We start from the raw sequence: 57,671 nt of genomic DNA on the forward strand, positions 1-57,671 counted from the left end.
CTCAGTGCCTCGAAAAGCTCTGCTGCCGGACAGGTCTTATGAGTAGCAAAGATAAAGTTAGATTTGGAATCCTGGAAAGAGAATCCCAGTGCCGTCAGTTCTTTCTTTGTCCATTCTCTTGTCTCTATGATCTTATTACATGTCTCCTCAAAGTATGCCTGATCCTCCACAGCAGCCACGCCTGCCGCAAGAGCAGTACGATCCATGGTATAAGAGTTAAAGGAATACTTCACATCATTCAGGAATTTGATCAGCTTCTCATTTCCGCATGCAAAACCAATTCTCATTCCCGCCATAGAGCGTGATTTGGAGAATGTCTGCACAACCAGAAGATTATCATATTTCTCAATCAGCGGCAGTGCTGACTGACCGCCGAAATCTACATATGCTTCATCCACGATCACGATCACTTCCGGATTATGACGGATAATATCCTCTACATCTGCAAGCGGCATCTCCACACCGGTCGGTGCATTCGGATTTGGAAAAACAATCCCACCATTTTCTTTGAAATAGTCTTCCTTCTTTATATGAAAGTTCTCATCCAGCGCCGGTCTCTCATATGGAATACGGAACAGATCTGCCCACACATCATAAAAAGAATAAGTAATGTCTGGAAACAGAACTGGTTTCTCTGAATTAAAGAAAGTCAGAAAGCTCATGGCAAGAACATCATCAGAACCAACTCCAACGAAAACCTGCTCATCTTTCAGACCATAATTCTGTGCAATGGCATGTACCAGATCTCCCGCTGTTGGATCCGGATAAAGTCTCATCGTATCTGTATCCATCCCTTTTAATGCTTTCTCCACTCCAGGTGCCGGAGGATATGGATTCTCGTTTGTATTCAGCTTGATCATATCCGGCTGGTTTGGCTGTTCTCCTGGTGTATATGGTATTACTTTACGGACATTTGCTTCCCATTTACTCATTTGTCTAATTCCTTTCCTGTGTGATTCTTTCACAAATTTCTGTTCTCCTTGTTCTCAGTAACAATTCCCAAATTCATCCCTGACTGCCTCATACAGTGGAATTCATATATTTTCATTCGGTATCACTGCACAACAGCAGAGACCACTTATCTGCTATTGTACTCATACACAAACTATTTGTCAATGTTGCCGTTACTATAAATGACCTCATTGTTACTGTTCACTCGCTACTATTCTGCGAAGTGTTTTGGCATGAAAATGCCAAACTCTCAACAGCACGTTATTTCTTACCATCTTCGTATTCTTTCAGCTCTTCCGGTGCCAGAAGCATGATCATTGCCGTACAACTGCAGATCACAATCGTATCCACAAATACACCCAGAGCCTGCACCAGTCCTGCTTTCACCGGCTGGTCACATTCCGCCGCTGCAGCTGCACAAGGCGTAGAACCGGAGCCTGCTTCATTGGAAAACAGTCCTCTCTTAATTCCATTCATCAGCACTGCCCCAAATCCGCCTGCCGCTATCTGTCGAAAACCAAATGCCTCTCTGAAAATCCTGCTGAATATCCCCGGAAGGCTTCCGATATTTGAAAAAATAATAAACAAAGTGATCATGAAATAGCACACCGCCATGACCGGCACCAGCAGATCAGGCCGGACCGCCTCTGTATCCTCCATAAAGAGGATCTTTTTCCTTATATAATTGTGCAAGCGTTGCCTCCACAAACGCAGTGGAAGAACCAATAATAGCAGTCACCCACATCCAGAATACTGCACCTGCACCCCCTGCCGAAACTGCCGCTACCACGCCGACCAGATCTCCCTACAGAAATGAATACACTTTTCAATTAATGTTACAATCATGTGATTATCCTTTCAGATTTTTTACTCTCTACTTTCCCCATACTGACCCGTTGATTATATTTTCTCCGTTCTCAGCAATACGTTTCACATTCACAGAGTTTATCGGAATGCAATGCTCATTCACGCTTTAACATTTCAACGCAGTCTCGTTCAAGTAGTATAACATTAATCATCTTCCGCGTAAATCAACTTTTTATATTTATCTTTCTTTATTTATCTTTCTTAAATCCACGTACAGACTACTGTTCACCTCGTTCTCAGCAATGCACTATGTAATTCATGAAATATAAATTTTTCAAGCAAAGTCCAAGGCATAAATTCACACCGTATATCTCTGGATTTGAGCACATACATGCAAAAACACCTCGCATGACAGCGGCTACACGGGTATCAATAGTACAGGCACCTGTATAAGTGATACATATCCACTATACAAGTGCCTGTGCTTTATTTTTTATCAATTATATTCAGGCTTCTTCAGACACTGTTTCTTCTGCATCCGGAAACAGCTTCAGAATCTTGTCCAGCTTGTCCCATCTCTTATCGTTCTTGTCATACTCAACCAGCACAACCCCAACGATTGCTGCCAGAACCACACATCTGCGGATCAGCTTCTTAACACGGATGCGTCTCTTCACATCCTTCATTCCCTTCTCATAAAGTTTCTCCGCCATACGGTCTGCTCTGGCATCCTTGCATGCAATGTAATCGTCGATCACCTGCTTATTCTCCGCACTGAGTTCCAGATTCTCATACTGCTCCTTCAGTCCCTGCAGTTCCTCACTATTCTGTCTGATCACCGCATCCTTGCGACAGATTCTGGGAGGAAGATATTGAGTATCTGGCAGAACACATCAATGCTTCTTCACCATTCGCCCTGGACAGAACCCATATCCTGGTCGGCACGAACGGACAATATACACCGGCGATTGGAGCTGCGTTGTATTATGTGGAGAAGTTTATTCAGGCAGTATGATTATCACACTAGAGCGTGTTTGAAAAAGGCTTTCTGTAAGATGTGCGTCACAATTTGTGGGAGATTTTGTTCGGATGAGGGCGTCGTAGCAGGCTACGCCTCTATTTTCTTATTCTCTTATATAATCCGCCAACACCCTATACAAAATCGGTGGATTGATTGGTTTTGACAGATGGTAATTCATTCCTGCATCCAGAGTCTTATACATACAATTTGTCAAATAAAAATTTTGTGGCATCACCGCAGGCTTTACGGTGATGTCACATATTTCAGAAAGTTTTCCCACTTTATTTGATTTACAATATCTCTCCTATTTTACCTTAAAAAGATTATAGGCATCTTCATCATTGCTGTCCATATCCTCTGCAATCTGAAGCATCTCCCGATATTCGGATGCCTGAACTGAATCCTTCGGGTTAAACTGAACATCTGTAGGAAGCACAGCTATGTATTTCTTATCTGCACTGCTGCCCGCCACTGCCCAGCTTGGAAATTCTTCATAGGAATTGTCTCCCCAGTCATATGCCATGATTGTAAGTACAGTTCCGCCAAAACCATCCTTTTTTGCACCTGAATGATAAATTTTCAGAGTGGTATTATTCACAACCTCATACTCCCAGTCAATATATGCCGGAAACTGCACAGAGAAATAGTCATTCTCCAGAATCGTGTCGCCTCCGTCCGGAGTATACTTGAGATTAGATGCAATATTAAATCCTGAGTCCGCTACAAGATAATTTTTATTTACATACCCTTCAATTCCATTCTTAGAATAACCATACCAGTAATCTCCATCAAGCCAGCCGCTGACATAGAAGATATCTCCGTTATACAGCTTATCAATTTCATTAGAAGCATCAAAAGCCGGAGCCGATCTAACCGCCAGATATCCCTTCTCAACCTGCACCACATAAGGATCTGCAGCCTTCGTCTCCGCCCAAACCGACTGCACCAGAAGCACCAAGGCAAGAAAAACTACTGTTAAACTCTTGATAAACACTTTCATTTCATACCTCTCCCTTCTTATCTGTACATTGTTTCCGTAGTTATATTTATAATATGATTATAGAGGAATACATACATGATGTCAACGTGCAAACTCTACTGGAACGGTACGCTCATTTTGAAATCATCGGTATATCTATTCTGCAATTGCAATTTCCAAAGGAAAATAAACATATCCCTTGCTGTATTTTTTCCCTTGCTTTATATATAAAAACAGTTCACTATTCCACCGATTATTTATCAGAAGATTTGTAATATCATACGCCGGATTATCCTCTTTAAACTTTATTGTTTTTACGATTCTTTTGCCATTACTGATTACCAGGCTCTGACCTTTTATCGCTTTTATATAATCCCGATATCCTTTATGCGTCAATTGAGGTTTCTTTATCTTATCTGTTCGATTTGACAGAAGCAGCATATTTATATTCTTTACTTTCATCGTCTTTACATTGCTTTTCCAGCTCTGGCTCTGCAGGTAAATCTGTATCTTCGTTCCAGTCTTCTGTTTCGGAATTTGCACATCCATATTTCCTACTGTAAGCCCTTCCGGGGTCGTGCATTTCTTCTGAAATAAGATTTTTCCATTTGCCTTTATTATCAAGCTGGCATTTTCATACTCCGGATTGATCACAGCACCGCTATTATCATAAACTACACAGAATTTCTCTGTCTTATTTGTAATTGTCCTATCTAATACGAAATCATAATGATGAGCAGCCGTTTCCGCCGGTAAACCTTCCGTCCCATCCGTCACAAACTCCCAGTAAATAGGCTCTTCATCCGCCCACACTGGAACCATTCCGGCTGAAACGCTCATTGCACACGCCATGATTACTGCAATTAATCTTTTCCTCATAAAGAATCCTCCTTCTTAAAGCTGGCGGCATTAAATATAGATCTTTGCCTGAAACAAACAAGTTCTCTGCTCAAAGAATAGCATAGTTGTGGATTTCTCTGTAATTTATGTTTTCATTATAGCCCTTACCAGTATTTTTTTATATAACTAACGGCATCTTCTTCTGATAAAGAAAACTCCTTCATAAGGTTCTTTATTACAGCATCTTTATTAATATTAAAATTTTTGCAGGTACGAATCGTTGCCTGAATTCCTTTCTCTATTCCTTTTTCAATTCCTCCCTGCTCTGCTTTTTTCTCTAATTCCTCCAATGCACTGCACATATTGATTCTACCTCCTTTTTGTTCCATCTCCAAAGCTTGACTTATCAGACGCTGTGATTGTGTAATCGCTCCAATCACAATGCCCAGTTCCGATGAAATCTCATGTTCTTTATATACTGTATTGATTTTAGCATAATTACGCTCATAAATAGAACGGCTAATATCAAACACTGTATTAATATCCGAGTCATGGAACTTAAGTGCCCCACTTGTTCTTAAGTGAATTAAAAACTTTATCCTCACACGACTGAAGTCGCGTGCTTCCAGACGCTTTAGGCGTCAGACTAAATATCGGCGGATACGCCTGTAACTTAGGACAGCGCAGTTATGCGCATTTTCCCATGCCAGATATGGCAGGTTCCCACATTGCAGGTAGTCCGCTGTATATCTGCCTGCATTTATGCCGCCTTTAAGATTTCCATTTGTAAATGAAGTTCTTTCAGATCTGCATAAACACATGAGGTTCTACGCTTTACCGGAGGGACTTTTGCCTCCAGCAAAGACCTTTCCGTTACCGGAAGGGGTTTTAAAAGTTCTCTGATAAAATATCTTGCCCCGATATTATACGATGCCGACAGATCACAGTTATATTGTTTTCCTGTCTGGAATACACAAATACTGTAATTCTTCGGGTTACGGGATACATTTCCAGAACCATCATACGCAAGCCTGCTTGTATTCCATGCACAGACTCTGGATATGCGCATTCCTTTTCTGTGTGCCTGATGTTCACAACGCTTCTGGATATCCCGTTTTCTCCACAGATGCAGTTTCTGCTTTTTCTTTCCGGATATCTTCCCCTGCATTTCCAGATATTCGAATACGATCACATCCGCATGGTTTTCTTCGGCATATTTTACGATCGCACCTGCAATTTTTCTTCCCATCTCTATATTCAGACGTTTCGTATATGCCCATCTTCCCCGTGACTGCGCAGAGCCGTGCTCTCTCTGGAATCTCCGGATCCGTCCCAGTGTGCGGTACATCCGGTCTTTTTCACTGGGATGATCGATAAATTTTCTTCCCAGGACAGTTCCGTCTGCCCGCATAATGGTACAGACCGCATCGGTATTGATTCCCAAGTCCACACTACAGATGATCTGTTCTTTTACCGGCGTTTTTGTAAGTGTTACTTCTTCCGTATAAGAAAAACGCAGGAAATATTTATGGTATCTTTTCTCCAGTGTCGGGGCTGATGCCTTTTTCCCCGACCAGTTCTTGCGCAGATATTCCATATCTGTGTGATTTAAACGCACACAAAACCATTTCCAGTCATGACCATCATACAGTTTCAGGTATGCTTCGTCTTTTCCTTCTTTTCCCTCTCTGTACATGACATCACGATAAAAAACAGGCATGGCATGATTCTCATACGCCAGTCTGGGTTTCCCTGCTTTTTCTCCTGACTTTTCCCACAGATCCATCCGTGTTTCGTAAGAAGATACACTTCCCAATGCATGCTGGATTGCGGCTCGTCTCAGGTAGGACGGCATCTTCGGGAAGCGAAGATCAAAATCAAAGCGTGCAGAATTCTTTTTCGTGGTATGTACCAGATGCTCCGCGGCATTGAAGCGTCTCTTGCTATCGGAAATCTGTTCCAGTTCTTCCCACACCTGCCCATATATTTCTGTCAGATAACTGACCGCAGACCGGTAGATTTCCAGGGTCTGATGGATTGGAATATTCTGTTTTCGTAATTCTACGCCATAGCTGGATAAAACCTGCATCCCTTTTCCTCCCCGTCAGACAATTATCTGCCTTGCTCCAATTTATCTTATACTGTTTCATCTCTAACTATATTCTAACGTATCTAATCACTTCTTGCAAACATTTGTTCTGTTTTTATAAAAAAATTTGCGTGTCTAACTCATCACTGGAAGTAACGAGAATGCGACACGCAGTTATTCAAATAAGAAAAAGCATCTCCAACCATATGTCTCAACGGCATCGCATAATGTATTCTTTCCTGATTCTCCAATCCCCAAATTACAAAATCCATTCCATATGCAGTTTTCTTTACAACATCCAGCACCTTCTGCACTGTTTCTACATGTCCATTACACTTGAGAATTGAAGAAATATCTGTATCTACTTCTAAAAGATCATCCGGCTTCAACACCTGCTCTCCATCAAATAAAGCTGCATTAAACAAATCCGCAAAATGATGATTATCCCTCCTGAAATTCTTTAGTATGGTATCCGGTTTTACCTTGTTTCGTTCCACCGTTCGCCATCCTTCCTTTATGATATTAATATATCATAAGTCATTTTTTATTTCTATCCAAAATTCCTGACTTAAAATGACTTTAGATATATCTTGTTTGGAATCTTATATCATTCTCTTTGCAAATTTACTTGAAAGATGTCGAAAATATTTTTTAATAATTGGTTTAGTTTTTGTTTATTCTCATTTTATGAAATGTAATCCAATGCATTTCTTTCTATATATTTCCGCTCAAAACGAATATTTTTATCAGACACGCTCAGATGCGTAGTCCACCCTATAACTATAGAAAAGATAAAATGAAATCTTTTTAAAATTAGAAAATAATTGATTTCTCACTTCTCAATTCACCGGCACATTTCTCCAGCGCCGCAGCAATCACCTGATCCATATCATAATACTTATATTCCCCAAGACGCCCTCCAAAAATTACTTTTTCTTCTGAATCTGCCATTTTCTTATACTCTGCATACAGCTTACTGTTCTTCTCATCGTTAACCGGATAGTATGGCTCATCTCCCGGTTTCCATTCAGAAGAATATTCTCGGCTGATAACCGTTTTAGGAAGATCATTTCCATCCTCATCTTTCCCAAACTCAAACCATTTATGTTCAATGATCCTTGTCCATGGTGTTTCACGGTCTGTATAATTTACCGCCGCATTCCCCTGGAAATTCGGAATGTCCAGAACTTCATTTTCAAAACGAACAGAACGATATTCCAGATTTCCAAGACTGTAATTAAAGTAAGCATCAATCGCTCCTGTATAAATTACTTTTGCAGCAATCTGGTCATACTCCTGTTTTTTCGCCAGATAATCTTCATTTAATCTGACTTCAATGCCTTCCAGCATATTTTCCACCATCTTCGTATAACCACCTACCGGGATTCCCTGATAAAGCGCATTAAAATAGTTATTATCAAAAGTCAGACGCACCGGCAGTCGTTTAATAATAAATGCAGGAAGTTCCTTACAGTCACGTCCCCACTGCTTCTCTGTGTATCCCTTTACCAGCTTTTCATAAATATCACGTCCAATCAGAGAAATCGCCTGCTCTTCCAGATTCTTCGGTTCTCCTGTAATCTCCTTCTTCTGCTCCTCAATCTTCGCCGCAGCCTCCTCCGGAGTCACAACGCCCCACATCTTATTAAACGTGTACATATTAAAAGGCATAGAATAAAGTTCACCCTTATAATTCGCCACCGGTGAATTCGTAAAACGATTAAATGTCGCAAATTGTGTGATATAATTCCATACTTTCGTATTATTTGTATGGAAAATATGCGCACCATATTTGTGAACATTAATCCCTTCCACTTTCTCTGTAAAAACATTTCCAGCTATATTCGATCTTTTATCAATTACAAGAACTGACTTTCCAGCCGCCTTTGCCTCATGTGCAAAAACAGCACCATATAAACCTGCACCAACGATCAGATAATCATACATTCTGTTATTCTCCCTTCATCATACGCATGGTAGTCGCAATTCTACCAGTATTTCTCGACATAACTAACAGCATCTTCTTCGGACAAAGAAAATTGTTTTATAAGATTTCTTATTGCGTCGTCTTTGCTGATATTAAAGTTCTTGCAGGTCTTAATAGCACCCGCAATCATTCCCTCTTTTTCTATTTCTTCCAATGCGCTGCACATATTCATTCGACCTCCTTTTTCTTCCATCTCCAATCATATGTCTCAATGGCATCGCATAATGTATCCTCTCCTGATTCTCCAATCCCCAGATTACAAAATCCAGTCCATATGCAGTTTTCTTTACAACATCTAACACCTTCTGCACAGTTTCTGCATGTCCGTTAAACTTAATGATTGAAGAAAGATCCGTATCTGCTTCTGAAAGATCATCCGGCTTCAACACCTGCTCTCCATCAAATAGAGCCGCATTAAACAAATCTGCAAAATGATGATTATCCCTCCAGAAATTCTTTAGTATGGTATCCGGTTTTACTTTGTTCCGCTCCACCGTTCGCCATCCTTCCTTTCTGATTATTAATATACCATAGGTCATTTTTTATTTCTATCAAAAATCCCTGACTTCAAAACGACTTCAAATATATCATGTTCGGAATTTTATATCATTCTCTTTGCAAATGTACTCGAAAGATGTCGAAAATATTTTTTTAATAGTTCTTTTAGGTTTTGTTTATTCACATTTTATGAATTGCTACCCCAATACTATCAACACTTCTATTTTTTCTTTGTTAATTTTTTCAAAACCTGACTCTCAATTTCCCATACAAGCGGCTCTTTTAATACTGTCAAAATAACACCATATCCACCAAAGAAAAGAACAGCCGAGAATATCAAAGTTACAAAATTTCCCATTCCCAGCATCTTCACCCAGCTTGAACTTACCACTCCGACAAATGTCGCTAATATAACTGCTCCATAACGTACATTCCTGTAAGCTGGTATAACTTCTTTTCTTAATGCAATAAATTGTACTATCCAGACAACGCCTTCTGCCACAAGGGTACCAATTGCTGCTCCTGCTGATGCCAATTGCGGAATCAATATTGCATTCAAAATCAGATCAACAATTGCTCCTGCAATTTCCGAATACAACACTACTTTTTCACGTCCCAATGGAACCAACATCTGAATCCCCATAATATTAGTCAGACCTATAAACAGAATCGTAGGCATAATAACCTGCATTGGAATAACTGACAAAATATAAGCATCACCCGACAGAAACAAAATTCCCTCTTTTGCATACAGAATAAAATAGACAGTCAAAGGAACTGCAATAAGAAAAACAAAATTAATCGCCTTTTTCGTAATTCTACGGAACTCATCCATTTCATGATGTTCTATGTAATAAGATGCTCTCGGCAACAGCACAGTTCCCAGAGAAGTGACAATTCCCAATAATACACTTTTGATTTTTACAGCAGCATTATAATATCCGACATCAACATCCGTTTTAATAAAGCCCAACATTACAGTATCCAAATTTGTATAAACTGTCGTAGCACATGACATCGCAAAGAAAATCATAATTGGCCCAAAATGCCTTCGAAAATTATAGTCTCCAACAGGCTTTACCTGAATGTAACGATGAACATTAACTAAATTACAAATATTGGAAGCCGATGCAGCAAAAATAGAAATTCCACCATAAATAACATAATCACTCTTCTGATGGATCAGCACAAACATAGCAAGGAGTGCAATAAATTTAAATAAAATCGATCTGAGTGTTATATACGTATATTTTTCCAGTCCACGATACAGCCAGTCCATACCAATCGCATTAAATAATAATGTGGTACTCATAATCAAAAATAATGAACGTTCTGCCTGCAGCCGAGGTACACATCCCAGTGCGATTCCAAATGCAATATATGTTATCACCGTCATACCAACATTAATAATAAAGATTTCCTGCACAGTTCTGGATAATTCAACTTTATCATCCCTTACCTTCGCACACGCCCGAATCCCGTAAGTTGGAATTCCCAGCTGCGCAAACAACGCAAAATAAGCAATCACCGAAGTGGCAAAAGACACTTTTCCAGTCCCTTCCGGTGACAAAATACGCGAAACATATGGAAATGTAATCAATGGAAAAATAAACGATGACATTGTAAGCAATGCATTCATTATGAAATTCTTTTTAATTGAAGTTTGTTTCAAAACTGTTCTCCCTGTGCTTTTTTAACATATTTGTACATGCAATAACCCAATACGTGAAATCCTTTTTGAAATTTATGATTGCCAGTTGCATTCTTAACATTTTTTGAATATACTATAAATAAGCTAAAAACTTGCCGGTCATCACGGCTAGAATATGATGAATGTGTATGTTTAACTTCCGCAAGTGACGGAGTGCTGTAAAGCGTAGAATATTGCTTACATGTAATAAGAGTCTGTTGAAATGCAGACTCTTTCATTTTACGAAAGAAATGCTGTCAATAAAACTTGTCACAATAATTCACTGCTGAATGTCAATGTTATTTTGACCTATATACTAAGGGTATCACCCCCGCCTACTCAACAGATATTGATCATCTTCTTGAACAACAAAAAAATAATTTTCTATTGCCATTAATTAATATTCTTCTAATATGCTTTATTCTTCTTTATTGTTATTTCCTAGTTTCAAATAACAAATATATATTTACTCAAGAATTAAGCAGTTACACTCAACTCTCTTTGCTACCTGACTGTATTGCATAAAATAAAGTTTGTATATATATAACATTCTGGTTCAATACAAATACTTTATTTTCAGTTTTTTTAATATACGAGTTATACCAATTGCAATAATGGGTGTTATAATTAATCTAGAAAAATAAATAATCAAAGCTCCTATTTCTGTTCCAAAAAAAGTAATCCCTTTCCAATTATAAAACACATAAAGTAACCAATAATTTAATGGTTCAGCATATAAATATATTCCTAAACTATAATCACTACATGCGCATTGTACCAAACTATTTTTGCTCTTTCTTGCACAATAATTCATTGCAACTAGGGCAAAAAAAGGATTCACTATGTAGCGGCAAACTGCACCCAATATTTTAAATTGCAGAACAGAACTTATTAAAAAAAGCACTAGTGTACTTAGTATTAAACACCCTGCAAATAAATCATTCCAAACCTTTTTTGATTTACACCATGTTATTATACTTTCAATTTTATACCCTAAATAAAACCAAAAAACATAATATAGTGGATCGCCTAAAAAATGATATTGACTATATTTCCTGTATATAATTACCCCTATTATCCAACATAAAAATACAACAACTATTTGCGTTTTTTCATTAAATTTACAAATTAAATATACTATTATAAATACAAAAAATAAACATTCCAAATACCAAAGATAAACACATGAAGGAAATATCATCTGCTCAATCATCTTTCCAATATTCACATTATCATAATATCCAGAAAAGTATTTAATGGGAATATTCCAAAATAGCCATACAACAAAAAATGGAATTAAAAGTCTTTTTGCTTTTTTAGCAATAAGGGCTCTCATGTTTATTTTTTTCCCTAATGCAAATAAGCTTCCTGACAGTGAAATAAACACAGGCATATGGAATGTATATATATAATTAGTTATCTCATTTACAAATTTATGAAAAATTGTATCTTGTATTCCCGCTTCTTTCATCAACATTCCATATTTAATTCCCCCAAAGTGAGTTATAATATCATAGTATGTAGAATGTCCTATTACAACAAGTATGACTAAAACCATTCTTAAAGTATCATAATGTGTCTGTCTGTCTGTCTGTCTGTCTGTCTGTCTGTCTGTCTGTCTGTCTGTCTGTCTGTCTGTCTGTCTGTCTGTCAAAATTTACTCCTTCCATTTTCATATGTCAATCCTTCTTAAATCCTTTTATTAATTTTTATTCTTATTTTTACTTTATTAAAGTAAAAATATACCAACCCAACAAGAAACATTATCATCCATATATCAATAGATAAATAAACCGAAAAAAACTGTTCCGAATAAGAATGTAGTACAATTGTATAAAATAAATAAGAATATATTATTTTTCTAATGTGACTTTTTTTTATTAATGCTTTGTAATATAAAACCGAATATACTATTGATGACAAAAAGGACAATAACACTAAACCTATATAGCCAAAGTCTTGTAAATAATATCTAAATGTTGTGTAGACATTACCAATTAGAATTCCATTTGAAGATCGTCTAAATTCATTAATAGTATTCAAATCTATACTCGTGCCTATAAATTTATTTAAATATTTATAAATACTTGTAAATGTAACTGTTCCAAAATGTACTGATGTTGCCCCCTTATATTCTTTAACATATAAATCAAAAAGTTCAATTGAGCCACCAAAATAAGATGACACATAATCTATAATTGTTTGATTACTGCTTCTTCCCACTGCTTCACGAATACAGTAGAAAAAGACTAACAATCCAATAACACCAATTATTCCATACCAAATAAACTTGATATTTATATTCAAAACCTTTTTATTTTTCATAAAATAGAATAGTGCATATAACATCACTCCTTCGAGAAAAAGTTCTAAAAATTCATAACGTCCACTTGTTAAAAAACATTTAATAAAATCTAAAATAACCGGTATTAATAAATACAAATTTGTCTTAATTTTAGTTTGTCCAATAATTACGTTATAAATAAAAAAATATATACATACAATCGCGCTCGCTGTAACTAATCGAATTAATTGGTTAGTAAAAACAGACACGCTATAACCTGAATACATTATATTTTGTCTAAAAGAATACATCATTGTAGTAAATGAACCTTTTCCGCCAATTTTTCTTACCTCAAGATAGTATAAAAAAATTGCCAAACAATCATAGACAGCAATGAAAATAACATTAGTTAAAGGTATATTAAAATATGGAAGAACAATCAATCTATCAGATTTCCTAATAATAGAAAAATATTTCTTCTGAAATATAATATAAACAATTATATTACCAGCTACACTCATAAAAATACCAGAACCGATAAAAAATACTGTTCTAGGACTTATATCTATTTGCCAATATTCTATATTTACACAAGCACATAATGTTGCCAAAATATATGACAAAGTAATAACGCATGCAGGCGCAAATATATCACTACCTAAAAGTTTATATATTACGCCAAAAGTTACCATTAAACCAATTGTTAATATTATAATCATAATTATATTCCTCTAATATTAAACAATATTCTTTTTATAAATTGACTGACCCCTAGCATTTCAAAAAAATTTTTAATATCATTGACAACCATTGGAGGTTGTTCTGTATTTATAATTCGTAGTTCTTTGACTTTAATATTGTTATGAAGAATCCATACCCCCAACAATCTTTCTGAAATGTATCCAAAAATACGTGCCTCTTGTTGACTATAGTTGCTAACATCAATTCTTTTTTCTACCTCAAACAAAATATCAAATAACCACTTAGAATATTGATCAAAAAGTTCCGAAGTCGTTATCAACATATTTCCAATATATCCCCAACACCCATTCATTATTTCATCATAATCCTTTAAATAATCTGGGTATATTTTTTGAATCACTAATCTTGTTATATTCAAATCTTTTTCATAGCCACAATCTAAATAAGCCTTTTTTACCCCTCTATACGAATAAGTTTTTTTCGAAACAATAGCATCAAATTTTTTAGTAATGAGCGTATTATATATATACGGTATATCTATCAAATATTTTTCCGAATTTGATAGACCAGATTTAGAAAAATATCGTCTATAATGACATAATCCTTTGATATTAGCAAATTCATCATTTTTCCAGATCCAATATTGTGCTGTTAGTTCACAATAATTAGAATTCTTAAAAGAAATATTGTCCAATGTATTATCTTTTATATAATTACAATTCAAAGAACTTGTTAATTTCTTTCCTACCGCAATTGGTAAAAACTTATTACTTCTACAAATTTTCTCATTAAAATCTTTATGAGTCACGACATAAATATTTACTCTATTAACACTATTTGAACTTATTGTACTTTTATCCATTTTTATCCTTTTATTTTTTAGCATTTATACCTTCCCATGTGTATATTTCAAAATCACATATTTTCTGACTACGACTACCATAAAAAATCAAGAATTTATACTTTATATTCCTTATCTAAGATTTCTAAATTATAAATATTCATTTACACCTGTAACCAGAACTTTCATTTTCAGCCCTCTATCAATTTCAATAGTCAATAATTTTTTTTCTTTATTTTGTAAAGTAACTTCTGTGGAATCATTCCAACAAGAATTGGCTTTATCACAAATGGAATACCTCCCAAAAGATTTTTCATTGCTTTATACCCTTTATATTTTACAATTGCCTCATCAATCCTGTACTTCATTGGACGGTGTTTTTCATACGAATTATTATCCATTCGATATTCATATAAATTTTCCTGAATATTATATCCTTTTCTTCCAGATGCATAAAATCTCATAAAAAAATCAATATCTTCACAACGTCTGGTTTCTTTAGCACATCGATACCCATTAAGTTCATTATATGCAGATTTGCGAACCATTACAGTTGGATGCATAAATGGACTATTCCAATAAAAATCATTCTTTTCTGGTTTTTCTGGAACTTCATATTTTCCCCATATTCCATTGTCATCAAACACCTCTGCACAGGTTCCAACAACATCGTATTCTAGATGCTTGTTTAAAAAATCCTCTTGTTTTTGAAATCTTTCTGGTTTTGAAATATCATCATCATCTTGACGTGCTATATATTCTCCCCTTGCATAGTGCAGACATGTATTCAGTGCGAAATTTAAACCTTTATTTTCCTTGTAAGACAAAACTCTTATTCTACTATCTTTTTTAGCAATTGCTTTCAATTGACTCAGCGTTCCATTGATTGACCCATCATCACAAATGATAAACTCCCAATCAGTAAATGTTTGATTTACAATTGAATCAACACTTTTCTGTAAAAGTTCAAAATTTTTATTATTATAGACACCCATTATTACAGATATTTTTGGCATATTATTTCACCTTTTTTCAAATACCAATCTTCTAATTTCTTCACAGCATATTTAATATCATACTCTGTGCTTCTTTTATCGAGTACAACTTTCCTATCAACAATTTCAAATACTGCATCTGCCCAGTTACTGTCAGTCAATTTTAATCTTGTAATACCATTACTAATAATCGCTTCCTCCGGAATAACATCTGATATCACAGCGGGAACTCCAGCAATTTGGCTTTCAATTGTAACAAGTGATAATCCTTCAAACACTGACGGAATTACTAAAACATCAGCTAAAGAATAATATAATTCTGGATTTGATACCTGACCAGCAAAAATAACTTTTCCGTCCAATCCTTTTTCTTTTACTTTATCAACGATTAATTGATGTAATTCACCATCGCCAACAAGTAAGAGAACAGCATTTTCTTTTTTATTACTGATTTCCGAAAAAACATCTAATAAAAATTCATGGTTTTTTGCATAAGTAAATCGTCCAACATGTTCAACCACTAATTTATCTTCTAACCCAAATCGCTTCTTCATTTTTTCAATATCTTTTTGCGATGGTCTAAAGCGGCTAAAATCTGTAGCATTCTTCACAACCAAAACATGTCCAGACTCATATGTTCTATTTCCAAACATCCAACGTCCTGCTTTTTCTGAACAGGCAAAATAGTCTGTTGAAAAAACCTTTGCAAATAAGCGAAGAAAATATTTTAACCCATTTCGCCTAAATTCATTTCCACTCGGAACACTATGATTATGCGCAATTCTTATCGGAACATGGCTCTCCCATGCCACAAGCAAAGGAAACACACTTAACGTGTTTATATGCGAATGAACAATTAAATAATGATTTTTTATAAAATAACTTCTTAAAGCTCGCATATATTGTGGTAACTTCTGATATGGAGGTATTTTATAAAATCTTGCTCCCATATCTATCAAATCCTGTGGCGGTTCAACTGTAGAATCAGCATCATAAAAAAAGTCAAATTGTATTTTTGTTTTATCAATAGCCCGATAATAGTTAAAAATCACCATTTCAACGCCACCAGCCCACAGCTTTCCCATTACCTGAGCTATTCTAATAGGAACTTTCTTTGATTCCATTCATCTTATCCATCCTTATTATATTTTCAACAATTTATCTCACTCCAAAATCTTTTTTGGGGCCATCACCACTTGATTTCCACACAAAGTTATTCAAACTTCTTTTTTTACATCGCATCTTCATTCTTAAAGACCCCTATAACCGTCTTCCAAAGTATCCTCACATCCACCCCCAAACTCCACTCATCAATATACTTCGTATCCAGATTCACCACTTCCTCAAAGTCCGTAATATTGCTTCTTCCACTAACCTGCCAAAGTCCGGTGAGGCCAGGGCGGAATGACATTCGGGCTCTGTGGTGTGGTTTGTATTGGTTCCACTCATCCAGTGTGGGGGGTCTTGTGCCTACGAGGCTCATGTCACCTTTGAGAATGTTGACGAACTGAGGGAATTCATCTAGGCTTGTTTTTCTGATGAACTGACCGATTCCGGTCTTTTTTGTGCCATCAGGAAGTATTTTATTGCCTATGATTCTTGGGTCGAAATCCATTTTGAACATCATTCCGTCACTGATTTTGTTCTGGGACATGAGTTCTTTTTTCCGGGCTTCGGCGTCCATGTACATGCTTCGGAATTTGTACATCTTGAATTTTCTTCCGTTTCTGCCGATCCGCTCCTGTGAGAAGAAGATTGGACCCGGGGAGTTTATGTAGATGATCGGGCCGACTATGATCGTGATCAGCAGAGTGATCAGGCATCCGACCAGTCCTCCTGCTATGTCCATGAGCCTTTTGACAAATAGTTTCGAAGAATCAGCGTAATTCATGCTTGTTGTGATCACCATGTAGCTGCCGATTTTTTCTACCTGCTGACAACCTGCTGGGATGGAGCCTGCTTTCGTAATTCCTGTGTGAACTGCAATTCCCATTTCCATAAAAGTCGCTGCAAGTTCTCTAGGATAATCGTTTTCGTTGCAAGGTGGGATGAATACCTCATCTACCCATTCGCTGCAGGCAAAGTCTATGATTTCCTCATGGTTGGCAACTATCGAAATACCGGCGATTGTTTTTCCTTTCAGGTCGGCATCCAGTGCTGCTGCCACGATCCGGGTGTATCCCAGACAGCTTTTTGATACAGTCTGTAAAGTCTCTTCCAGCATTTGTTCCGGTGCAAGGATCAGGATGGATTTCTTAGTTGAATGAAATCCTCTTTTCCTCAGGATTTTTTTCCAGATTATTCTGGCTGTGTAAGAGATTACGATATAAAAGGGAACCATAATGTAATAGGATATCCGTGAATAGATATCTCCCATCTGGGTGGTAAACAGGTAAAAAGTGGTTACAACTTCTACCAGGATTACATGCTTACAGGTCGCAAGAAACTCATCGAAGTATCCTCTTTTCAATACATTCTTGAAGGAGTCTGATACGATTTCTACAAAGAAATCAATGAGAAGAAAAGCAATCCCCAAAATACGGTAATCCCGGTCCATATATGGATTGCCGGTTCCAAATCGAAATATGTATGCTACAATAAATGCAAGCTGTATACATAGAATGTCCAACAACATAAAATCCACATGCTTGGTCCATTCTCTTCCTTTTTTTCTATACATTCCTTCCTGACTCCTTCTAAATACTTTTCTTTTTCTTCCTATTTCCAGTTCATTCCGATCATATCCAGCTGTCTGATCCGTTCATCGTTTAAGACCATTCCATTTGACTGTGGATGTTTTCGTTTGGATCTTATATTTGATATCCATCTGCCCAGTTTCACACCGTTGACACTGTATGACAGGGGAATATTCAGATTTCCATTTGATTCATAATATTCTTTTGCCAGCTCATATTTCTCATTCCATTGTCTGGCGGTCTTTTTTTCAGTCTGGAATCCGATTTTTCTGAGACGGGCAAGCTGTTCTTCTGCCATGGCTGTGCGGTGTGTTCCGATATTCAGCTGATTGCTGATATCTGTCAGCCATCTTCCCAGCGGGATTCCCTTGTCTGTGACATACTTTGTCCTGACATTCAGATTCCCATGGGTTCTGTAATATTCTTCTGCTGCCTCAAAATATTCTTCCCACTTCTCTGTGTTTCTGTCCCAGATCATTCCAAGTGCTGCAAGCTGTTCCTGCTGTTCTTTTGTAAGGGACTGATCCAAACCTTTTGTCTTTACCTTTGTACGCAGGTTGCAGATCCATCGGCCGAGTTTGAAGCCATCAGCAGTTTCATATCTTGCTTTGATGTCCAGGTTTCCGTGTTCCTGATAATATGTCTGCAGCTCTTTCAGTGCTTCATTCCATCCCTGATCTTTGAAATCCCAGATCATACCGATCTCGTCCAGCTTTCTGACTTTTTCTTCTGTCAGGCTGCCTGCTGCTGTGCCGGAATGAACTCTGCGCTGGGTCTGTATCCAGCTTCCAAGCGTCAGGCCTGTCTCAGTGACATAGCTCTTTGGAATTCTTAGATTTCCTTTTTCCAAATACCACTGTTTCGCGGCAATATAGTAGGTTTCCCATGCTGAGCTTAAGTTGCTCTGCAGCTTCTGAAAAAGGATCCTGCTGTCTTTTGTTTCATCTGTGATCTGGAAATAGCCACGGAAATGTTCGCTTTTTCCATAGCCTTCCGGAAAAAGTATGCATGCTTCTTCCAGTTCTTTTTTCAGACAGTCAATACAGGAAAGGCTGTCAAAGTTGTTGACCAGGTCGAAGATAACCGGTGTATTCTGCGAACCTGCTGACAGGGCACGTCCAATCTGCTGAAGGTATATGATGGGAGATACTGTCGGCCGCAGAAGAATAACCCCATCAACGTCATCCACATGAACGCCTTCATTTAACATATCGATGCAAAAAAGAAGCTTGAGATGATCACTGTTGTCACTTTTAAACGCAGCAAATTCTCTTTCTGTGGATGTATCGTTATAGAATGCCGTGTATATCTTCGGCTTTCTGTCTACTCGTTGAAACCAGGCGCAGACCTGATTTTTCATTTCGTCCATATGTTCTTTGCCGGAGCAAAATACAATATATTTTCCATTTTTCTTTTTCATGTGTTTTTCAAACACAATGTCCAGACCATCTGCCTGTTCCAATGCGCGGCGCAATTGTTCAAGCAATTTCTGGTTTTCTGTGATGAGGCCCTGATTCGACAGTGTCCGGATCCTTTTTTTTAACTGATCCAGTTGTTTCTGATAAGAATACATGGCGATCACATATTCCGGTTCCGGGAGGATTCCCCGGACGATTGCCTCTCCGAGAGTCATTTCAGAGGCGATTTTTCCATCAAATATTTCTTCGGCCATATTCCTCTGGTTATCCAGATAGCGGATGTTGGTTGCCGATAAACCAAGTCTTTTTGCATTGGGATAAGCATTCAGTAATTTCTTTACGCTTTTTCCCCATTCCATGGCTCCGCAACGGTGGAATTCATCCAGGACAATATAATCTGGCTGCAGTTTTTCGATGTCGGCTTCGTTTTTCATCAGACGGCTGTAGGATAAGAACCGGATGTTTTCGAATGTCACACCAAGATTCTCTACCTGAGTCTGATATATGTATTCACTTGGTGACAGCCATAAGAATTTTTCTGATGGATGCTGCTCTGCCAGCTTGAATGCGATCAGGGATTTTCCTGTACCTGTGGGATGAATGACTGCTGCCATTTTTTCCTTTTCAAGCATGGCGGTGACTGCTTTATATGCTTCTTGATTGTGTTTGAAAAGATGTATACTCATTTCTGTGTCCCTCCAGAGGTACGCGACGGGAAATTTTCAGATTTCGCAGATTGTTTTAATCTGCGAAAAGACACATGAAATGCGTATAAAATAAGATCGTTTCAGATGATGTGACCATTATTTTGACCACTGATAGAAGAGAGTGAATCCAGAATATTTCGTTTGGTGTCCATAGAAGGATGGACATATTTATTTAAAGTGATATTTACATTAGAATGCCCAAGCATTTCACTGACACTCTTGACATCAGCTCCATTGCTGATGCAATTTGTGGCAAATGTATGGCGAAGTGTGTGAAAATGTGATTTCTGTACGAGTGCTTTGTTTAGATAAGAACGAAACTTGTACTGATAAGTACGGGGTTCCATTGGAGAAACTTTGTTCAGGACATAAACGCCGTCATCTTTATATTCAAGAAGGAACGGGCAGAGAAATTCGGGTATTGGAATCTCACGTATAGAGCATGGTGTCTTCGGCGGTCCTTCATGCAGCATTGTTTTTTTGTCTCCGTGATCTGACTGAATCCGCTGTACTGTCCGGTTAATGTGTATCGTTCTGCATTGGAAATCAATGTCCTCCCATTTCAATGCACAGATTTCTCCAAGTCTCAGACCTGTATACAGACAGATTAGAATACCCAGCTTACAGGAATCGAGTTCTGTGAAAAGGTAGGTGCAGAGTTTCTGCTGATCTGCCATATTCAGCGTCTGCACAGGTTTTGGTGTTGCACGGATATTTTCGGCTCTCAGCTGAACTTTTGGTATGTCATAGTATCGATTTGCATATGTTAATATCTGATTAAAAACACAGTATATACTTTTATATAAGCTGAGCGATAATCCTTTCGGTAGTTTCTTTGTCACAAGTTCAGGAGTTATTTCATGAACTTTTAAAATACCAAAAGCCTCTTTCATGTGTTTATTATAGATATCCGCATATTTCCTGTATGTGGAATATTTACGGGTTATTTTTACGTTTTCCAGCCATAGCTGACTGATCTCATTGATGTTTGAATCAGACGGATCATTCTCCGTCATTAATTGTTTCATTTCGTTTTTGCAGTTGATCAGCTTCTGCCTTACCTCATTATAGGAATGTCCATACACTGACCGGTATTTCTTGCATTCATTGCTGCGAATTATATATCGTCCCTCCCATCTGCCGTCATTTCGCTTTCTGATGTTTTCTCCTCGTCTTGCCAAAATATAAACTCCTTTCTACTGAATTTTGACCATTATTTTGACCCATAATAAAATTTTTATTCGCTTTTCGGGCAAAACTTTTTATAAAAAGCCAAAATATAATCGATTTTTTACGTCATAATGTACAAATAAACCGACCTTTATTGACAAAATGACACAATCAGAATATTATATTAACAGTGATTTGATAAGAAATTTAATAGAGTTAGGGAAACAGGTACACAGAAGCCTTTTCGCAGATTAAAACAATCTGTGAAAATCTCCGATATATGACAGATCCTTTCGACATGATTCTACAACGTGGGTTTGTCTTTTTTATTTTCATTATCATGACTGTTACTACAATATTCAGGAACGTTTTGTTCCTGAATATTGTAGTACAATCTATTTTTACATACAAGCATGCATTTTATTAAACCGTTACTGTTCACTCCGTTCTCAGCAGCAAAGCACACGTCATTTCAGCCTCAGTAAAAAGATTTTTACAGCAAAAAGGACAGTGCAAAATCTATTGATTTTGTACGCTGTCCTTTTCTGTTTCCAATTAGATATCCTCTACATTGAATGCAATATGAAAATTATTTCATTTCTTATCCATATAATTTTATCTCTGTCCCTTATCGTAAGGAATTCCTTCTGCCTTCGGTGCGCGTGATTTCTTGGAGGAAACAGCAAGCACAAGCAGGGAAATGATGTATGGGAGCATCTTATAGAATGTTCCCGGGATGTTCAGGGATGCGAGGAAGTCGAAGCCTGAATATACGTTGGACAATGCACGGAAGAGTCCGAACAGCAATGCTGCCAGAGCGATCGGGTTTGGTTTCCACTGTCCGAAGATCATTACAGCCAGTGCCAGGAAGCCGAAGCCTGCTACACCGTTCTCGAATTTCCATTCGGAAACGCCGGCTGTGATGTATACGATACCGCCGAGTCCGCCAAGGAATCCGGAGATCAGGACACCGATATAGCGCATTTTATATACATTGATCCCCACGGAATCTGCTGCCTGTGGGTGTTCGCCGCATGCCATCAATCGTAAACCGAGACGTGTGTGATACAAAACAACGTTTGCGAGGATCAGAAGTACGATGGTGATGATCATAAACCAGTTGATCTCAAAACCTGCAATCTTTATAATAGAAAATGCTTTCTTCTGGTCAATGTACTGGATAGTGGAGGCTACGTTGTTTGGGTTCTCTGCCATGTTGATGGCTTTTACAAATACTGTTGCTGCTGCAGTTGCCAGCATGTTCATCGCAGTTCCGACCAGTGTCTGGTCTGCGTTGAAGTTGATAGCTGCTACTGCGAGGAGAAGTGAGAATACCATTCCGAATACCACACTGCCGATGACTACGCCGATCACCATAGCTGCCGGTGAAAGGTTCGGCATGTATTTCATAACCAGTGCGCCGCCAAGTGCTCCTGCAACCATGATTCCCTCAAGACCAAGGTTAATGATACCACTTCGTTCAGAGAAGCATCCGCCGAGTGCAACCAGTAATAAAACGGATGCATAGATCAGGGTATACTGTAATAATAATGCCATGCTTATTCTCCTCCTTTCTTCGCTGCTACGTTCTTTTTCTTATCTTCAGATTTCTGGATCCTGCTTCTCATTACGTGTTTAAAGAATAATACAAATCCGCAGAAATAGATAATGATTGCTGCGATCAGGTCGGAAATCTGTGAACAATAAACCATCTTGTCTACATATGCACCGCCGCTGGTGATATGCTGGATAAAGAATGATGAAAAAATCACGCCGATCGGATGGATACCGCCGAGGAATGCAGCTGCGATTCCGTTGAATCCCATATTCGGGACTGCTGTCTGTGCGCAGGACCACTGTTCGATTCCACATAAGTACAGGAATCCGGCTCCAAGTCCGGCAAGTGCACCGGAGATTGCCATTGTGAGGATAATGTTTTTCTTTTCTCTCATACCTGCATATTTTGCAGCATTGATGGAGAGACCAGTTGCTTTGAGCTCATAACCTAATTTTGTCTTATCAAGTACAACCCATACCAGGATGGCAAAAATAACTGCCAGCGGGATGGCGATGGTTACATAACGGTTATCCGCAAATAAATGCTGAAGTCCCAGATGCGGGATCAGTGCGTTCGGATTGTTAGTGCGAAGCGGAAGTGTATAAGTAGTTCCGGATTCTTTTACTTCTGTAAGTACAGTGTTTACAGCATACAGGCTGATCCAGTTCAGCATGATGCATGCGATTACTTCGTTTACATTCAGGTACGCTTTTAATGCGCCTGCGATGGCACCAAGTGCTGCGCCGCCGAGCATTGCCAGGATCAGGCATACCCACCATGGCGCATTGTAATGGATACCGAAATACAGGGCAAATCCTGCTCCAACAGAATACTGTCCGGATGCTCCGATATTAAACAGGCCTACTTTATAGGCAAATAAAACGGACAGAGTACACATCAGAAGCGGTGCTGTTTTTGCAAGGGTGCTTCCGAAGTATTCCAGTGCAACTTCCGGTCTCGGGAAATACAGGAAGTTCTGCAGGATTGCGGTGATGGCTCTTCCTGCTCCTGCCGGGTTGATGGCGAGAAGTACCACATAACCTACAACCAGTCCAAGTACAATACAGAACAGGGATGCAAGTAAAGTCTGGACAGCTCCATTCGACAGTATATTCTTTTTCTCTTTATTCATCTCTTAAACCTCCTGTCTCTTGGCGCCTGTCATGTAAAGGCCAAGTTCTTCTACTGTTACTTCTTCCGGTTTGAATTCTCCTACGATCTCGCCCTCGTACATCACAAGGATTCTGTCGGAAACATCCATAACCTCATCCAGTTCCAGACTGACAAGAAGTACTGCTTTTCCTTTGTCGCGCTCTTCGATGATCTGTTTGTGGATCAGCTCAATAGCACCTACGTCTACGCCTCGTGTCGGCTGTACAGCGATCAGGAATGACGGATCTTTGTCGATTTCTCTGGCTACGATAGCTTTCTGCTGATTACCGCCGGACATGGTTCTTGCTACTGTCACTGCACCCTGGCTGGATCTGACGTCAAATTTGTTGATCAGCTTTTCTGCATAGCTTCGGATTTCTTTTTTCTTAAGGAAACCGAATTTGTTGGTAAACTGTGGCTTGAAATAAGTCTGGAGTACCATGTTGTTCTCCAGTGAATAATCAAGTACCAGACCGTGTTTGTGTCTGTCTTCCGGAATGTGGCTCTCTCCGAGAACGGATCTCTGACGGACAGATGCCTTTGTGAGATCCTGGCCATTCATATGGATGGTTCCGGATTTCAGATCTGACAGACCGGAAAGTCCGTATACCAGCTCGCTCTGGCCGTTTCCGTCGATTCCGGCGATGCAGACGATCTCGCCCTCTCTTACCTGGAATGATACATTTCTCACTGCATCCTTCTTATGGTTCTCACCGGCTACTGTCATTCCCTTGACATCCAACACAACTTTACCCGGATTCATCGGTGCTTTGTCTACTTTAAAGCTGACATTTCTTCCTACCATCATGGCGGAAAGTTTTTCTGGAGTTGTGTCTTTGATGTTGACGGTGTCAATGTATTTTCCTTTGCGGAGGATGGTGCAGCGGTCAGCTACTTCCATGATCTCGTTCAGTTTGTGTGTGATAAAGAGAATGCTTTTTCCTTCTGCTGCAAGGCCTTTCATGATCTTCATGAGCTCTGCGATTTCCTGTACGGTAAGCACGGCAGTCGGCTCGTCGAAGATCAGGATTTCGTTATCACGGTAGAGCATCTTCAGGATTTCGGTTCTCTGCTGCATTCCGACTGTGATGTTCTCGATCAGAGCATCCGGATCTACCTGGAGATGATATTTCTCAGACAGCTCCATGACTTTCTTTCTGGCGTCGTCTTTTTTCAGCAGGCCGTGTTTGGTGTTTTCTACTCCGAGGATGATGTTATCCAGTACGGAGAAGCATTCTACCAGTTTGAAGTGCTGGTGTACCATACCGATCTGCAAGGCATTGGCATCGTTTGGATTCTTGATCTCTACTTTCTTTCCGTCTTTGCGTATCTCGCCTTCATCCGGCTGGTACAGACCAAACAGAATACTCATCAGCGTTGATTTTCCGGCTCCATTTTCACCGAGAAGTGCATGGATCTCACCTTTTTTCAACTGAAGCGTAATATTATCGTTTGCCACAATTCCTGGGAAACGCTTGGTAATATTCAGCATTTCAATTGCATATTCAGACATATTATTATTTCCTTTCCATTTTTAATTAAATCCTGTAAGGTTACTGTTTCGTGCAACATTTCCAGAGATATTTTGACATATACAGGTCAAAATTCCGAAGCATGCGGTGCTGAGAATGAAATGAACAGTAACCATGTAAGTTCTGAAAAACTTACCAGTATTCCGTCTGATTTATTTGATCGTACCCTGACGTACATTTAATTTTACAGATACCTGTGGCATCTCATCAGTGCTGTTGTTGACTTCAACTTTGCCGTCAAAGATGTCTGCTACGAGTTTCTTGTAGTCTTCCAGTCCGAAATCATCGTTCCACTGAGTGGTATCCTCCGGAAGTCCGACATAGTTCAGGGACATATCGTCTTTGGATACAAGACCAAGGTTCTCTACTTTTCCTACGTGTTCTTCCCATGTTCCGTCATAGATGATGGAATTGAGCATGGAATTTACGGTTGCTGTAAGGCTCTTCATAGCTGAAGTGATGGTCATTCCCTCGCCGTATGCGTCGATAGTCGGAGACTGATCGGAGTCAACACCGATGATCTTTCCGCCTACTTTCGCTGCTGCCTCTGCTGCTGAGGTGAAAATACCACCGCCGCATGCGAAGACAACTTCTGTTCCGTTGCTATACCAGGTGTCCATAGCTGCCGTAATTTCTGTGGAACCATAGAACTGACCGCCGTATGCATACTCAATAGTCACGTCATCTGTGATTCCCATTTCTTTTGCAGCTGCGTCAATTCCCTGTACATAACCGTATCCGTAACGCATAACTCCAGGAACTGCCTGACCACCGAGAAATCCGAGGTGACGGTATCCAAGTTTTACTGCTGTATATCCTGCAAGGTATCCTGGGATTGCTTCCTGATAAATCGCAAGGTAGGTGTTTTCTGTATTATAATAATCAGCTACATTGTAGGCATCCGGGGCATCATAGTAAGCATTTCCTACTGCTGCCGCACCGATGTCACCTGCGCTCATATCCAGAACAATGAATTTAATGTCCGGATATTTGAAAGTAGTGTCTACAACTGTCTGGGCAAAAACATAGCCAGGCATTACCAGAATATTGTAGCCTTCTGCTACCGCAACATCGACCATGGCTGTTCTGGCATAGTCTGTGTCACCGTCTGGTTTCTTGTAGGTAAAATCAATGTTATGTTCGTTGCAGTAATCTCTGCAGGCCTCATAAGTTGTCTGGTTAAAGGACTGGTCCGTGATGTCTCCTGCGTCTGTGATCATGCAGACTCTGTATTCGGAGCTGCCGGTATTCTCTGTGGCTACGGACTTTCCGCCGCATCCGGATAACATGAGAACCAGCATTGCTGCGATCAGCAGGATGGACACTGCTTTTTTACATTTTTTCATGCGTTTTGTTTCCTCCATTGTAATGTGTTGCTGCTCACTCCGTGAACAATAACGGTTATCGTTTTCTTATTCTGCTGTAAATCTGCGGTTTTATCCGTTGCAAAATGTATCGGACAAATGTCCCTTCAAAATCATTCTTACCTTTCTGACAAGGTTTTTGATTTTCGGAATAAAGGAAACAGAATTTGAAGTTATATCCCCTTTATGCCAGCTGACTTCGCTTGTATTTACAACATAAATTCAAACTTTTTAAATAATATCATAAATTTTGACATTTTATAGAAGTTTTTTTCTCATCAGTGAATGAATTTTACGGGACTTTTTCCTGCAATACACAAAAATGCCTGCTTAGGAGATATTTATAATATCCGCCGTCAGCACGCATTTTATTATTTATTCGTTTTTGTTATTGATCTGTTTACCCGATCCATAACATCAGTAACACATTTTCTTTATTCATTGATCAATTTATTATTTACATATTCAAATCCGAGACGATTCACTGTATCCGCAAAACGTTCGCCTGCGATTCCTTCGTTTTTGAAGAGATTGATGGATTTCTCTACTACGTTCATTACCTCTTCTTCATCCGTAAAGATCTTGGTAAGTGTAAGTCCGTGAGCGACTCTCTTGCCCCAGCGGCCGCCTATGTAGATCTTGTAACCGTTCTGGTATTCTGTAACTGCGCCAAATGGGCATCTGCCTTTGCAGCGGCCGCAGTGATTGCATTCTTCTGGATTGATATAGATTTTGCCGTCTACTACTTTCGGAACTTTTACCGGACAGTTCTTTGCAATCTGACAGACTTTGCATCCACGGCATTTCTCAATATCTGGCTTCGGGATTCGCTGACCGATGATTCCAATGTCATTCAAATTTGGTTTTACGCAGTTGTTCGGGCATCCGCCTACTGCGATTTTGAATTTATGTGGTAGTGTTACGTTATGATATCCTACATAAAAACGTTCGTGAATCTTTTCGCTGAGTGCAAATGTATCGATCAGACCGTACTGACAGGTGGTTCCTTTACAGGATACAACCGGTCTCACCAGACTTCCGGTTCCACCGGTAGTCAGACCATGTTCTGCCAGAAATGCGATGGTATCTTCGATGTTCGCATATGGTACCCCCTGAATTTCCAGGCTCAGGCGGGTTGTCATCGTAATTTCGCCGTTTCCGAATTTCTCTGCTGCATCGGCAATCGCACGGTGCTCGTCTGTAGTGATGCGGCCGTTTCTTGTGATTACCCGGATGTTGAAAATGTCATCGTAACGTTTATCCTTTAAACATCCAAGACCTTTCACACGTTTGATTTCTTCCGGGCTTAGCTTTGTGCCGGAAATTGTTTCTTTCTCCTGTTTCATTTGAGTTCTCCTTTTTCTTGCACTTTAGTATTGCTCATTCCAGCCACTTATACTGCAAAAAATCTTATTGTTTAGATAAGTTCCCCTATTTTTTGCAGTATATTTTCTGTTACTGTCTACTTGACACTATCCTGAGACATGCGACGCAAATGTATTTTTCATTTTACTCAAACTGGAATCTTGTTTCTTATTGATTATAGAGCTCATAAATGATAAAATCAATTTATTAATTTTTATGAAATAATAAGTTAAATTTATCATATGTTAATAACGAAATACTACAGATAACTCATACTCCAGGAGGCGAATCCTATGTTGGATCATAGAACTGAAACTTTTATGACTGTATGCAATGTTATGAACTATCGCGAAGCAGCTGAACTGCTACACATTACACAACCTGCCGTCACACAACATATACAGTTTCTGGAAAAGGAATACGGCTGCCGTTTTTTTCTCTACGAAAACAGAAAACTGATTAAAACACCCGCTGCTCAGATGCTGGAAGAACATTTACGTTCTGCACAACAGCGTGAGAATTTTCTCCGTGAAAAGCTCAAAAATAATGGCCTTCGTGAGCTTCGCATCGGCGCCACAAAGACCATTGGAGACTATGTAATTACTGACCAGATTCATAAATTTCTGGACCAGTCTGATACTTCCCTGACATTGATCGTTGATAATACAAAACATCTTCTTCAACTACTTGAACAGAATGCACTGGACTATGCCATTATCGAGGGATATTTTGACAAAAACAGATTTGAAAGCCAGCTATACCGCAGAGAACCTTTCGTAGGAATCTGCCCGAAAGACCATCCATTTGCAGGAAAAGAAGTCTCCGTAGAAAACCTTCTGTCCGAAACCCTCATCCACCGCGAAAAAGGCTCTGGGACTCTGGCCATCCTTGAGGATAAACTCCTAGAACACAACGAATCCCTGGAACGCTTTCACCGCCATATCTGCATTTCCAGCTTCAAAATGATCATCGACCTTATCAAATCCGGATATGGAATTTCTTTCGTATATGAAGTTCTTGCTAAAAGCGATCCGGAACTTGGGATTTTTACGCTCAAAGGAGAACCACTGATCAGGGAGTTTAATATTATTTATCTGAAGTATGCGGAGGTTCAGGAAAAGATTGGGTGGTTTTTGGATTGATAAAATTTCTATTTTCATATGTTTCCAAAAAAGTGTTCAAATCCGAACACTTTAAAGAACCCAAATACTACAATATCTTCTCGGAATTCTAAGCCTTGATTTTTCAGTTTTTTCTTTGTCCATAATCAAAATCCCCCATTTTTTTCAAAAAATACTTGACAAATCCCTCCAAAAATGTGGCGTTTCACGCCTTGATCAATAAGAAATTTCTTTTTTGGCTCTGCCGATTATATTATTTTTGAAATGGAGGCATTATCATGTTACCTGTTTATTCACCTGGATCACATTCCCTTTATCAGGACTTCTTTATCTCTAACTTTTTACTTTATTACCCGGATCCTTTTTCTATCCCCAGCCAGACCTGGAAGATCATCATCCAGGTCTGGCATCTGGATCTTTCTCAGACTACAAATATCCTTATGGACTCTTATTCTAAATTTTGACCTTCTCCACGAGATCCTGCTTCCATGCTGCGTTCTTACCTGCTTTCTATTAAACTCAAGATCACTTCCATTTTATTCGACTTTGTATTTACTAAATCTAATTAACTCCGAGAAATTATTAAGACGTTTTCACGACTGCCTTAGTTTTGCAGATTATTTAATTCAAATATTCTCCAACCGGAAATCCTGCGCTTTCATCTCAGTAATTGAATTGCCGAGGATTCCCGCTTATTGTCCTAAAACTCCAAGCTATCCGCATTAAGCAGAAAATATTTCATACCCATAATCACAAAACCTTCCTCATTTCTCCACGGCTTTTTCGTTCCGTTTACTATCACAATCTTTTTAAACGAATCCGGAATGTTTCTAAATGAGTTAAGTTCCTGTGTCTGCTTTTCCTCAGAAGTCATATCATAAGCCACCTGAATATAATATCTCTGACTGCCCTGATTGACTACAAAATCAACTTCAAACTGCTTTCGAGTCGTTTTTCCTTCATCATTTTTTGCATATACCTCTACAATACCAACATCCACACTATAGCCTCTGATAAGCAGCTCATTATAAACAATATTTTCCATGATATGAGTAGGTTCCTGCTGTCTAAAATTCAATCTGGCATTTCTAAGTCCCACATCTGAAAAATAGTATTTCCGATTTGCTCCTACATATTTTCTGCCTTTAATATCATATCTGTCAGCTTTAGAAATCAAAAATGCCTCCACAAGATAATCTATATGCTTGGATATGGTCTTATTGCTGTAATTAATACCACGTTCACTTTTAAAAGTATTTGATATTTTAGTTGGATTAGTAGGAGCTCCTATCGCGGAAGCAAGAATATCTACCAAAGTATCAATCTCATCAACATTTTGAAGCTTATTTCGTTCTACAACATCCTTAAGATAAACATTTGTGAAAATGTTTTTTAGATACTCAGCCTTTTGGCGTTCCACAGAGAACTGTGCCACCTGTGGTAAGCCACCATATATCATATATTCCTCCCAAGCATCATCATAATCTCCATTAAAAGCCGCATAGAACTCTGCAAAGGACAACGGATATATTCTTATCTCATCTCCTCTGCCCCTAAATTCAGTTACAATATCGCTGGATAAAAACTTAGAGTTACTTCCAGTCACATATACGTCAATATTGCTGATACGAAGCAGGCTGTTCAGCACTTCCTCAAATCGTGACATAAATTGTACTTCGTCCAAAAACAGATAATACTTCTGATCATCTTTCATTACATCTTTAATATACTGGTAACACTTCTTCGGATTTCTCAGTTCCTCATTTTCAATGCCATCTAAAGCAATCTCAATGATATGGTTATTATCTACACCACTCTCCAATAAATATTTTTTAAACAATACAAATAATAGGAATGATTTTCCGCATCTCCTGATTCCCGTGATAATCTTTACCATCCCATTATCTTTTCTTATCTTTAACTGTTCAAGGTATGCATCTCTTTTAATTACCATAAATTTTACTCCTTATTTTTGTGTGTTAACACATTTTTTAGTAATTATATTATATCATCCAACGTTTATTTCATCAATAATCATTACTATTTTATGTGTATTTGCACGTTTTTATGCAGTGATGTCTTTACCATTCTTTCTACTCCGAACCTAATCGCCTGGCTTTCAGTTTCTCCAACAACATACGGTAAACTCTCCACCTCCGTTCATCTGCTTTACAAATTTATCCGTATAAATAATGAAAAGCTCCCGAAGGAGCCTTCCAGACTATAAGTTTTTCAAGTTTCCATAATGATCTTTTACTATTCTAATCGAAATTTTCCATTCTCATAATTCAGCGGCATGAATACCGGAATCTGTATATCACTGACTGCTTCCATTTACATACCTGCCAAAATGAAAAAGCCCTGATTTTTCTATATTATAAAATAGCGCTCCATACATGTATATGGGCAACAGCATTGATTTATCTGAAATCATACATTTTTTTATATCTGTCTGATTTTACCTATGTTTTAAAAAAAATTCATTTAACTTTTTCATTTCTGTGCTATAATGTTCCATCATAAAAATATCGGATAAAAAAAATGAGGTAAAACAGGTGAAGAAAAAAAATCTTGCGCCTCTTATCGTTTTTTTACTGGGCATGTGCCTTGTTGGTTTCATTGTATACAAAACAGACACTCACGAAAAATGGCAGAGACGCACAACTGCACAATTAAATGTATCAACCTACGGCGAACGTATTAAAAATGAAATTACAAATGGAATTGCGATCACAGATGCTCTGAAGCAGGTTCTGATCAGTGAAAATGGAGAGATCAATCAATTTAATACGATCGCAGAAAATCTTATATCTGATTCTATTGAAAGTGTACAGCTTGCTCCGGATGGTGTTGTAACAGATATTTATCCTACTGAAGGAAATGAGGCAGGTAAAATTGATCTGCTCCATGATAAAGACCGTGGCAGAATTTCCTGCTACGCCAGAGACAACCACACCATCATTACACAGGGACCCTTTGAATTGAAACAGGGCGGTTATGGAATTGCTGTCCGCAATCCGGTCTACCTGAATGATGAGAACGGACAGGAGTATTTCTGGGGATTTACCATTGTTATCCTGCGCGTTCCTGATATTTTTTCAGATTCGATCCATGCACTTTCAGGTTTTGGATATGAATACAGACTTTCAAAAACAGAAACTCCCTGGAGTGACACTTATAAAATCGTTTACCAGTCAGATGGACAGATGACGCAGCCGGTTTCTTATGATTTTACCATAGGAAAAGAAAACTGGACATTTGAAGTAACTCCTGAAAGCGGGTGGAGAAACAATACATTAATCATAACAGTCAGTACGATTTTTACCGCTATCACCTTACTTCTGTCGGGACTTACCCGGGTATGGCTGGTATCAAAAGAAAACAAAAATAAATTTCAGATACTGGCACGCACAGATTCTCTTACAGGTATTTACAACCGCTATGGATTTGACGAATCAGCAGAAAAGATGATGGATAAAAACCCGAAAGCACATTTTGTGGCTGCACTCCTTGATATTGATGATTTTAAGTTTATTAATGATATCTATGGTCACGCTTATGGAGATAAAGCATTAAAGAGTCTGGCAGACAGCATGAAAACATTTTTCCCATCTGATGCATTACTGGGAAGAAACGGTGGGGATGAGTTCTGTATCCTTTTACAAAATTATACCTGTGAAGATGCAAAAGAACTGTTGCAGCAATTTACCGGGCTTCCAAAGACATTCTCATACAAGGGAAAAGAACAGTCATTTAACATTTCTCTGGGATATGCGGAATATCCCACATTTGCAGCCAGCCGTTCACAGCTCATCCGCTGTGCAGATGCAGCCCTTTATGCAATAAAGCTTCATGGAAAAAACGGATGTATGGCTTACAGAGAGGGTCTTCAGTCAGGAATCCGTAAACAACTGGGATTCGCATTTAAGGATGTCTCTGAACATCTTCCGGGTGCATTTATCATATACAGAGCGGACAAAGACGATGACGAACTCTTTTATGCAAACCATGAGTTCCTTCATATGACCGGATATAAAGATATGGACGAGCTCTTCAGACTCACCAATAAGCGCTTCCGCAGCCTGATTCGGGAAGATGAGCAGAAACAGATAGAATCCAGTATCTGGGAACAAATTGATAGTGGTAATGAAAATGACTATATTCACTTTCACCTTCGAAAAGCTGACGGCTCCTATCTTTCTGTCCTCGATCACGGAAGAATCGTAGAAAGCCAGCAATACGGAAGGGTGTTCTATGTATTGTTCATGGACTGGGAGGACATGCATATTCATTACAGTGATAAATTTTCCGGATAATAACAGACATACGACTGTTTTTCACGAAAAAGCTTATTTTTCAACTATAATGGAATACTTTCTGCAAGACATAATCGCCCCCATCCCACTTCTTCATTAGGATACTCCTCGTACCCCGGTAATGGTCTGGCGCCTTTTCGGAGATAGGCTTTTACTTTTTCCCCATAGAGGTAGGGATCGTTTCCATTTACAATCCCCCATTGCATTAACAATGCTGCGGCTCCGCTGACAAAGGGTGCTGCAAAGGAAGTCCCTGTTACTGTTCTGTAACCGCCACCGGGTACGGGAGCAACTATGTTTACTCCGGGTGCCACCAGATCCGGTTTCAGATAAGGCAGCATCCTGCTGCCCCTTCCGGAAAAGTCCGCATAGGAGTTAACCAACGAATCATATGCCCCAACTGCAATAATCCGCCGGGCAGTAGCAGGTATTGTCAAAGTTCCATATGCCCTTGGTTCATAAAACCCAGTCCCTCTGTTCAGAGTATTTCCACCTGGCAGCCACAGGTAATATTCTCCTCCCTTGACCTTTTTTCCACTTAAGATGATTTTCCAGTCTCCACTGTCCACATAAGTTTCCCCTGGAAGGAAATCTATGTAGATTTCCTGCGTCAAATGATAGGGTCCAGGTTTGCCATAATAGATTAAAAGTTCTGTATTTCCCAGTCTGTACCTCTGAGGACCAAGCTTTTCATCTAAAGGGCCGATCCGGTTTCCAGATGGATTTTCAATATAAATGCTCATCTCATCCTCATAGGATTTCCAGAGCTGCACATTTAATGTTGGTTCCCTGCTGCTCACAGACAATTCTATTTGTCTGGTCTGTCCCTGTTTCAGGGTCCCTCCCTCATGCAGAGGCTGATTGCCATTGTTTCCTGTACCTGTACAGATGACCAGACGTCCCGTAGAAGAAACCATATCTATATATGTTTCAAGAAGGGAATCTCCCTTGTGTGATCATTATAACTAAGGGAAAGTTACTTTAAAAAATTTGTAGCCGTCACACTGCCCTTTTCTACATTGGATAAGGTGACTGATACTTAAATACAATATCAATACTCTTATCCCCATTCACAATAATCTTATCAATTAACTCTATCACTATTTCTCTAGTCAATTCGGACAACTTTCCATACTTGACAAATTTCTCTATCCAGTTCTCATAGGATTCTTCTGTTTCTCCAATACTGTCTTTCTCCTGTTCGATCAGCTGAATTTTCTCTTTGATATCTTTATCCTGCTTTTCATATTCTGCTTTATAGGAAAGATATTCTTCTTTATCCAAAACGCCATCTATATAATTCTCATATGTCTTCTTTTTATATTTTTGAATCGTTGTAAGCTCCTTTTGGAGTCGTTCTATCTGCTGATCTGCTTCTTCGCGATGTCTCTCTACCTCCTTTCTTCTGTCTGCAGCCTTTAATATTTCATCCTTATCACTTTCTTTCAGTGCCAACGCAGCCTGTCTTTGAATTTCATTAATCACAATAGAATCCAGTGCCTCTTTCTTAATAAAATGAGAAAAACAAACTGTGTTCCCTTTTCTATGATAAGCACCGCAGTCATAACCATCTCTGCAAGTAACTCGCTGAAGATTATACCCGCAATCTCCGCAGACAAGAATACCCGCATATGGATTCACCTTTCTCACTTCACTGTGAAATCCAGGTGTTCGTGATCTTTTCTTCATATTTTCCTGCACCTGTTCAAAAATATCCTTACTAATAATTGCCTCATGCATTCCCTCAACGATATATTGTTGTTCTGCTGGAATAGAACGATATTTCTTTACTTTATATGATATTTTTTCCGTCTTATGCTGTACCATAGCCCCTGTATAAACTCTATTTCGCAAAATTTGATCAATTGTAGGATATGCCCAGCCTTTCCTGCCAGGTTTTTGCAATGCATTCATATATTTCAATCCTTGCGCTTTCCTTTTATACTCCAACGGTGTCATAACGCCATCCTGATTCAGTTTTTTCGCAATACTGTCTCTGGAATATCCTTCCAAATTCATATAAAAGATTCTGCGAACTACCTTGGCGGCTTCTTCATCTATAAGAAAATGATGTTTATCTGCTGGATCTTTTATATAACCGTATGGTGCAAAACCAGACATAAACATTCCCTGTTTCTTTTGTGCAGAGAGCGCACCTCTAATCTTTTTGGATATATCGCGGCTATACATATCATTGAACAGAGTTTTAAACTGTGCCAGTTCTTCATTGCTGTGCTGAACCGAATCTACTCCATCTAAAATTGCTATATATCGAATTCCCAACGATGGAAATACCCTCTCCATATAATTACTTGTCTCAATATGTTCACGTCCAAGACGAGAAATGTCTTTCGTAATCACTCCCTGAATTTTTCCTTTGTAAATATCTTCCATCATCCGCTGAAATTCCGGCCTGTTTGCAAAATAAAGGCCTGAATAACCATCATCAATATAAATATCTGTAATTTCCAAATCATTAGATTTAGTTACATACTCCCGGATGATTTTCATCTGATTTTCGATACTTTCACTGATTTTATTTTCCCCATCATCCTTTGACAGACGACAGTATGCAGCCATCTTATACATTACATTCCCCCATTCTATACCATTGGATCTGACAGATGTTCTTCCGAAGCAAACTTAAAATGAATGTCTATTTTCTGATCTGGATAAACATAAATTTTATCAATTAATTCCATAAGCACATCTCTAGTCAATTGTTTTACCGTCAATTTCTTCCGATTAAAATTATTCAGCCATGTTTTCGTCTTATTCACAGTCTCCTGTCGACTCTGCTCTTCATGTTTTAATTCGGTCAATTCGCTTTGATATTGCTGGATTTCATTTTCATACATTTGTTTTAATTCCAGAAATTCTTCCTTTGATAGAACTTCATCCATAAACTTTTCATATGTCTGTTTTCGGTATTCTGTATTTCGGTCTATTTTTGCCTGCAACCGGGCAACTTTACTGTCCAATTCCGGCTTTATTTTTTCAATCTGATTTTCTAACTTTTTAAAATCCATCCTCATTTGTTTCAGTTGTTGATTAATCGCAAATACAACCAATTCATCCAACTTTTCAAATGCAATATAATTCACTTCACAATAATTCTTCCCCATCATCTGATGAAATCCACACATATATCCAGTAAACCTATCTTGCGATGTCAAATAACGTTTGCGCATAGCTGTTTTACATTTTCCACAAAATAGCAATCCTGCATATTTATGTGGTTCTTTACTTTTGTCAAAATATGGAACCCGTCGTCCTTGTCTGAGTTGCTGAACCAAATCAAACTCCTCTTTTGAAATAATTGCCTCATGTGCGTCTGGTACCAATTCCATTTCCTCCAATGGAATTGACCTTTTATATTTCAATTTATAGGATGGTTTCTCAATCTTCTTCATCACAACCGCCCCAGTATATAGCGGATTTTTCAAAATTTTCCCTACAGTAGCCCGTGTCCATAATCCTTTTCCTACATCCCAAGGATAATTATTCTTTAGAACTTCTTTTTTATATTTTGCAGGACAAGGAATCTGATCTTCATTTAAGGTACGACAGATAATTCCACACCCAAATCCATATTTATACATGTTATATATTCTTTTAACCACCCCGGCAGCATAGGGATCTACTTCCAAATGGTTATAAACCGTCTCGCTCTTTATATAACCAAACGGGGGCTGTTTCGGCGTATATTCGCCCATACGCCGTTGAGCCTGTACTGTAGTTTTTATCTTATTTGATATATCTCTCAGATACATATCATTTAACAAAGTCTTGATTTCCAGCAATTCATCATAAGTACTGACAATTGAATCATAACTGTCTAAAAGAGAAACTACTCTAATCTGTTTTTCAGGGAAATATTTACCCAGATAGTAATTCGTATCAATGTGTTCTCTTCCAAGTCTTGATATATCCTTGAAAATCACCATATTGATATTCCCCAATTCAATGTCTGCAATCATTCTTCTGAATTCTGGCCTGTCAAAATTACTTCCGGAAAATCCATCATCTGCATAAACTTTTACTTCTGTAACATCATTCTGTTCTGCAATATAATCCTGTGCCATCTGAATTTGAGAGTGAATACTGTTACTGTATTCACCCTCTTTATTTTGCTCTTCAACAGAAACACGGCAATAAATTCCTACCTGATACATCCTATCCCTCTTTTCATTGGTCTTGCATAGTCATTGTCTTTAATTGTCTTTATCTTACAATAAAAGTATCAGAAAATCAACCTACAATTTTTCGTTCCGCCAAATTCTGAATACACTGAGACAAAGTCTTTTCTCCATTAAAATGCACCCGTACCTGATATCCTGCATGTTCATAGCTTACCGTTTCTTTTTGAATTTCCTTTTCTGTTTCCAGAATTTCTACATCTGATGAACTAAATAGCGCATTCATGCCTTATGCCTCCTTCAGCATACAGGCTTCTCTACATCCTATGCCGGCAGGATTGTACAAAAGTTCTGTATGAATTGAATTCAGCTTTCGAAAGCCTAACTACATTCTAAATTTTTATTGTATAAATCACATTGAATTAAAATTGATAGCAGATTGAAAGATATCATAGACAAAAATTCCCTTGGCACTCCTTAATGGATAATGCCAAGGGAATAAAACGAAAGGATTATTGACACTCTCGAAGTGAGTACAGGAATGCCTTATTCTAAGTGAACATTTCAAACACATTCCCTTCGTTAACATTTGATTGTATTCAATTATATCAAAAAATGATGCAGCCATCCAATCACAGCCACACCATTTCACAGTCGATTTACCGTTCATTTTCACATTTATCATATAAACTCATACAACTATTAAATTTCAAAAGAATTCTATTAAAATCCTTTTTTGAATAGGCTCCTTTTCCATAAGAAGTCGTTTCAAATAATTGACTTTCTCTGTCTTTTACCCGTTTGCAAATACTATCAAAAGCAAAATACAGACTCATTTGTGAACATTGAAAAACCTTAAACCAACCTTCTTTATTTGATTTTCCTAAATCAAATATGAATATCTTATCTTTTGGGTATCCCTCGACAATTTGTTTTCTATATAATTTTGTTGTACTAATGTCTGAATGCTCAAATTTGCTGCCTTCATTATATAAGGTAATATACATTCCAAATAAAATCGGATCTTGTTTTGCCAATCCTGCGATACTTTTTGGACTTTCTGCAAGATTCTCTCTTTTTAATATTTCGCGAATTTCCCTACTACTTCTGTTTAATTTGGTAATTATTTCTGGGTCTTTAAATCTATCATCTAATGTATCGCCAAAATCATGTATCATTTTTTTCAGATTCTGATTTGACCTGAGTTGGTTTATATCTGGTTGATAGAAAAATTCTTTGAGTCTTGTGTTGTCCCCTTCTTCGGCTTCACATAAATACTTTATCCATAAAGCATTATTAAACTGACTTCTTGCCAAGAGGTAAGCTTCTTGTTCCATCCCATTTTCTAAAAGTAAAATGCAGCTATCACACAAGTTCACCTGTTTAGCCATCAACGAAAGTACTTCTCTATACCAAGAATACTCATCAATCAAAATGATAGGCTGACCCTCTTTAATTACATATTTAGCAATATCTTCTGTGATTTCTTTTAACAAATCCGTCAGTTCTGGCGCATAGCTTCCATTCATACCTGTATACCTCCTCACTTAACTGTTGCCACCGATACCTTATACATTATATCAAAAATGGTGTGGCTTTCCAATTTCAGCTACACCATTTTTGATAATCAACTTACTATTCATTTTCTCTTTCCGTAAAAAATATCCCGTAATCGAACATTTTCATGCTCTGATATTTGCCTATGCTCAAAAGGTTCGATATTATGATCTCCATGTCCTTATCTTCTGTATCCGGCTTTCCAAGTCTCCTGCATACCCTTTCATAGGCTTCAAGCATTTGCGAATATAGCTTTTCACAGTATTCCCCTCCTGTAAATTCATCTTTCACCAAACTGCTTTCTGCAACTAAGTGCTCTTCAAGATTGTAGCTTCCATTCATCAGATCATAGATTTTTGTTTTGAACTCCTCATCCTTTACACTCATTGTGTATCCTCACTGCTTTCTTCTACCGTAGAAAGTGTATAGAAAAAGGGAAAACAATCAATCAGATACAATTGAACTGCTTTCCCTATTTCTTCAATGATCTCACAAAATTCATTAAGATTCTCCGCTCATCAGCATTTAGGTTATCCCATGTTTCCAATATCTCTTCCTGCTCATCTGTCAGATCTGGCCTCATGCCATCACCTGCAAAAAACTGTGCGAGTGAAATTCCGAATGCATCACAGATTCTTTCCAAAGTGGGTATCGTTGGAATGCTTTCCTTCTTAATTATATTACCTAAAGCAGTCTGTGACATATCAGTAAGCTGTGCGAGTCGGTACTTGGAAACCTTATGCTTACTGCATAATTCTTTTACCCTTTTAGGTATATAGTCCTCTGTACGCAAGTAAATTACACCTCTCTTCTGCTCTACGATAAATTTATTTTAACCGCAAACCAGAATAAATATTAGAGTCATATTTCTTTAGTAATTTGCTCCATTGTTCTTTACTATATGGATAAAAAAATATGAACAGCAGCACACCGCAGTTCAATATGTTTTTTTAATATCTTGTTTTTCCTTGTTATCTTCACTTTCATGTTGTCAAGTTTCATCATCAGCATAACATCTTTTATGCACCCCAGCAATAAAAATTGTTCGACAAATATCTATATATTTTAATACTCTGTCATCCAGCAAATACTCCATTCTGCTTAATTAAATTACATACCTTTTTTATCACTCGCTGATAGATAATTTATTTGTGTAAGAAAAAAAACTAGGAGGTAATATTATGAATGAATCACTTTCGTCTGTAAACCACAGACAGATTGGATACCGCATTAAGGAGGTCAGGGAACAGAACAATTATTCACAGGCACAGCTTGCAGAGAAAACGGAACTTTCCATCTCTTACATAAGCCATATTGAAAATGCCAAACGCAAAGCAAGCCTTGAATCCATCATCAGGATTGTAAATGCACTTGGAATAACAGTCGATGAACTGCTTGCCGGAGTTCAGCTCCACAACCCAACTGCTTATCAGACGGATCTTGATCTGCTGATGTCTGAATGCACAGAAAGCGAGAAACGCTTTATTTACGAAATGGTAAAAGCAAGTATCCACAGTATGCATAAAAACGGATGGCATATTTCATCCGGTGGGACCAAGATACTATAGCCCACTATTTTTACACATAAAATTTAGCTTTGAAATAGACTATATGGATATACCTATCCGTATAGTCTATTTTACTTTTGTATGAAAATTTTATAATGAACCACATCATAAGAAAAAGGTGGTAAAACATGAGAAATAACGAACAGAAAGCCAGTTCCATTACAGCCAAGAAAAATAAAATTAGGGAACGATATAAGGGTGTCAGCATTGAGGAGCTTGATGTAATCCCGGCACTTCCGCAGGAAGATATATTTGCCGTTGAAAATGAACAGCGGGTAGCCGTCTACGCAAGGGTATCCACAGACGATCCAAGACAGACTTCTTCTTATGAGTTACAGAAAAACCATTACCACGATGTCATCAGCAAAAGTCCAAATTGGAAACTCGTACAGATTTATGCAGATGAAGGCATATCCGGCACTTCCCTTCAGCACCGTAACCAGTTCAAACTGATGATCGAAGACTGTAAGAACGGGAAAATTGACCTTATTGTTACAAAAAGTGTTTCCCGTTTCGCCAGAAATGTCGTAGACTGCATCGGATATGTACGTGAACTTCTGTCCCTCCCGCATCCTGTCGGTGTTTTTTTTGAGACAGAACGACTGAATACCTTTGATCCGAAAAGTGAAATGGTTCTTTCTTTCATGGCAACCCTGGCGCAGGAAGAAAGCCATACCAAGAGTGAGATTATGAATGCCTCTATTGAGATGCGCTTCCGAAGGGGAATCTTCCTCACACCCACACTCCTTGGCTATGACCATGACGAAGACGGAAATCTTGTAATCAATGAGGAGGAAGCAAAAATCGTTCGTCTTATTTTCATGATGTACTTGAACGGCTGTACCTGTCAGGAAATAGCGGATACCCTGACGGAACTTGGCTGCGAAACAAAGAAAGGCAATACCATCTGGTCTCCCAGCTCAATTCTTCAGATACTGCAGAACGAACGGCACTGTGGTGATGTGCTTGCACGAAAGACTTACACTCCAAATTATCTGAACCACAAGTCAAAAAAAAACATGCAGAACCGTCCTCAGTATAGAAAACGCAATCACCACGAGGCAATCATTTCCCGTGACGATTTCATTGCCGTCCAGCGGCTCATCAGCAATGCTAAATACGGGAACAAAGGAATACTGCCGGAACTGAAAGTCCTGCCAGACGGGGTATTGAAAGGTTTTGTATCCATTAATCCACGATGGGCCGGCTTTAAAGAAGATGATTATATCAATGCTTCCCTAAGCGTATATAACGGAACGGAACAGTTTCTTCCGTCATCTTCTCCCGTGAAGGTACAATCAGGAGAGTTTGACCTGCGCGGCTATGAAATTGCACGCTCACAGTTTTTTGACGGTGCTGACCGTATTACCGTAACATTCAGTCTGAATGATATCAAGTTCTCAACCACTGCAGTACGAAAATTAAACTGCGCACTGGTGGAACTTCTGATCCACCCAGGTCATCATCTCTTTGCCGTCAGGACTGCTCTACAGACACACAAAAATGCTATGCAGTGGTCAAAGAAACGGGGAGATTTTTTTACTCCGAGAACAATCAGTGGTGCTGCCTTTATGCCTACCATCTACACACTTCTTGACTGGAACACCGACTGCCGATACCGCATAACAGGAATCAAACGCGGAAATGGAACAGATGCCATCCTTATCTTCAATCTGGAAGAAACTGAGATTTTCATTCCAAATGATGTAATTGACGAACAGCAGATATCCCATGCCCAGACAAACATAAGACCCTTCACCGACAGTCTGAAAAAAAATGTCCGGGCCTATCCGCCTGACTGGGCAGACACTTTCGGCAGCAACTATTATTACCACGCTCAGGCACAGGAACTTGCCAGATTCAATGGTCATAATCCCATTTCCAGTAAAGCCGTTGCATACAAAGATTCAGACATACAGGTAACCAGTCCTTACGAAATAGAAAAAAACATAAAACAGATCATGTCTGATATGAAGGAGAAACGTAATGAATGAACAACCAAACAATGAAGCCATAACCCCATCTTCTTCGAAGAGCATACAGATCATCGAGGACGATACCTTCAGCTATGAAGGTTATCAGGTAGTACGCGGAGAGTTTTTTGCCCACACTTATGAACCGTCTTTTACCTTTAATGCAAACAAAGTATACGTAAACGCTGCATGTATCAAAAAACTGCCCCTGACAGATTTTGTGCAGATTCTTGTAAATCCTGATGAGAAAAAACTTGCCGTCCGTCCCTGTCAGGAAGATGAAAAAGACTCTTTCCGCTGGTGTTCAGCCACAAAAAAACGTTCCCCAAGGCAGATCACATGCCGCATCTTTTTTGCCAAGGTAATATCCCTGATGGGATGGAATCCAAACTACCGCTACAAACTGCTCGGCAAGCTGATACAGTCTGATAATGAGCTTTTATTTGTTTTTGATCTTACTACTCCTGAAATATATGTCCGTGCCGAAAAAGAAAATGGAAAGACAAAAACATCCCGTACCCCGGTATATCCTGCGGAATGGCAGAATCAGTTCGGTGTTCCTGTTGAGGAGCACCAGAGCAACTTACAGATCAATATGTTTGATGGCTATGCAGTCTTTGGAATTTCCAAGAATATAAAGCCATCAGAAGAAACTGAAAGACAAACCGAAAGACAAATCGAACCACCCAAGGAGGAAACATACTATGAGCAATCAACCCTCTCCGCAGCCAATCCTATGCATTGACTTAAAGAAAAACCGTATCCGAATACATAAAATTACCCTTCATATGCTCGGTGACCCGGAATATATCCAACTTCTGGTCAATCCCGGCACACATATGATTGCAGTAAAGAAAAGCGTCCATCAGGATTATCTTGCACACCATGTCAGGACATGTTCTTCCGATATTCGAAACAGCTATGAATTATACAGCCGTGAACTACTCCAGACATTAAGACAGACCAATGTGGAACTTTCCAATAACAAGTCATACCGTATCTATGGTGCAATAAATAAGAAGGAAGGACTGGCGAGTTTCTCCATGCAGGAATGTATCCTCGTAGATGACTCTGCCAGAACGGAGGAAACAGTATGAGTGACAGCCAGATTCCGGATTTTGAAACCGACAATGAATTTTTGCAGCTTATCCAACCAAGGGATGAAAAATATATGGAAGACCTTGAGGAAGATATCTTTGACCATGGTTGCCATGATGCTGTATGCATCTGGGAAAACACTCTCATAGATGGGCATCTCCGCTATTCTATCTGTAAGAAATGGGATATTCATTTCAATATACACCGGCTTATCTTCCAGAACCGTGACGAGGCAGAGACCTACATATGCACAGAACAGCTCAAACGGAATGATCTCACAAGCGAATATAAAAAGTACCTCATAGGAAGACTCTTCCGGGCAGATATGAATGTCGCCAGTTCTGATTTTTTAAGAAAACATCCGGAAAAACAGCCCAACGCAGACGGACAGATATCACAGAAATATGTACAAAAAACCGAAATTGCCACAAACATCGGAATAGAATACAACTTTGGTTTTTCCACTGTTATAAAATATGATGTATATGCAAGGGCACTTGATGATATCCGCGCCAAAGGACCTGAAATAACCAAGAAGATATTAAACGGCAGTCTCCGAGTCTCCCACGAAAATGTCATAGAGCTGTCACGGCTTCCCATCGAAGATATAAACGGACTCAAAAGACTGCTCGACAGCGGTTCGATAGACCGCATCGGCTATTCCCAGTTACGGCATGAATTGAAATGGCAGAGACTGCCGACAGGAAAATCAAATTACCGCAGACGCAGACGTGAAAGAGAAAATGCCAAAGCTGGGATCAAACAGATGCCCGTTACTGACCCAGATGCAGAACTGGCGAGCCTTAAATTTACCATTCCATCATGGTCAAAAACCATATCAAGAACAGTAGAGCTTACCAATTTTCCTTCTACTTCTGCATCAGCCCGCCAGGAAGTAAAAACGCAGCTTGTAAACCTTACAAGAAAAATAAACAGACTGCTCAAGCAGTTAGAGGAGGACCCAAATGACAGATAATCATATAACAACGGACCAGGATGACCTCATGCAATATGTTCCCAAAGTACATTTTGAGCAGATTCCTATCAAAAACCTTGTATCCAATCAGGAATATCAGCGCAATCTCTCACAGCATCATGTCCAGCGTGCCGCAGCGAACTTTGACCTGTACCAGATAAATCCTGTAAAGGTCAGCCGCCGTAATGGGATCAACTATGTATTCAATGGACAGCATACTATCGAAATCGTGGCACTCGTATCTGGATCAAGGGAGACTCCCGTGTGGTGCATGGTTTATGATGACCTCGTATATGAACACGAAGCCGATATTTTCGCCAACCAGATGAAATATGTAAAGCCCCTGCTGCCATATGAAATATTCATGGCAAACATTGAGGCCGGAAATGATAAGCAGCTTATCATCCGTGATCTGGTGGAATCTTACGACCTTTTCATCACACCGTCATCTGTTCCAGGCGGTATCTGTGCCGTAGCCACGCTTGAGACCATTCATGACAAATACGGCTATCATATGCTCGATCATGTGATCCGCCTTATTGTTGCTACCTGGGAAGGTGCTGTTCAGTCCTTCAGTGCAAATATGATGAACGGACTGGCACGCTTCCTGAATGCTTACGGTGATGCCGTCAAAGATGATATTTTTAAGGAAAAACTTGGAAGAATATCCATTAAGGAACTGTCCCGTACTGCCAAAGATAGGCGTTCCGGCTCTCTTGGATTTGCCGAGGCTCTTCTCATCGGATACAACAAGAAATGCCGCAACCCGCTTCCATGGGATAAACTTTACACACATAAGCTCCCACAGAAAAAAGATGAAAAAAATGATAATGATATGTCACAGAGCAACCAGCTTGATCTATTTGGTCTGAATGACGAGAAAAAGGTTTCCGAATAATTATACGGAAACCTTTTCCCTACTGCCTTCCAAGAATACAAACTCGTATTTCTGTATTTGTTTGCACTAAACACTGTTATTTCTTCCCCAAATAAGCTGTGCGGCTTCAGGAACATACTGCTGAAGTCGACCGCTTTTTGTTGCTTCCATCATCTGCCCCGCTCTTAGTATTTACTCACCTTAATTAATTCCGAGAAGTTATTAATAAACTATTTTACAACTTTCTCATATAAAATATCACCCAAGACTTTCTGATGTATAATGAGTTTTTCATAACACATTACAAATGAAAATGTCCTTATACGTCAAAAACATTATAAGTAATCACATTTATTTGCGTGACACTGTTAAAAAAATTTCTTGCTGCCGCAACAGCAGCAATATTAAAGCAATCCACATTCTTCCAAACGAATCATCACAGACTGTTTTGAAACATCAAGCAATTGAGCTAATGCATAAATTGCTTGCCAGTTTTCTTCTCCATACACAATATCATACTGACTAGTGGCTTCAACAAATGTTGCTCTCGGCATCAATATGCGAGGAGCAATTCCAATGGTCTGAGATTCCATAATATTTTCTTCTTCCGTAGAATATGGCAATTGATCTATTCCGCATAGATATCAATATGTCCGTCATTTTTGTCATAGACAAATACCCCATCTTCAGACTTGATAAGAATATATCATTGTTGTGTATGATATTGATCCATCAATGTAAAATATAGGAAGAAATAATTTTGCCAATACCTATTGATCATGATTGCTCATGGTCCATTCCCTAAATAATTTATCGAGTGTCGTCCGACTAATTCCCAACTCCGCAGCTATAGATATCTTAGTACCTTTTCGACACATATATCTATCATAATACTCTCCAATATTAGGAATACTAATAGCTTTTCGACCTGTATACTTACCTTCGCGCTTAGCAATAGCAATGCCTTCACGCTGTCTTTCAAGAATCATTGCGCGCTCAAATTCCGCAATTGCTGCCATCATCGTCATCTGTAATTTCCCTGCTGGTGAATTCGTGTCGAACTTTTCTTTTATGCTCATAAATTTAGCTCCTGTGCTTTCAATCTGTCGCACTATAAAAAGTAAATCCTCTGTTGATCTTCCAAGTCGTGAAAATTCCTCCACATACACAACATCATCCTCTCGGATATATTCCAACATTTCCTGCAACTTGGGTCTTTTCACGTCTTTTCCAGAAGCCTTCTCTACGAACCATCTATCAATATTATATCCTTGAAGAGCCTCTCTCTGTCTTGCTTCATTCTGATCCAGTGCGGATACTCTAACATAAGCTATATTTTTGCCCTTTCCCATCAGTAATCCTCCATATGTCCAATTAGATTCTTGGATATTAATTGCGTTTTGTCCATAAATTAATAATTAACTCTATTTTAACATCTCAAAAGTCTTTATGCAATGTATAAATAGAGTATACTCTATTTGTACAATTATATTTCTTCATAACTCAAAAGGGGAAGTATTATCATCGTTTACCAAAAGTGAATTCGAATTCGCTTTTTTGATTAATTCCACTACTACAACGAAATAGAAGAGACCTAGATTGTGACCTCTAGAACTCTTCTATGTGTTACTAATGAGTGGGTTTTATCATTTTGCATTATAGCGTAGCCATACCAGATAACAATAGATTTCAAGCATCATATCTGACAGATGTTCTTCCGAAACAAACTTAAAATAAATGTCTATTTTCTGATCTGGATAAACATAAATTTTATCAATCAATTCCACAAGCACCTCTCTGGTCAATTGCTTTACCGTCAGTTTCTTTCGACTAAAATTATTCAACCATGCCTTCGTCTTATTCACTGTCTGCTCTGTTCTTCATATTTTAGTTCTGTCAATTCATTTTGATATTGTTGGATTTCATTTTCATTGGATTTGACTATATGGCTCACTAGCGCTTATCTTAGTTGTACTTTCACTGACTGATGTGCCACAGCTTTGCTTGGCACGCTCCTATAAAGTAAAAAAGATCAAAAATTGTACAAAACTACACTTTTTGATCTTTCTATTTTCCTTAACGCATCACTTACATTTTTCTGTCATTATAGACAGAATCGTCCGATCCGTCTGTTTCATTCCTTCCTGCGCCAAAATTCCTATATTGACAATGGTATTTTCAACACCCTTGGTGACAATCCCATCTCCGTCTTTAAATTCCTGGTTGTTACGATACATATTATATCCCAGAATTCCAGCATCCACACTTGCTGCGATTTTAGCCGCACAGGATGGTTTTGCACCATCACAAATAGTCCCACTGATAATTGCTACCGCATTTACTATTGTATGCGCGATTGCTTCATAGCTTCCATTCAAAAGATATGCAATTCCAGCACCAGCCCCAACTCCAGCACTAACAGCACCGCAATAAGCCGATAGCCTTCCAATACCACTCTTTTGATGTATCGTCACAAGATTACTTACCAATAAAGCACGATATAACTTTTCCTGAGAAACACCTAAATTCATTGCATAGCGGATAACAGGAACTGAGGCCGTAATTCCTTGATTTCCTGAACCTGATAAGATTACAACAGGTAGCTCACAACCACTCATCCTCGCATCACTTCCAGCAGCCGCCCACGCTTTGGCCTCTATTTTTATTCCCTGCGGATATTCTTTTAATAATACAGAGCCAATGTTAGCTCCCCAGTTATTTTTCAGTCCTTCTTCTGCAATTGCAAGATTACAGGATATTTGTGGCTCTAGCAATGATTCTACTTCACAAATATTCACCGTGTTTGCAAATTCTAAGATATCCTTAACATTCAATACACTTTTATCCGTGAGACTATCATCTGCCAAATTGCTGATTTTCTTCTCAAATATTACGTTTCCATCTTTCTCTTTTAATACAATATTGCTATGGTTGTTGGCAATATGTACCTTCGCATAATGTTCGTCCGCCCAACCTGTAAGGCATATATCCAATAATCTCGGGGTATCTGCACACACAATCTCTATTGGAGTATTTTGTGCATATTTTGCAATTTGCCCATGCAAATTTTCTGGAATGCAGGAAATAACCTGCAATTCTTTTGAAGCATCACCTCCAATGATTCCAGCTGCAACAGCCGCAGATATTCCTTTTAACCCTCCTGTCTTTGGAACAATAACGCTCTTCACATTTTTTATGATATTTCCAGATACCTCAACCCGAATTTTTTTCGGTTCCTTTTTTAAAATATCTCTTAACTGTGCTGCTGCGTAAGCAATCGCTATGGGTTCCGTGCAGCCTGTAGCCAATATCAATTCTTCTTTTAAAATAGAAAGATACATCTTTTGTATTTTGGCCGATAGCATATTCTCACTCCATTTCTTCTATCAAAACTTATAGTTCTTCAACATATCGTACACCGTCAAGTTTCTTTATATCGTCAATTACCAGCTGATGCAATACCCTTTTTCCTAAATAGATTTCTATCGTTGCACACGCATCAGGAGAATACCATTTATTTTCTGATTTTCGCTGTAATGATGTCACCTTTATATCATGTTTTTTAAAATACTCAATCAAATGCAGCATAACCTCTTCCTTTTCAGATTCTATATAAAATCTCATGGTTCTGGCTCCACGCATGATTCTATAATCAATGTATTTATAAATAAAAGATGATATATAAATAATCAGAAGACCCGCTATTGCTCCCTGATAAAAGCCAGAGCCTATGGTGATTCCAAGCGCCGCAGTCACCCATAAAGCGGCCGCAGTCGTTAAGCCCTTAACCTGATTATGCCCTGTAACCATAATGGATCCAGCACCAAGGAAACCAATTCCACTGATTACCTGCGCTGCCATTCGTACAATGTCACCAGTTCCATTCGTCACATATTTAAAAATATAATCGTTCGTAATCATAATTAGCGTGGCGCCAAGACATACTAGGGAGAAAGTTTTAAGCCCAGCTGGACGTCCTTTCATTTCACGCTCTGCTCCGATCAATCCTCCACATATAGAAGCTAATAACATTTTGGCAATTGCACTTGCCTCAAATTCAGATATCCCACAATTCATTAACAGTCTACAGAAATTCTCCATAAGCCCCACCCTTCTTTAATTTACAAACAGGCCGCAGAAAACATCTCCTGTATTCTGCGGCCATTTTTTAGTCTGTTAATTGAAATGGAAATTTTTTTACTCGTTTGTTTTCAGCATATTTTTTCTCGATTTCAGAAAAATAGCTGAAATCATGCTCTTTTATAATTTTATCGTATTCATCAGAAAATTCTGGATACTCTTCATATATCCATTTCAAAGTCCTTTTTCCTAAAATATCCTCTGTATTACAATCAAGCTTATCAATATAAACAGTAATCTCCTCTTGAAGCAGTTTTAATATCTGATCCAGATCTGTAATTCCAGGAAGTACAGGAGCTAACGTTGTCCATACTTTTATTCCGCGTTCCTGCAATATATTGGCACACTGTATTCCTCTATGGATACCACCCTGATTCAAGCATTCGACAAACGGGATTCTGGATAATTCAATTACAACAATCAGTTTCTTTATTGATTTTAATAAATCCGAATACTCTAAAACCACATCTGTAGCAGCTGAAGTAGTGATCAGGACCGGGATATCATATTTTGCAATTACTTTTAAACATTTTTCAGATAAATGATATTTCTCTTCCAATTCATTAAAAGGATCGCAAACACTTCCCAGATATAAAAACTCATCTTTGGGCCAATCCTTTAATTTATTCTCCAACAATTCCTCAAGATTGGTTTTGACTTTAATTTTCCCTTCCCAATCCTCTTGCTTTAGCCAATAGCAAAACGGACATCCCATCGAACAGCCTATATAAGGATTTATATAAGCATGATTATGAGGAGATAATTCATACACCGTATCTGTTTTAATTTCTTTTACAATCATAGTAGTTACCTGATTAATCCGGAATTACTTTGACTGTATAATTTCTGTTTCTTGGACCATCAAACTCTAAGAAGAAAATCCCCTGGGAGCCACCAAGCATCAACTTTCCTCCTGTCACAATAAAAGTCTGTGACACACCAAACATTGTACATTTAATATGTCCAGCAGCATCTGCCGGAGTATCAAACTGATGTTTGAAATCAATTCTTGTAGGAACTAACCGGTTGATCTCGTCACGAAGATCATCAAAGCCAGCCGGATCCATTCTTGAAGTTACTCCTAAGCCCGCAGTAGTATGTGGTGTGAATACAATGCAGGTGCCTTCCTGAACGCCGCTTTCTTCTACATATTTTTTAACCTCATCTGTAATTTCATATACATCATTAATCTTGGTAGAAATATCAAATTTCTTCATCATAGTGTTCTTTTCTCCTTATAATACAACCATTTCACTTTCACGAATGCATTTTGCTCCATCTGCAATATGCCATACACCTTCGCATCCACGGCCATCAACTTCGCCAATCATATCCATGATATAGCCAGCCAGTAAACAGATTGGAGCATACTGTGTCAGAGGCATATTAATCGCATATTTAGATTTTGGCACTTTAATATATGTAGTATCTGTGCCGAAATCTTCTTTACCTCCATCTGTAATTACAATAAGAGGTCTGGTGAGGTCATGAGCAAATTTGATCAATTCCTTGTTTCTGCTCATAGCTGGATTGGTTGTATTCGCAACAATAATAGTTCCAATCTTATCAACATTTCGCATGAAAAAGTTCATATGCAGCCACTCTTCTGAGTTATTATCCATTGCATATTTTCCAAGCGCTTCATAAATTTTGGCTTTTCCAAACCAGGCAGTTGCATAATCAAAGCCAGTTCCAATGAAATCATACGCTTCCATATCTTTCCACTGTTCTGCAATTTGATAGACCTGTTTTTTCATATCTGGCAGAAGCTTTGCAAGTTCTTTTCCCTGTTCCAGCATATCATAGCGCATGTCCATTGCTTCATCCATGGTATAGCAGCTTCGTACTTCTCCGATCCTGATTGCAATAAGAAGAAGAGACATTACTGATACCATATAAGAACGGGTTCCTGGAGCTGGATCAAATGGTGGAATATGTAAATCCATAATCTTATCTACACTCTTTCCAAGAAGGCTGTCTCTTTTACCTGTAATTCCCAGTGCAAATGCACCATGTTTTCTGGCTGCCTGAATCGCTTCTCCAACACGTGTTACCCCGCCGGAATTGCTTACTGCAATTACAAGCGGATTGTTCGGGCGGAAACCTAACTGGTCTCTTGAATACAGACGACTCAGTTCAATTGCGGTTACCACCTCTGTAGGGATATGAGTCAGCATTTCAAATGCATGTTTTGTAGCAAGAGCTGCAGCATAAGAATCTCCGCAACCTGTTAATACAATTTTCTGAATATTAAAAATCTCTGGTGTGGATAATACCGTTCTTGACCTCTGTTCCATATCATTAAACTGCTGTTCAATCAATTCCGGAAGACTTAACACCTGTCTTACCAATGCATTTTCATTGTTCATTACTTTATTCCTCCCAATAAAAAACTATTTTACTAGTGATAAAAGATAATTTCCAACTTCTACACTATATTTTAATGCTGCAACTACCAGTGCATCTGGCAACTGCGTGATATATCTATGGATTTCATAAGTGAAATCCCCTTGATATTTTATTTCTTTTAAAATGTGCATAATCTCTGCCCAATCTGTATATCCACTATACGGTAGGATATGATCATTCTGAATTCCTATATTATCAGAAACATGGGTTGCTTTTAACCTAGGGCCGATCATTTTAAGCGCAGATTTCTGGTCTTGTTTCATAATGTCTGCATGTTCGAAGTCCCAGCATATTCCCACATTATTATATTCTTTACTCAGTGTATCTACTAAATCCACTAATTCTTCAGCTGTAGTTGTATATCGTCTTCGTGGTGCAATATTTAAATCCCACAAATTTTCAATTGCGATACCAATATTTTTCTTGGCAGCATGCTCCAATACTGATTTAAAATATTCTATATTTTTTTCCTTCGAATCCTTTACAAGCATTGGAGATTCAAAATCTGTTCCTGCATGAATGACCACCCATTTAACACCTAATATGGAGGCGCAATCTATGCTACGTAATACCATACGGTCTAAAAACTCTTTATTCTCTGTATTTGAATCACAAAAATTATAAAAGTTAGCATGAGCCTGACTAAATTCTATCTGTTTTTTATCAGATAAAGCTTTAATATCATAAATCCACCTCTCCCATTCATCAGTTACAAAAGGAAGCTTAAATGTCGTGCAGTCAAAAAAATTCATATCCATAACCTTATATCCAGCTTCTGCACACAAAGAAACGGAATCCTGGATTTTTGCTTTTACATTATTCGGTCTGTTAAAATAAATGTTTGTCGAAGTAGATAGTCTCATGTGTTCCTCCAATCTTTTTTCGCTTTTTTACCACAAACTGCCATAGAGCAGTGCTATGGCAGTTGTGGTATATTTACTTACTGGTTTGCTCTGTTGTACTCGTCAAACAGTTTGTTACATTCATCAATTACATAGTCTGTTGCTTCTTCTGGTGAAAGATCACCTTCGCAAAGATAAACAGCAGCATCTTTGATTGCAGTGTCAACACTTCCCTGCATCATAAGTACCGGTTCCTGAACGTTTGGTTTTGTAGCCTCAAACTGGGTTAATGCAGTCTGAACAGCCGGATTTTCTTTTATATAAGCAGAGTAATCATCCAATTTCTCTGTATTTACATTGATTGGAAGATATCCGGTTGCCTGACACCATGTAGACTGAGTTTCTGCAGAAGCAGCATACTGAATAAACTCCCATGCAGCTGCTTTTTTCGCATCATCGCCCTTGTCGAACATACATAAAGAAGCTCCACCAATTGCAGCTCCACCTTTATCTGTACTGCTGTCAATTCCTGGAATTGTTGTTACGTTCCAGTTAACACCACTGTCTTTTGTAAGATTTGTGACAGAAGCAATACGAGCAGAAGACATAAGGGTCATTGCATTGGCTCCAGTAGCAAACTCTTCATTCTGATTATCATAGTTATATTTAAATCCACCAGTTTCTGCAATCTTTTGCCAGGATGTAAATACATTTAACATCTGGTCTCTACAAGTAACTTCTGTAATAAGACCATCACGTCCATTATTATTATCACCAAATGGAGTTCCATCTCCTTGGTTTCCTACAAGGTTAACCATCTCATAACGGTCAAGTTCTGCATTAAATCCGTATCTTGTAACATTGTCACCATCTTTTACGGTAAGCTTTTCACATGCATCTGCAATTTCATCCAGCGTTTTTGGCGGATTTTCTGGGTCCAGTCCTACCTCATTGAATGCATCAACATTGTAATACAGAAGAAGTGTGGAGCTGTTAAATGGCATACAAATCTGTTTTCCCTTATATGTATAAGTCTGAACTGTTGCCGGAAGAATATCCTCTTTCGCAAGTGTTGCAGTTCCAGCTCCATACATATCATCAACAGGTACTGTATTCTCATAATCTCCTACAACAGGAAGAGAAGCACCATATACAAGACATACATCTGGCATGTTTTCTGTGTCTTCAGCCTGGATAAGTGTTTTTAACTTGCTTGCAGTATCACTGCCCTGGAATACGCTGTTTGCTTGAATTCCAAGTTCTTTCCCAACAGTATCGTTAAAGTTGGAAACCATTGCTTCAAAAGCTTCTCCGTTGGATCCCTCCATGGAATGCCATACATCAAAAGTTACAACTTCATCAGCATGTACACTCACCGGTGCTGCCATGAGAGATGCAGTCATTGCCGCAGTTAAAACTGCACTTACGATTTTTTTCATAGGTAAAATCCTCCTTAAAATTTTGTACTCAGACCTCCTGTCTGGTATTTATCCTTTCACGCCGCCCGACATCATTCCAGCTACAATCTTCTTCTGGAATGTAAAAAACAGGAAAAGCGTAGGGATCATAACAATTGTTGATGCTGCCATAATCGGACCATACACCGTACCTTCCGAAAAGTTCAGCATTGTAATACCAACCTGAACCGTTCTCATATCCGTCTGGTTCGTTACTAATAATGGCCACAAATAAGTATTCCAGGTTCCAATAAATGCTGTAATAAACACAGTGAGTAAGGTAGACACATTTGTTGGAAGAAGAATGGTAAGGAAAAATTTAAAGTTTGAACATCCATCAATATGCGCAGCTTCTTTTAAGGATACTGCAAATGTTAAAAAGCTCTGACGCAGCTGGAAAATATTCATTGCAGAAACAAAAAACACAATCATCATACCAAGGTAGGTATTGATTAGTCCCATTGAGGATACTGTACGGTAATTCGCAACCAGTACAATATCTGCCGGAATCATAATCGTTGCCAACATTACCATAAAGATCACATTCTTACATGGGAAATCCAAAAAGGCAAATGCAAAAGCTGCAAGGGAGGAAACTGCAAGGCGAACAACACTTGCTCCCAGCGCAATGATTAAAGAGTTTAACATAAAACGCATTAAGGGTGCACTTGTAAGGGCAGTCTTATAATTTTCCAAAGTCCATTTCTTTGGGATCAGATTTACTCCTCCTGCAAGAACCTGTGATGGTTCCATAAAAGAAATAAGCACCGCATATATGATAGGAAATGCAATTGTTAATCCCAAACAAATATATATCGCCTGGAGTATTCCATCGCCAACTTTACTTCTTTTCTTAACTCTGTTAGTTGTCATAGTTTACTCCCTTCTTCTCATAGATAAATGTAATAATTGTAGCAATCATTGTAATTCCAAATGCAATTACTGCAGATGCATATGCATTATTATAATTCGAATTTTCAGATGCCTGTTTATACATCCATGAAATCATAGTTTCTGTGCTTCCAAGCGGTCCGCCTTGTGTCAGAATCAGCGATAATCCAGACATCATGATCATCTTTGCAAGTGAATTACAAAGCAAAAAGAAAACGGTTGGAGATACCAGCGGAAGCACAACTTTTGTTGCTTTCTGGAACACATTTGCTCCTTCTACATCTGCTGCCTCCAGTTTATCTGCATCAATTCCCCGTACCGCGGATAAAATAAACAGAAAGTTGTATCCAATATTCATCCAAACTTGGATAATGATTAATACCCAAAGTGCAGTATCTTTATCATTCAGCCATTTGATACTCGATCCCGTAAGAGCATTTATGATGCCCAGTGTAGGGCTGAACATCAATTCAAATATCATTGCTGATACAGAAGTTGACATCGCCATCGGAAGTGAAAACAAAGTTTCATATATTGGCGAAGTCTTTCTCTTCTTGGAAGCAATCATTGCTAAACAAAAAGCAAGTCCTACAGAAAACGGGACTGTGAAAACTGTAAATTTTAAAGAATTAAAAATAGCCTTAACAAAGCTTGAATTATGTAATACACTTACATAATTCTCCAAACCTATAAATTCTTTGACCTTTCCCATAGAATCTAAAAGAAAAAAAGATTCTGATACTGTTTTTGCAAACGGATAATAGACAAATATGCCTAAAAATATAAACGCTGGTGCCAGATAAAAAATCGGTTCAAATTTCTGAAACAATGTTTTCTTTCGTTTTTTTACGACTGGTTTTCCCATACTATACCTCCACATCAAAGAGGAATTTGTTAATAGCCTCAATCACACCTGCTTCAACTTCTCCTTTTGCCACATAGTCAGCCACCTCTTTTAATTTGGATGTTGCATTTCCTACCGCAACGCCCAGACCCACCATGCTTACAATCTCAATGTCATTTGTGTGATCTCCAATTGCCATAACTTCATCTTTACTCAGCTTCATGTAGTCAATCAAGCGCTCAACTCCTGATGCCTTCGAACATCCTTCTGCAACAATTTCCATGGAATAATCTCCATATTGATAATAACTGAATCCCCCACCCAGTTTATCCAGTTCTTTCGCAACCCTGGTAATTAATCCTGTACGGTAATCATCCAGTACATACACCTTGTGTACTTCCTGATTCCATACATCATCTGTATCGCCCAGAGTTTCATCATATCCTTTGTACTTATGAAGCCTTGCTTCAATCCAAGGGGTCCGTTTAATTGGCCTTTCTCTGTCTTCGTAGCTAAAGATAACGGTAAACTTAGGATCTTCCTGCATAAACCTTCTCAATGAATCCCGCAACAAAGAAGCTTTTAACATTTTACTGTAAATAATTTTCCCATTGGAATAAAGGATACTCCCATTATTTGCCACATACGGGATCTGCAAATTAGCTTCCTTTTCAAATACCTCTACTCTATAGGGCATTCTTCCTGTGGCAAAAGTAAAATAAATTCCTTTTTCCTTAAGCCTTTGAATGGTATTTATGACATCTTTGCTTAAATGCACTTCTTTATGTACTAAAGTATCATCAATATCACAGACTAC

Annotated in this window: 54 protein-coding genes and 1 pseudogene (2 of these 55 cut by a window edge); 9 read left to right on the plus strand and 46 right to left on the minus strand. The window is 38.5% G+C overall.

Annotated elements, in window-relative coordinates:
• The 4 genes and pseudogenes from hisC to KQI87_RS17120 form a co-directional block, all read right to left on the minus strand.
• A protein-coding gene (gene hisC, locus KQI87_RS03045) for a histidinol-phosphate transaminase (RefSeq protein ID WP_216458864.1) crosses the window boundary here: on the minus strand, window positions 1–932 show its 5' portion. It extends 124 nt beyond the left edge of the window; 932 of the gene's 1,056 nt are visible here — the first part of the coding sequence; the start codon lies at window positions 930–932; its stop codon lies beyond the left edge, outside the window.
• A 289-nt stretch (window positions 933–1,221) separates the two neighbouring features.
• Window positions 1,222–1,756: pseudogene (locus KQI87_RS03050) on the minus strand (alanine:cation symporter family protein); the annotation flags it as partial.
• 508 nt (window positions 1,757–2,264) lie between these two features.
• Window positions 2,265–2,597, minus strand: coding sequence for a hypothetical protein (locus KQI87_RS03055; protein ID WP_330655659.1), 333 nt, complete (start codon window positions 2,595–2,597; stop codon window positions 2,265–2,267).
• Between the two features lie 159 nt (window positions 2,598–2,756).
• Window positions 2,757–2,849: a DUF6783 domain-containing protein gene (locus KQI87_RS17120; RefSeq protein WP_334300718.1), complete on the minus strand. Its 93-nt coding sequence runs from the start codon at window positions 2,847–2,849 to the stop codon at window positions 2,757–2,759.
• On the opposite strand from KQI87_RS17120, the gene KQI87_RS17125 reads away from it, so the two are divergent.
• Complete coding sequence (locus tag KQI87_RS17125; RefSeq protein ID WP_334300719.1) at window positions 2,814–2,942, plus strand: DUF6783 domain-containing protein; 129 nt, start codon at window positions 2,814–2,816, stop codon at window positions 2,940–2,942. The two genes, KQI87_RS17120 and KQI87_RS17125, sit on opposite strands and share 36 nt — an antisense overlap.
• A gap of 141 nt (window positions 2,943–3,083) precedes the next feature.
• Here KQI87_RS17125 and KQI87_RS03060 read toward each other — a convergent pair whose 3' ends face one another.
• From KQI87_RS03060 to KQI87_RS03160, 21 genes are all read right to left on the minus strand, one after another.
• Window positions 3,084–3,779, minus strand: a complete 696-nt coding sequence (locus tag KQI87_RS03060; protein ID WP_216458865.1) for an SH3 domain-containing protein — start codon at window positions 3,777–3,779, stop codon at window positions 3,084–3,086.
• A gap of 135 nt (window positions 3,780–3,914) precedes the next feature.
• Window positions 3,915–4,637, minus strand: coding sequence for a hypothetical protein (locus tag KQI87_RS03065; RefSeq protein ID WP_216458866.1), 723 nt, complete (start codon window positions 4,635–4,637; stop codon window positions 3,915–3,917).
• 125 nt (window positions 4,638–4,762) lie between these two features.
• Window positions 4,763–5,131, minus strand: coding sequence for a hypothetical protein (locus KQI87_RS03070; protein ID WP_216458867.1), 369 nt, complete (start codon window positions 5,129–5,131; stop codon window positions 4,763–4,765).
• A 227-nt stretch (window positions 5,132–5,358) separates the two neighbouring features.
• The gene (locus tag KQI87_RS03075) at window positions 5,359–6,687 is read right to left on the minus strand and encodes an IS200/IS605 family accessory protein TnpB-related protein (RefSeq protein WP_216458868.1); all 1,329 of its coding nucleotides are present in this window, start codon (window positions 6,685–6,687) and stop codon (window positions 5,359–5,361) included.
• A gap of 143 nt (window positions 6,688–6,830) precedes the next feature.
• On the minus strand, window positions 6,831–7,184 hold the full coding sequence (locus tag KQI87_RS03080; RefSeq protein ID WP_216458869.1) for a hypothetical protein: 354 nt from the start codon (window positions 7,182–7,184) through the stop codon (window positions 6,831–6,833).
• 316 nt (window positions 7,185–7,500) lie between these two features.
• Complete coding sequence (glf, locus tag KQI87_RS03085; RefSeq protein WP_216458870.1) at window positions 7,501–8,634, minus strand: UDP-galactopyranose mutase; 1,134 nt, start codon at window positions 8,632–8,634, stop codon at window positions 7,501–7,503.
• 150 nt (window positions 8,635–8,784) lie between these two features.
• A complete protein-coding gene (locus tag KQI87_RS03090) occupies window positions 8,785–9,168 on the minus strand; it encodes a hypothetical protein (RefSeq protein WP_253292345.1) in 384 nt (127 codons plus the stop codon).
• A 224-nt stretch (window positions 9,169–9,392) separates the two neighbouring features.
• Window positions 9,393–10,844 (minus strand): flippase, encoded by a 1,452-nt coding sequence (locus tag KQI87_RS03095; protein WP_256444791.1) that lies wholly within the window; start codon window positions 10,842–10,844, stop codon window positions 9,393–9,395.
• Between the two features lie 574 nt (window positions 10,845–11,418).
• Window positions 11,419–12,420, minus strand: coding sequence for an acyltransferase family protein (locus KQI87_RS03100; protein ID WP_216458871.1), 1,002 nt, complete (start codon window positions 12,418–12,420; stop codon window positions 11,419–11,421).
• Between the two features lie 131 nt (window positions 12,421–12,551).
• Window positions 12,552–13,865, minus strand: coding sequence for an O-antigen polymerase (locus KQI87_RS03105; protein WP_216458872.1), 1,314 nt, complete (start codon window positions 13,863–13,865; stop codon window positions 12,552–12,554).
• Window positions 13,866–13,867: 2 nt separating this feature from the next.
• On the minus strand, window positions 13,868–14,734 hold the full coding sequence (locus tag KQI87_RS03110) for a DUF4422 domain-containing protein (RefSeq protein ID WP_216458873.1): 867 nt from the start codon (window positions 14,732–14,734) through the stop codon (window positions 13,868–13,870).
• 170 nt (window positions 14,735–14,904) lie between these two features.
• Window positions 14,905–15,705: a glycosyltransferase gene (locus KQI87_RS03115; RefSeq protein WP_216458874.1), complete on the minus strand. Its 801-nt coding sequence runs from the start codon at window positions 15,703–15,705 to the stop codon at window positions 14,905–14,907.
• Window positions 15,687–16,808, minus strand: a complete 1,122-nt coding sequence (locus KQI87_RS03120; RefSeq protein WP_216458875.1) for a glycosyltransferase — start codon at window positions 16,806–16,808, stop codon at window positions 15,687–15,689. The genes KQI87_RS03115 and KQI87_RS03120 overlap by 19 nt, the downstream gene beginning before the upstream one ends.
• A gap of 107 nt (window positions 16,809–16,915) precedes the next feature.
• The gene (locus KQI87_RS03125; RefSeq protein WP_216458876.1) at window positions 16,916–18,364 is read right to left on the minus strand and encodes a sugar transferase; all 1,449 of its coding nucleotides are present in this window, start codon (window positions 18,362–18,364) and stop codon (window positions 16,916–16,918) included.
• A 38-nt stretch (window positions 18,365–18,402) separates the two neighbouring features.
• Window positions 18,403–20,484: a Helicase associated domain protein gene (locus tag KQI87_RS03130; protein ID WP_216458877.1), complete on the minus strand. Its 2,082-nt coding sequence runs from the start codon at window positions 20,482–20,484 to the stop codon at window positions 18,403–18,405.
• Window positions 20,485–20,585: 101 nt separating this feature from the next.
• Window positions 20,586–21,686, minus strand: coding sequence for a site-specific integrase (locus tag KQI87_RS03135; protein WP_216458878.1), 1,101 nt, complete (start codon window positions 21,684–21,686; stop codon window positions 20,586–20,588).
• A 604-nt stretch (window positions 21,687–22,290) separates the two neighbouring features.
• A complete protein-coding gene (locus KQI87_RS03140; protein ID WP_216458879.1) occupies window positions 22,291–23,232 on the minus strand; it encodes an ABC transporter permease in 942 nt (313 codons plus the stop codon).
• A gap of 2 nt (window positions 23,233–23,234) precedes the next feature.
• Entirely contained in the window at window positions 23,235–24,365 is a 1,131-nt protein-coding gene (locus KQI87_RS03145) for an ABC transporter permease (protein WP_216458880.1), read from the minus strand.
• A 3-nt stretch (window positions 24,366–24,368) separates the two neighbouring features.
• Window positions 24,369–25,898 carry an ABC transporter ATP-binding protein gene (locus KQI87_RS03150; protein ID WP_216458881.1) on the minus strand — a complete coding sequence of 510 codons (1,530 nt, stop codon included), beginning with the start codon at window positions 25,896–25,898 and terminating at the stop codon, window positions 24,369–24,371.
• A gap of 171 nt (window positions 25,899–26,069) precedes the next feature.
• On the minus strand, window positions 26,070–27,263 hold the full coding sequence (locus tag KQI87_RS03155; protein WP_216458882.1) for a BMP family lipoprotein: 1,194 nt from the start codon (window positions 27,261–27,263) through the stop codon (window positions 26,070–26,072).
• 452 nt (window positions 27,264–27,715) lie between these two features.
• Entirely contained in the window at window positions 27,716–28,627 is a 912-nt protein-coding gene (locus KQI87_RS03160; RefSeq protein WP_216458883.1) for a 4Fe-4S binding protein, read from the minus strand.
• Between the two features lie 312 nt (window positions 28,628–28,939).
• Between KQI87_RS03160 and KQI87_RS03165 the strand changes: the two genes are divergently transcribed.
• Window positions 28,940–29,788 carry a LysR family transcriptional regulator gene (locus KQI87_RS03165; RefSeq protein WP_216458884.1) on the plus strand — a complete coding sequence of 283 codons (849 nt, stop codon included), beginning with the start codon at window positions 28,940–28,942 and terminating at the stop codon, window positions 29,786–29,788.
• Between the two features lie 679 nt (window positions 29,789–30,467).
• Here the strand turns inward: KQI87_RS03165 and KQI87_RS03170 are convergent.
• Window positions 30,468–31,721, minus strand: a complete 1,254-nt coding sequence (locus KQI87_RS03170) for an ATP-binding protein (RefSeq protein ID WP_216458885.1) — start codon at window positions 31,719–31,721, stop codon at window positions 30,468–30,470.
• A 601-nt stretch (window positions 31,722–32,322) separates the two neighbouring features.
• Here KQI87_RS03170 and KQI87_RS03175 point away from each other — a divergent pair.
• Window positions 32,323–34,083 (plus strand): diguanylate cyclase domain-containing protein, encoded by a 1,761-nt coding sequence (locus tag KQI87_RS03175; RefSeq protein WP_216458886.1) that lies wholly within the window; start codon window positions 32,323–32,325, stop codon window positions 34,081–34,083.
• A 44-nt stretch (window positions 34,084–34,127) separates the two neighbouring features.
• On the opposite strand, the gene KQI87_RS03180 is transcribed toward KQI87_RS03175, so the two are convergent.
• The 7 genes from KQI87_RS03180 to KQI87_RS03210 form a co-directional block, all read right to left on the minus strand.
• On the minus strand, window positions 34,128–35,000 hold the full coding sequence (locus KQI87_RS03180) for a S8 family serine peptidase (protein ID WP_253292346.1): 873 nt from the start codon (window positions 34,998–35,000) through the stop codon (window positions 34,128–34,130).
• 97 nt (window positions 35,001–35,097) lie between these two features.
• Entirely contained in the window at window positions 35,098–36,672 is a 1,575-nt protein-coding gene (locus KQI87_RS03185; protein WP_216458887.1) for a recombinase family protein, read from the minus strand.
• A gap of 14 nt (window positions 36,673–36,686) precedes the next feature.
• Window positions 36,687–38,258 carry a recombinase family protein gene (locus tag KQI87_RS03190; protein WP_216458888.1) on the minus strand — a complete coding sequence of 524 codons (1,572 nt, stop codon included), beginning with the start codon at window positions 38,256–38,258 and terminating at the stop codon, window positions 36,687–36,689.
• Window positions 38,259–38,334: 76 nt separating this feature from the next.
• The gene (locus KQI87_RS03195) at window positions 38,335–38,508 is read right to left on the minus strand and encodes a hypothetical protein (RefSeq protein ID WP_253292347.1); all 174 of its coding nucleotides are present in this window, start codon (window positions 38,506–38,508) and stop codon (window positions 38,335–38,337) included.
• Window positions 38,509–38,881: 373 nt separating this feature from the next.
• The gene (locus KQI87_RS03200) at window positions 38,882–39,751 is read right to left on the minus strand and encodes a DUF5677 domain-containing protein (RefSeq protein WP_216458889.1); all 870 of its coding nucleotides are present in this window, start codon (window positions 39,749–39,751) and stop codon (window positions 38,882–38,884) included.
• A gap of 106 nt (window positions 39,752–39,857) precedes the next feature.
• A complete protein-coding gene (locus KQI87_RS03205; protein ID WP_216458890.1) occupies window positions 39,858–40,166 on the minus strand; it encodes a hypothetical protein in 309 nt (102 codons plus the stop codon).
• Between the two features lie 85 nt (window positions 40,167–40,251).
• Entirely contained in the window at window positions 40,252–40,572 is a 321-nt protein-coding gene (locus tag KQI87_RS03210) for a helix-turn-helix domain-containing protein (protein ID WP_004840543.1), read from the minus strand.
• Window positions 40,573–40,960: 388 nt separating this feature from the next.
• On the opposite strand from KQI87_RS03210, the gene KQI87_RS03215 reads away from it, so the two are divergent.
• The 6 genes from KQI87_RS03215 (at window position 40,961) to KQI87_RS03240 (ending at window position 46,292) form a co-directional block, all read left to right on the plus strand.
• Complete coding sequence (locus tag KQI87_RS03215) at window positions 40,961–41,347, plus strand: helix-turn-helix domain-containing protein (RefSeq protein WP_216458891.1); 387 nt, start codon at window positions 40,961–40,963, stop codon at window positions 41,345–41,347.
• Window positions 41,348–41,475: 128 nt separating this feature from the next.
• Window positions 41,476–43,341, plus strand: a complete 1,866-nt coding sequence (locus tag KQI87_RS03220; RefSeq protein WP_216458892.1) for a recombinase family protein — start codon at window positions 41,476–41,478, stop codon at window positions 43,339–43,341.
• Window positions 43,334–44,065 (plus strand): integrase, encoded by a 732-nt coding sequence (locus KQI87_RS03225; protein WP_216458893.1) that lies wholly within the window; start codon window positions 43,334–43,336, stop codon window positions 44,063–44,065. Before KQI87_RS03220 ends, KQI87_RS03225 begins: the two co-directional genes overlap by 8 nt.
• Window positions 44,025–44,417: a hypothetical protein gene (locus tag KQI87_RS03230; protein WP_253292348.1), complete on the plus strand. Its 393-nt coding sequence runs from the start codon at window positions 44,025–44,027 to the stop codon at window positions 44,415–44,417. The genes KQI87_RS03225 and KQI87_RS03230 overlap by 41 nt, the downstream gene beginning before the upstream one ends.
• Entirely contained in the window at window positions 44,414–45,394 is a 981-nt protein-coding gene (locus tag KQI87_RS03235; protein ID WP_216458894.1) for a hypothetical protein, read from the plus strand. The genes KQI87_RS03230 and KQI87_RS03235 overlap by 4 nt, the downstream gene beginning before the upstream one ends.
• Entirely contained in the window at window positions 45,384–46,292 is a 909-nt protein-coding gene (locus tag KQI87_RS03240) for a DUF6551 family protein (RefSeq protein ID WP_216458895.1), read from the plus strand. Before KQI87_RS03235 ends, KQI87_RS03240 begins: the two co-directional genes overlap by 11 nt.
• Before the next feature lie 383 nt (window positions 46,293–46,675).
• On the opposite strand, the gene KQI87_RS03245 is transcribed toward KQI87_RS03240, so the two are convergent.
• The 13 genes from KQI87_RS03245 to KQI87_RS03305 form a co-directional block, all read right to left on the minus strand.
• Entirely contained in the window at window positions 46,676–46,864 is a 189-nt protein-coding gene (locus tag KQI87_RS03245) for an ImmA/IrrE family metallo-endopeptidase (protein ID WP_216458896.1), read from the minus strand.
• Between the two features lie 177 nt (window positions 46,865–47,041).
• Window positions 47,042–47,623 (minus strand): recombinase family protein, encoded by a 582-nt coding sequence (locus KQI87_RS03250; RefSeq protein ID WP_216458897.1) that lies wholly within the window; start codon window positions 47,621–47,623, stop codon window positions 47,042–47,044.
• Window positions 47,624–47,917: 294 nt separating this feature from the next.
• Complete coding sequence (locus KQI87_RS16490) at window positions 47,918–48,136, minus strand: DUF4368 domain-containing protein (protein WP_330655660.1); 219 nt, start codon at window positions 48,134–48,136, stop codon at window positions 47,918–47,920.
• 219 nt (window positions 48,137–48,355) lie between these two features.
• On the minus strand, window positions 48,356–49,636 hold the full coding sequence (locus tag KQI87_RS03260; protein ID WP_216458898.1) for an L-cysteine desulfidase family protein: 1,281 nt from the start codon (window positions 49,634–49,636) through the stop codon (window positions 48,356–48,358).
• Between the two features lie 28 nt (window positions 49,637–49,664).
• Entirely contained in the window at window positions 49,665–50,372 is a 708-nt protein-coding gene (locus KQI87_RS03265; RefSeq protein WP_216458899.1) for an MgtC/SapB family protein, read from the minus strand.
• Window positions 50,373–50,439: 67 nt separating this feature from the next.
• Window positions 50,440–51,213: an SPL family radical SAM protein gene (locus tag KQI87_RS03270; RefSeq protein ID WP_216458900.1), complete on the minus strand. Its 774-nt coding sequence runs from the start codon at window positions 51,211–51,213 to the stop codon at window positions 50,440–50,442.
• A gap of 13 nt (window positions 51,214–51,226) precedes the next feature.
• Window positions 51,227–51,631, minus strand: a complete 405-nt coding sequence (locus KQI87_RS03275; RefSeq protein ID WP_216458901.1) for a secondary thiamine-phosphate synthase enzyme YjbQ — start codon at window positions 51,629–51,631, stop codon at window positions 51,227–51,229.
• Window positions 51,632–51,646: 15 nt separating this feature from the next.
• Window positions 51,647–52,780, minus strand: a complete 1,134-nt coding sequence (locus tag KQI87_RS03280) for an SIS domain-containing protein (protein ID WP_216458902.1) — start codon at window positions 52,778–52,780, stop codon at window positions 51,647–51,649.
• A 24-nt stretch (window positions 52,781–52,804) separates the two neighbouring features.
• A complete protein-coding gene (locus tag KQI87_RS03285) occupies window positions 52,805–53,683 on the minus strand; it encodes a sugar phosphate isomerase/epimerase family protein (RefSeq protein ID WP_216458903.1) in 879 nt (292 codons plus the stop codon).
• A 77-nt stretch (window positions 53,684–53,760) separates the two neighbouring features.
• Window positions 53,761–55,101, minus strand: coding sequence for an ABC transporter substrate-binding protein (locus tag KQI87_RS03290; protein WP_216458904.1), 1,341 nt, complete (start codon window positions 55,099–55,101; stop codon window positions 53,761–53,763).
• 48 nt (window positions 55,102–55,149) lie between these two features.
• The gene (locus KQI87_RS03295) at window positions 55,150–55,992 is read right to left on the minus strand and encodes a carbohydrate ABC transporter permease (RefSeq protein WP_216458905.1); all 843 of its coding nucleotides are present in this window, start codon (window positions 55,990–55,992) and stop codon (window positions 55,150–55,152) included.
• Complete coding sequence (locus KQI87_RS03300) at window positions 55,982–56,875, minus strand: carbohydrate ABC transporter permease (protein WP_216458906.1); 894 nt, start codon at window positions 56,873–56,875, stop codon at window positions 55,982–55,984. Before KQI87_RS03300 ends, KQI87_RS03295 begins: the two co-directional genes overlap by 11 nt.
• A gap of 1 nt (window position 56,876) precedes the next feature.
• Window positions 56,877–57,671, minus strand: the 3' portion of a protein-coding gene (locus KQI87_RS03305) for an HAD family hydrolase (RefSeq protein WP_216458907.1). Its footprint extends 24 nt past the window's final position; only the last 795 of its 819 coding nucleotides appear in the window; its start codon lies beyond the right edge, outside the window; its stop codon occupies window positions 56,877–56,879.

This window comes from Blautia sp. MSJ-9, from assembly GCF_018919065.1.
In the GTDB taxonomy this organism is placed as follows: Bacteria; Bacillota; Clostridia; order Lachnospirales; family Lachnospiraceae; genus Blautia_A.

Excerpts from the sequence above, each read along its gene's own strand:
- KQI87_RS17125 (WP_334300719.1), top strand. The coding sequence starts at position 2,814 with ATGTGCGTCACAATTTGTGGGAGATTTTGTTCGGATGAGGGCGTCGTA.
- KQI87_RS03060 (WP_216458865.1), bottom strand. The coding sequence starts at position 3,779 with ATGAAAGTGTTTATCAAGAGTTTAACAGTAGTTTTTCTTGCCTTGGTG.
- KQI87_RS03065 (WP_216458866.1), bottom strand. The coding sequence starts at position 4,637 with ATGAGGAAAAGATTAATTGCAGTAATCATGGCGTGTGCAATGAGCGTT.
- KQI87_RS03075 (WP_216458868.1), bottom strand. The coding sequence starts at position 6,687 with ATGCAGGTTTTATCCAGCTATGGCGTAGAATTACGAAAACAGAATATT.
- glf (WP_216458870.1), bottom strand. The coding sequence starts at position 8,634 with ATGTATGATTATCTGATCGTTGGTGCAGGTTTATATGGTGCTGTTTTT.
- KQI87_RS03100 (WP_216458871.1), bottom strand. The coding sequence starts at position 12,420 with ATGGTTTTAGTCATACTTGTTGTAATAGGACATTCTACATACTATGAT.
- KQI87_RS03105 (WP_216458872.1), bottom strand. The coding sequence starts at position 13,865 with ATGATTATAATATTAACAATTGGTTTAATGGTAACTTTTGGCGTAATA.
- KQI87_RS03110 (WP_216458873.1), bottom strand. The coding sequence starts at position 14,734 with ATGCTAAAAAATAAAAGGATAAAAATGGATAAAAGTACAATAAGTTCA.
- KQI87_RS03115 (WP_216458874.1), bottom strand. The coding sequence starts at position 15,705 with ATGCCAAAAATATCTGTAATAATGGGTGTCTATAATAATAAAAATTTT.
- KQI87_RS03120 (WP_216458875.1), bottom strand. The coding sequence starts at position 16,808 with ATGGAATCAAAGAAAGTTCCTATTAGAATAGCTCAGGTAATGGGAAAG.
- KQI87_RS03125 (WP_216458876.1), bottom strand. The coding sequence starts at position 18,364 with ATGTATAGAAAAAAAGGAAGAGAATGGACCAAGCATGTGGATTTTATG.
- KQI87_RS03130 (WP_216458877.1), bottom strand. The coding sequence starts at position 20,484 with ATGAGTATACATCTTTTCAAACACAATCAAGAAGCATATAAAGCAGTC.
- KQI87_RS03140 (WP_216458879.1), bottom strand. The coding sequence starts at position 23,232 with ATGGCATTATTATTACAGTATACCCTGATCTATGCATCCGTTTTATTA.
- KQI87_RS03145 (WP_216458880.1), bottom strand. The coding sequence starts at position 24,365 with ATGAATAAAGAGAAAAAGAATATACTGTCGAATGGAGCTGTCCAGACT.
- KQI87_RS03150 (WP_216458881.1), bottom strand. The coding sequence starts at position 25,898 with ATGTCTGAATATGCAATTGAAATGCTGAATATTACCAAGCGTTTCCCA.
- KQI87_RS03155 (WP_216458882.1), bottom strand. The coding sequence starts at position 27,263 with ATGAAAAAATGTAAAAAAGCAGTGTCCATCCTGCTGATCGCAGCAATG.
- KQI87_RS03160 (WP_216458883.1), bottom strand. The coding sequence starts at position 28,627 with ATGAAACAGGAGAAAGAAACAATTTCCGGCACAAAGCTAAGCCCGGAA.
- KQI87_RS03165 (WP_216458884.1), top strand. The coding sequence starts at position 28,940 with ATGTTGGATCATAGAACTGAAACTTTTATGACTGTATGCAATGTTATG.
- KQI87_RS03170 (WP_216458885.1), bottom strand. The coding sequence starts at position 31,721 with ATGGTAATTAAAAGAGATGCATACCTTGAACAGTTAAAGATAAGAAAA.
- KQI87_RS03180 (WP_253292346.1), bottom strand. The coding sequence starts at position 35,000 with ATGGTTTCTTCTACGGGACGTCTGGTCATCTGTACAGGTACAGGAAAC.
- KQI87_RS03185 (WP_216458887.1), bottom strand. The coding sequence starts at position 36,672 with ATGTATAAGATGGCTGCATACTGTCGTCTGTCAAAGGATGATGGGGAA.
- KQI87_RS03190 (WP_216458888.1), bottom strand. The coding sequence starts at position 38,258 with ATGTATCAGGTAGGAATTTATTGCCGTGTTTCTGTTGAAGAGCAAAAT.
- KQI87_RS03195 (WP_253292347.1), bottom strand. The coding sequence starts at position 38,508 with ATGAATGCGCTATTTAGTTCATCAGATGTAGAAATTCTGGAAACAGAA.
- KQI87_RS03200 (WP_216458889.1), bottom strand. The coding sequence starts at position 39,751 with ATGAATGGAAGCTATGCGCCAGAACTGACGGATTTGTTAAAAGAAATC.
- KQI87_RS03205 (WP_216458890.1), bottom strand. The coding sequence starts at position 40,166 with ATGAGTGTAAAGGATGAGGAGTTCAAAACAAAAATCTATGATCTGATG.
- KQI87_RS03215 (WP_216458891.1), top strand. The coding sequence starts at position 40,961 with ATGAATGAATCACTTTCGTCTGTAAACCACAGACAGATTGGATACCGC.
- KQI87_RS03220 (WP_216458892.1), top strand. The coding sequence starts at position 41,476 with ATGAGAAATAACGAACAGAAAGCCAGTTCCATTACAGCCAAGAAAAAT.
- KQI87_RS03225 (WP_216458893.1), top strand. The coding sequence starts at position 43,334 with ATGAATGAACAACCAAACAATGAAGCCATAACCCCATCTTCTTCGAAG.
- KQI87_RS03230 (WP_253292348.1), top strand. The coding sequence starts at position 44,025 with ATGAGCAATCAACCCTCTCCGCAGCCAATCCTATGCATTGACTTAAAG.
- KQI87_RS03235 (WP_216458894.1), top strand. The coding sequence starts at position 44,414 with ATGAGTGACAGCCAGATTCCGGATTTTGAAACCGACAATGAATTTTTG.
- KQI87_RS03240 (WP_216458895.1), top strand. The coding sequence starts at position 45,384 with ATGACAGATAATCATATAACAACGGACCAGGATGACCTCATGCAATAT.
- KQI87_RS03245 (WP_216458896.1), bottom strand. The coding sequence starts at position 46,864 with ATGGAATCTCAGACCATTGGAATTGCTCCTCGCATATTGATGCCGAGA.
- KQI87_RS03250 (WP_216458897.1), bottom strand. The coding sequence starts at position 47,623 with ATGGGAAAGGGCAAAAATATAGCTTATGTTAGAGTATCCGCACTGGAT.
- KQI87_RS03260 (WP_216458898.1), bottom strand. The coding sequence starts at position 49,636 with ATGCTATCGGCCAAAATACAAAAGATGTATCTTTCTATTTTAAAAGAA.
- KQI87_RS03265 (WP_216458899.1), bottom strand. The coding sequence starts at position 50,372 with ATGGAGAATTTCTGTAGACTGTTAATGAATTGTGGGATATCTGAATTT.
- KQI87_RS03270 (WP_216458900.1), bottom strand. The coding sequence starts at position 51,213 with ATGATTGTAAAAGAAATTAAAACAGATACGGTGTATGAATTATCTCCT.
- KQI87_RS03275 (WP_216458901.1), bottom strand. The coding sequence starts at position 51,631 with ATGATGAAGAAATTTGATATTTCTACCAAGATTAATGATGTATATGAA.
- KQI87_RS03280 (WP_216458902.1), bottom strand. The coding sequence starts at position 52,780 with ATGAACAATGAAAATGCATTGGTAAGACAGGTGTTAAGTCTTCCGGAA.
- KQI87_RS03285 (WP_216458903.1), bottom strand. The coding sequence starts at position 53,683 with ATGAGACTATCTACTTCGACAAACATTTATTTTAACAGACCGAATAAT.
- KQI87_RS03290 (WP_216458904.1), bottom strand. The coding sequence starts at position 55,101 with ATGAAAAAAATCGTAAGTGCAGTTTTAACTGCGGCAATGACTGCATCT.
- KQI87_RS03295 (WP_216458905.1), bottom strand. The coding sequence starts at position 55,992 with ATGACAACTAACAGAGTTAAGAAAAGAAGTAAAGTTGGCGATGGAATA.
- KQI87_RS03300 (WP_216458906.1), bottom strand. The coding sequence starts at position 56,875 with ATGGGAAAACCAGTCGTAAAAAAACGAAAGAAAACATTGTTTCAGAAA.